Annotated in this window: 63 protein-coding genes and 1 riboswitch (1 of these 64 running past the window's edge); of the genes, 52 read left to right on the top strand and 11 right to left on the bottom strand. The window is 27.0% G+C overall.

The genetic code is table 11. The features are described from left to right. The 25 genes from ABHC41_RS11950 to panF form a co-directional block, all read left to right on the top strand. Positions 1-579: the end of a propanediol/glycerol family dehydratase large subunit gene (locus ABHC41_RS11950; RefSeq protein ID WP_092925999.1), read on the top strand. The gene continues 1,083 nt to the left of window position 1, outside the view; 579 of the gene's 1,662 nt are visible here — the last part of the coding sequence; its start codon lies off the left edge, out of view; it ends in the stop codon at positions 577-579. Between the two features lie 23 nt (positions 580-602). Further along, the gene (locus tag ABHC41_RS11945; protein ID WP_092925997.1) at positions 603-1,280 is read left to right on the top strand and encodes a propanediol/glycerol family dehydratase medium subunit; all 678 of its coding nucleotides are present in this window, start codon (positions 603-605) and stop codon (positions 1,278-1,280) included. A 15-nt stretch (positions 1,281-1,295) separates the two neighbouring features. Then, complete coding sequence (locus tag ABHC41_RS11940) at positions 1,296-1,820, top strand: diol dehydratase small subunit (RefSeq protein WP_271892872.1); 525 nt, start codon at positions 1,296-1,298, stop codon at positions 1,818-1,820. A gap of 21 nt (positions 1,821-1,841) precedes the next feature. Beyond that, a complete protein-coding gene (locus ABHC41_RS11935) occupies positions 1,842-3,653 on the top strand; it encodes a diol dehydratase reactivase subunit alpha (RefSeq protein ID WP_092925993.1) in 1,812 nt (603 codons plus the stop codon). A gap of 9 nt (positions 3,654-3,662) precedes the next feature. Next, positions 3,663-4,022, top strand: a complete 360-nt coding sequence (locus ABHC41_RS11930) for a glycerol dehydratase reactivase beta/small subunit family protein (protein WP_092925991.1) — start codon at positions 3,663-3,665, stop codon at positions 4,020-4,022. A 96-nt stretch (positions 4,023-4,118) separates the two neighbouring features. Further along, on the top strand, positions 4,119-4,700 hold the full coding sequence (locus tag ABHC41_RS11925; protein WP_195237689.1) for a BMC domain-containing protein: 582 nt from the start codon (positions 4,119-4,121) through the stop codon (positions 4,698-4,700). A 3-nt stretch (positions 4,701-4,703) separates the two neighbouring features. After that, positions 4,704-4,979: a propanediol utilization microcompartment protein PduA gene (pduA, locus tag ABHC41_RS11920; protein ID WP_092925987.1), complete on the top strand. Its 276-nt coding sequence runs from the start codon at positions 4,704-4,706 to the stop codon at positions 4,977-4,979. 20 nt (positions 4,980-4,999) lie between these two features. Further along, positions 5,000-5,647 carry a phosphate propanoyltransferase gene (locus ABHC41_RS11915; RefSeq protein ID WP_092925985.1) on the top strand — a complete coding sequence of 216 codons (648 nt, stop codon included), beginning with the start codon at positions 5,000-5,002 and terminating at the stop codon, positions 5,645-5,647. 4 nt (positions 5,648-5,651) lie between these two features. Next, positions 5,652-6,473 (top strand): ethanolamine utilization protein EutJ, encoded by an 822-nt coding sequence (eutJ, locus tag ABHC41_RS11910; protein WP_271892875.1) that lies wholly within the window; start codon positions 5,652-5,654, stop codon positions 6,471-6,473. 11 nt (positions 6,474-6,484) lie between these two features. Then, on the top strand, positions 6,485-7,330 hold the full coding sequence (locus ABHC41_RS11905) for a flavoprotein (RefSeq protein ID WP_271892877.1): 846 nt from the start codon (positions 6,485-6,487) through the stop codon (positions 7,328-7,330). 15 nt (positions 7,331-7,345) lie between these two features. Further along, positions 7,346-7,612: a EutN/CcmL family microcompartment protein gene (locus ABHC41_RS11900; RefSeq protein WP_092925979.1), complete on the top strand. Its 267-nt coding sequence runs from the start codon at positions 7,346-7,348 to the stop codon at positions 7,610-7,612. 10 nt (positions 7,613-7,622) lie between these two features. Then, positions 7,623-8,630: a cob(I)yrinic acid a,c-diamide adenosyltransferase gene (locus tag ABHC41_RS11895; protein WP_271892879.1), complete on the top strand. Its 1,008-nt coding sequence runs from the start codon at positions 7,623-7,625 to the stop codon at positions 8,628-8,630. Positions 8,631-8,654: 24 nt separating this feature from the next. Then, complete coding sequence (locus ABHC41_RS11890; protein WP_330678008.1) at positions 8,655-10,049, top strand: aldehyde dehydrogenase family protein; 1,395 nt, start codon at positions 8,655-8,657, stop codon at positions 10,047-10,049. 11 nt (positions 10,050-10,060) lie between these two features. After that, positions 10,061-11,386: a 4Fe-4S dicluster domain-containing protein gene (locus ABHC41_RS11885; RefSeq protein WP_271892881.1), complete on the top strand. Its 1,326-nt coding sequence runs from the start codon at positions 10,061-10,063 to the stop codon at positions 11,384-11,386. 21 nt (positions 11,387-11,407) lie between these two features. Continuing rightward, on the top strand, positions 11,408-12,328 hold the full coding sequence (locus ABHC41_RS11880) for a hypothetical protein (RefSeq protein ID WP_271892883.1): 921 nt from the start codon (positions 11,408-11,410) through the stop codon (positions 12,326-12,328). A gap of 106 nt (positions 12,329-12,434) precedes the next feature. Continuing rightward, complete coding sequence (locus ABHC41_RS11875) at positions 12,435-12,983, top strand: BMC domain-containing protein (protein WP_092925969.1); 549 nt, start codon at positions 12,435-12,437, stop codon at positions 12,981-12,983. 216 nt (positions 12,984-13,199) lie between these two features. Next, positions 13,200-13,937 carry a DUF4184 family protein gene (locus ABHC41_RS11870; RefSeq protein ID WP_271892885.1) on the top strand — a complete coding sequence of 246 codons (738 nt, stop codon included), beginning with the start codon at positions 13,200-13,202 and terminating at the stop codon, positions 13,935-13,937. Positions 13,938-14,409: 472 nt separating this feature from the next. Further along, complete coding sequence (locus ABHC41_RS11865; RefSeq protein ID WP_092925965.1) at positions 14,410-16,341, top strand: oligopeptide transporter, OPT family; 1,932 nt, start codon at positions 14,410-14,412, stop codon at positions 16,339-16,341. Continuing rightward, on the top strand, positions 16,331-16,675 hold the full coding sequence (locus tag ABHC41_RS11860) for a PqqD family protein (RefSeq protein ID WP_271892887.1): 345 nt from the start codon (positions 16,331-16,333) through the stop codon (positions 16,673-16,675). The genes ABHC41_RS11865 and ABHC41_RS11860 overlap by 11 nt, the downstream gene beginning before the upstream one ends. A 172-nt stretch (positions 16,676-16,847) precedes the next feature. Then, the gene (locus tag ABHC41_RS11855) at positions 16,848-17,018 is read left to right on the top strand and encodes a pyridoxamine 5'-phosphate oxidase family protein (protein WP_330638711.1); all 171 of its coding nucleotides are present in this window, start codon (positions 16,848-16,850) and stop codon (positions 17,016-17,018) included. Positions 17,019-17,454: 436 nt separating this feature from the next. After that, a complete protein-coding gene (locus ABHC41_RS11850) occupies positions 17,455-18,801 on the top strand; it encodes an amino acid permease (protein WP_166506248.1) in 1,347 nt (448 codons plus the stop codon). Positions 18,802-19,256: 455 nt separating this feature from the next. After that, positions 19,257-20,582, top strand: coding sequence for an amino acid permease (locus tag ABHC41_RS11845; RefSeq protein ID WP_092925961.1), 1,326 nt, complete (start codon positions 19,257-19,259; stop codon positions 20,580-20,582). Between the two features lie 273 nt (positions 20,583-20,855). After that, positions 20,856-21,602, top strand: coding sequence for a polysaccharide deacetylase family protein (locus tag ABHC41_RS11840; protein WP_271892890.1), 747 nt, complete (start codon positions 20,856-20,858; stop codon positions 21,600-21,602). 129 nt (positions 21,603-21,731) lie between these two features. Continuing rightward, positions 21,732-22,040, top strand: coding sequence for a YhdT family protein (locus ABHC41_RS11835; protein WP_271892892.1), 309 nt, complete (start codon positions 21,732-21,734; stop codon positions 22,038-22,040). Next, the gene (gene panF, locus ABHC41_RS11830; RefSeq protein WP_271892894.1) at positions 22,040-23,539 is read left to right on the top strand and encodes a sodium/pantothenate symporter; all 1,500 of its coding nucleotides are present in this window, start codon (positions 22,040-22,042) and stop codon (positions 23,537-23,539) included. Before ABHC41_RS11835 ends, panF begins: the two co-directional genes overlap by 1 nt. Before the next feature lie 62 nt (positions 23,540-23,601). On the opposite strand, the gene ABHC41_RS11825 is transcribed toward panF, so the two are convergent. Then, positions 23,602-24,408, bottom strand: coding sequence for an N-acetylmuramoyl-L-alanine amidase (locus ABHC41_RS11825; protein WP_271892895.1), 807 nt, complete (start codon positions 24,406-24,408; stop codon positions 23,602-23,604). Positions 24,409-24,609: 201 nt separating this feature from the next. Between ABHC41_RS11825 and ABHC41_RS11820 the strand changes: the two genes are divergently transcribed. The 5 genes from ABHC41_RS11820 (at position 24,610) to ABHC41_RS11800 (ending at position 30,160) form a co-directional block, all read left to right on the top strand. After that, positions 24,610-25,041, top strand: a complete 432-nt coding sequence (locus ABHC41_RS11820; protein WP_166505368.1) for a hypothetical protein — start codon at positions 24,610-24,612, stop codon at positions 25,039-25,041. Between the two features lie 144 nt (positions 25,042-25,185). Beyond that, the gene (locus ABHC41_RS11815) at positions 25,186-26,127 is read left to right on the top strand and encodes an alpha/beta hydrolase (RefSeq protein WP_166505369.1); all 942 of its coding nucleotides are present in this window, start codon (positions 25,186-25,188) and stop codon (positions 26,125-26,127) included. Between the two features lie 449 nt (positions 26,128-26,576). Next, on the top strand, positions 26,577-27,989 hold the full coding sequence (locus tag ABHC41_RS11810; protein ID WP_243240015.1) for a cation:dicarboxylase symporter family transporter: 1,413 nt from the start codon (positions 26,577-26,579) through the stop codon (positions 27,987-27,989). Positions 27,990-28,392: 403 nt separating this feature from the next. Beyond that, a complete protein-coding gene (locus ABHC41_RS11805; protein WP_092925946.1) occupies positions 28,393-29,238 on the top strand; it encodes a YihY/virulence factor BrkB family protein in 846 nt (281 codons plus the stop codon). Positions 29,239-29,278: 40 nt separating this feature from the next. Then, positions 29,279-30,160: a GGDEF domain-containing protein gene (locus ABHC41_RS11800; protein WP_092925944.1), complete on the top strand. Its 882-nt coding sequence runs from the start codon at positions 29,279-29,281 to the stop codon at positions 30,158-30,160. Between the two features lie 97 nt (positions 30,161-30,257). Here ABHC41_RS11800 and ABHC41_RS11795 read toward each other — a convergent pair whose 3' ends face one another. Beyond that, positions 30,258-31,028 carry a YaaA family protein gene (locus tag ABHC41_RS11795; RefSeq protein WP_195237699.1) on the bottom strand — a complete coding sequence of 257 codons (771 nt, stop codon included), beginning with the start codon at positions 31,026-31,028 and terminating at the stop codon, positions 30,258-30,260. Positions 31,029-31,255: 227 nt separating this feature from the next. Here ABHC41_RS11795 and ABHC41_RS11790 point away from each other — a divergent pair, with 227 nt between their 5' ends. Continuing rightward, positions 31,256-31,897: a lactate utilization protein gene (locus tag ABHC41_RS11790; RefSeq protein WP_195237700.1), complete on the top strand. Its 642-nt coding sequence runs from the start codon at positions 31,256-31,258 to the stop codon at positions 31,895-31,897. A 90-nt stretch (positions 31,898-31,987) separates the two neighbouring features. After that, complete coding sequence (locus ABHC41_RS11785; protein ID WP_092925938.1) at positions 31,988-32,875, top strand: YegS/Rv2252/BmrU family lipid kinase; 888 nt, start codon at positions 31,988-31,990, stop codon at positions 32,873-32,875. A 35-nt stretch (positions 32,876-32,910) separates the two neighbouring features. Here the strand turns inward: ABHC41_RS11785 and ABHC41_RS11780 are convergent, their stop codons facing one another. Next, entirely contained in the window at positions 32,911-34,575 is a 1,665-nt protein-coding gene (locus tag ABHC41_RS11780; RefSeq protein WP_195237702.1) for a glutamine--tRNA ligase/YqeY domain fusion protein, read from the bottom strand. Positions 34,576-34,882: 307 nt separating this feature from the next. On the opposite strand from ABHC41_RS11780, the gene ABHC41_RS11775 reads away from it, so the two are divergent. The 5 genes from ABHC41_RS11775 to ABHC41_RS11755 all read left to right on the top strand — a co-directional run bounded on the left by ABHC41_RS11775 (position 34,883) and on the right by ABHC41_RS11755 (position 39,616). Beyond that, on the top strand, positions 34,883-35,455 hold the full coding sequence (locus tag ABHC41_RS11775; RefSeq protein WP_195237704.1) for a VTT domain-containing protein: 573 nt from the start codon (positions 34,883-34,885) through the stop codon (positions 35,453-35,455). 122 nt (positions 35,456-35,577) lie between these two features. After that, positions 35,578-36,147, top strand: a complete 570-nt coding sequence (locus tag ABHC41_RS11770) for a hypothetical protein (RefSeq protein WP_195237706.1) — start codon at positions 35,578-35,580, stop codon at positions 36,145-36,147. Between the two features lie 88 nt (positions 36,148-36,235). After that, on the top strand, positions 36,236-37,873 hold the full coding sequence (locus ABHC41_RS11765; protein ID WP_195237708.1) for a hypothetical protein: 1,638 nt from the start codon (positions 36,236-36,238) through the stop codon (positions 37,871-37,873). Between the two features lie 161 nt (positions 37,874-38,034). Beyond that, positions 38,035-38,652, top strand: a complete 618-nt coding sequence (locus ABHC41_RS11760) for a hypothetical protein (protein ID WP_092925928.1) — start codon at positions 38,035-38,037, stop codon at positions 38,650-38,652. A gap of 295 nt (positions 38,653-38,947) precedes the next feature. After that, positions 38,948-39,616, top strand: coding sequence for a tetratricopeptide repeat protein (locus ABHC41_RS11755; RefSeq protein WP_166505372.1), 669 nt, complete (start codon positions 38,948-38,950; stop codon positions 39,614-39,616). Positions 39,617-39,730: 114 nt separating this feature from the next. On the opposite strand, the gene ABHC41_RS11750 is transcribed toward ABHC41_RS11755, so the two are convergent. Next, a complete protein-coding gene (locus ABHC41_RS11750) occupies positions 39,731-40,825 on the bottom strand; it encodes an AI-2E family transporter (protein WP_195237710.1) in 1,095 nt (364 codons plus the stop codon). A gap of 175 nt (positions 40,826-41,000) precedes the next feature. Here ABHC41_RS11750 and ABHC41_RS11745 point away from each other — a divergent pair, with 175 nt between their 5' ends. The 3 genes from ABHC41_RS11745 to ABHC41_RS11735 all read left to right on the top strand — a co-directional run bounded on the left by ABHC41_RS11745 (position 41,001) and on the right by ABHC41_RS11735 (position 43,448). After that, positions 41,001-41,717 carry a pseudouridine synthase gene (locus ABHC41_RS11745; RefSeq protein WP_166505374.1) on the top strand — a complete coding sequence of 239 codons (717 nt, stop codon included), beginning with the start codon at positions 41,001-41,003 and terminating at the stop codon, positions 41,715-41,717. Between the two features lie 7 nt (positions 41,718-41,724). After that, complete coding sequence (locus tag ABHC41_RS11740) at positions 41,725-42,306, top strand: class I SAM-dependent methyltransferase (RefSeq protein WP_195237712.1); 582 nt, start codon at positions 41,725-41,727, stop codon at positions 42,304-42,306. A 269-nt stretch (positions 42,307-42,575) separates the two neighbouring features. Further along, the gene (locus ABHC41_RS11735) at positions 42,576-43,448 is read left to right on the top strand and encodes a MurR/RpiR family transcriptional regulator (RefSeq protein ID WP_092925918.1); all 873 of its coding nucleotides are present in this window, start codon (positions 42,576-42,578) and stop codon (positions 43,446-43,448) included. A gap of 115 nt (positions 43,449-43,563) precedes the next feature. Here the strand turns inward: ABHC41_RS11735 and ABHC41_RS11730 are convergent, their stop codons facing one another. Continuing rightward, positions 43,564-43,749: an integrase gene (locus tag ABHC41_RS11730; RefSeq protein WP_195237714.1), complete on the bottom strand. Its 186-nt coding sequence runs from the start codon at positions 43,747-43,749 to the stop codon at positions 43,564-43,566. Between the two features lie 310 nt (positions 43,750-44,059). Then, positions 44,060-44,200: a hypothetical protein gene (locus ABHC41_RS11725; protein ID WP_195237716.1), complete on the bottom strand. Its 141-nt coding sequence runs from the start codon at positions 44,198-44,200 to the stop codon at positions 44,060-44,062. A gap of 589 nt (positions 44,201-44,789) precedes the next feature. Between ABHC41_RS11725 and ABHC41_RS11720 the strand changes: the two genes are divergently transcribed. Genes ABHC41_RS11720 through ABHC41_RS11710 form a run of 3 tightly spaced genes read left to right on the top strand, consistent with a single transcriptional unit; the run spans position 44,790 to position 45,894 of the window. After that, positions 44,790-45,014 carry a spore coat associated protein CotJA gene (locus ABHC41_RS11720; RefSeq protein ID WP_195237718.1) on the top strand — a complete coding sequence of 75 codons (225 nt, stop codon included), beginning with the start codon at positions 44,790-44,792 and terminating at the stop codon, positions 45,012-45,014. Continuing rightward, the gene (locus ABHC41_RS11715; protein WP_195237720.1) at positions 45,011-45,274 is read left to right on the top strand and encodes a spore coat protein CotJB; all 264 of its coding nucleotides are present in this window, start codon (positions 45,011-45,013) and stop codon (positions 45,272-45,274) included. Before ABHC41_RS11720 ends, ABHC41_RS11715 begins: the two co-directional genes overlap by 4 nt. Positions 45,275-45,327: 53 nt before the next feature. Next, positions 45,328-45,894 carry a manganese catalase family protein gene (locus tag ABHC41_RS11710; RefSeq protein WP_195237722.1) on the top strand — a complete coding sequence of 189 codons (567 nt, stop codon included), beginning with the start codon at positions 45,328-45,330 and terminating at the stop codon, positions 45,892-45,894. Between the two features lie 515 nt (positions 45,895-46,409). On the opposite strand, the gene ABHC41_RS11705 is transcribed toward ABHC41_RS11710, so the two are convergent. Further along, positions 46,410-47,186, bottom strand: a complete 777-nt coding sequence (locus ABHC41_RS11705) for a hypothetical protein (RefSeq protein ID WP_092925916.1) — start codon at positions 47,184-47,186, stop codon at positions 46,410-46,412. Positions 47,187-47,324: 138 nt separating this feature from the next. Beyond that, a complete protein-coding gene (locus ABHC41_RS11700) occupies positions 47,325-48,053 on the bottom strand; it encodes a SprT family zinc-dependent metalloprotease (RefSeq protein WP_166505378.1) in 729 nt (242 codons plus the stop codon). 109 nt (positions 48,054-48,162) lie between these two features. After that, positions 48,163-48,262, top strand: a riboswitch (purine riboswitch). 81 nt (positions 48,263-48,343) lie between these two features. Here ABHC41_RS11700 and add point away from each other — a divergent pair. Next, on the top strand, positions 48,344-49,330 hold the full coding sequence (gene add, locus ABHC41_RS11695; RefSeq protein WP_092925913.1) for an adenosine deaminase: 987 nt from the start codon (positions 48,344-48,346) through the stop codon (positions 49,328-49,330). A gap of 99 nt (positions 49,331-49,429) precedes the next feature. On the opposite strand, the gene ABHC41_RS11690 is transcribed toward add, so the two are convergent. Further along, entirely contained in the window at positions 49,430-49,975 is a 546-nt protein-coding gene (locus tag ABHC41_RS11690) for a peptidylprolyl isomerase (RefSeq protein WP_240276264.1), read from the bottom strand. A gap of 270 nt (positions 49,976-50,245) precedes the next feature. Between ABHC41_RS11690 and ABHC41_RS11685 the strand changes: the two genes are divergently transcribed. Together ABHC41_RS11685 and ABHC41_RS11680 are read left to right on the top strand one after the other, a co-directional pair. Further along, positions 50,246-50,653, top strand: coding sequence for a hypothetical protein (locus tag ABHC41_RS11685; RefSeq protein ID WP_195237726.1), 408 nt, complete (start codon positions 50,246-50,248; stop codon positions 50,651-50,653). Positions 50,654-50,713: 60 nt separating this feature from the next. Further along, positions 50,714-51,334: an HAD-IA family hydrolase gene (locus ABHC41_RS11680; RefSeq protein ID WP_271892908.1), complete on the top strand. Its 621-nt coding sequence runs from the start codon at positions 50,714-50,716 to the stop codon at positions 51,332-51,334. A gap of 33 nt (positions 51,335-51,367) precedes the next feature. Here ABHC41_RS11680 and ABHC41_RS11675 read toward each other — a convergent pair whose 3' ends face one another. Next, on the bottom strand, positions 51,368-51,535 hold the full coding sequence (locus ABHC41_RS11675) for a hypothetical protein (RefSeq protein ID WP_207733551.1): 168 nt from the start codon (positions 51,533-51,535) through the stop codon (positions 51,368-51,370). 176 nt (positions 51,536-51,711) lie between these two features. On the opposite strand from ABHC41_RS11675, the gene ABHC41_RS11670 reads away from it, so the two are divergent. Both ABHC41_RS11670 and ABHC41_RS11665 read left to right on the top strand, forming a co-directional pair. Then, positions 51,712-52,962, top strand: coding sequence for a chloride channel protein (locus ABHC41_RS11670; RefSeq protein ID WP_271892911.1), 1,251 nt, complete (start codon positions 51,712-51,714; stop codon positions 52,960-52,962). A 52-nt stretch (positions 52,963-53,014) separates the two neighbouring features. Continuing rightward, positions 53,015-53,179 carry a hypothetical protein gene (locus tag ABHC41_RS11665; protein ID WP_166505384.1) on the top strand — a complete coding sequence of 55 codons (165 nt, stop codon included), beginning with the start codon at positions 53,015-53,017 and terminating at the stop codon, positions 53,177-53,179. Between the two features lie 124 nt (positions 53,180-53,303). Here the strand turns inward: ABHC41_RS11665 and ABHC41_RS11660 are convergent, their stop codons facing one another. Then, positions 53,304-54,128 (bottom strand): thermonuclease family protein, encoded by an 825-nt coding sequence (locus tag ABHC41_RS11660; RefSeq protein ID WP_195237730.1) that lies wholly within the window; start codon positions 54,126-54,128, stop codon positions 53,304-53,306. 488 nt (positions 54,129-54,616) lie between these two features. Here ABHC41_RS11660 and ABHC41_RS11655 point away from each other — a divergent pair, with 488 nt between their 5' ends. From ABHC41_RS11655 to ABHC41_RS11640, 4 genes are all read left to right on the top strand, one after another. Then, positions 54,617-55,432 carry an Mrp/NBP35 family ATP-binding protein gene (locus ABHC41_RS11655; protein ID WP_195237732.1) on the top strand — a complete coding sequence of 272 codons (816 nt, stop codon included), beginning with the start codon at positions 54,617-54,619 and terminating at the stop codon, positions 55,430-55,432. Positions 55,433-55,522: 90 nt separating this feature from the next. Continuing rightward, positions 55,523-56,458 (top strand): dipeptidase, encoded by a 936-nt coding sequence (locus ABHC41_RS11650; RefSeq protein WP_092925901.1) that lies wholly within the window; start codon positions 55,523-55,525, stop codon positions 56,456-56,458. A 79-nt stretch (positions 56,459-56,537) separates the two neighbouring features. After that, a complete protein-coding gene (locus tag ABHC41_RS11645) occupies positions 56,538-56,813 on the top strand; it encodes a hypothetical protein (protein ID WP_195237733.1) in 276 nt (91 codons plus the stop codon). Between the two features lie 19 nt (positions 56,814-56,832). Further along, on the top strand, positions 56,833-57,504 hold the full coding sequence (locus ABHC41_RS11640; protein WP_195237734.1) for a response regulator transcription factor: 672 nt from the start codon (positions 56,833-56,835) through the stop codon (positions 57,502-57,504). Positions 57,505-57,671 lie beyond the last annotated feature (167 nt).

Genomic DNA, 57,671 nt, shown 5'->3' with positions numbered 1-57,671 from the left:
TCAGGATATAGTGCAACTCCAAATTATGATAATATGTTTGCAGGTTCTAACTGGGATGCAGAAGATTATGATGATTGGAATATAATTCAAAGAGATTTAAAAATAGATGGCGGTCTAAAGCCTGTTAGTGAAGATGAAGTTGTTAAAGTTAGAAATAAGGCAGCTAGAGTTATACAAGTATTATTTAAAGAATTAAATCTTCCAGAAGTTACAGAAGAAGAAGTAACTGCTGCAACCTATGCACATGGAAGTAAGGATATGCCAAATAGAAATGTAGTTGAAGATTTAAAAGCTACTGAAGAAATGATGAACAAAGAAGTTACAGGGGTAGATGTAGTTAAAGCACTTTATAAAGGTGGATTTGAAGATGTAGCAGATAGTGTGTTTAATATGTTAAAGCAAAGAATAGCAGGGGATTATTTGCATACAGCAGCTATACTTGACAAAGATTTTAAAGTAAAAAGTGCCGTAAACTATCCAAATGATTATAGAGGGCCAAAAACTGGATATCAAATAAGTGATGAAAGATGGGAACAAATCAAAAATATTGAAAATGCAGTAAGTCCAGAAGACTTCTAAAAATAGAAAAAGAGGTGAAAATTGTGTCTATAGATGAGAAATTATTAAAAAGTGTAATAGAAGAAGTATTAAAAGAAATGGTAGAAAATGATAATGTAGAGTGCAATAGCAAAAAAGAAGAAAAGAAAGAAAATGTAGTATTTGATGATAATAAAAAATTAGAACTAGTAGAAGTTGGAGATTTGAAAAAAGGTACTAGAAGCGATGAAGTAGTTATAGGTTTAGCGCCAGCATTTTTTAACCATCAAACTAAAACTATAGTTGGTATAGAACACGATAAAGTATTAAAAGAAGTTATAGCAGGTATTGAAGAAGAAGGATTAACTTATAGACTAGCAAAAATTTATAGAACGTCTGATGTTTCTTTTATAGCACATGATGCAGCAAAACTAAGTGGTTCAGGAATAGGAATAGGTATACAGTCAAAAGGTACAACAATAATACATCAAAAGGATTTATTTCCTTTAAGTAACTTAGAATTATTCCCCCAAGCTCCACTTATAGATTTAGAAACATTTAGACAAATAGGTAAAAATGCAGCTAAATATGCTAAAAATGAATCACCAGCTCCAGTGCCAGTGAAAAATGACCAAATGGCAAGACCAAAATATCAAGCAATTGCAGCACTTTTACATATAAAAGAAACAGAACATGTTGATAGAAACAAAAAACCTCAAGAATTGAAGATAACATTTAAATAAACAAGGAGGGTAATGATGAATCAAGATTTATTAATAAAACAAATCGTAGAGGAAGTACTAAAAAATATGAACTCTACTAATATAAATGAAGTTTCAAATGCTGTTAAAAATGTTTTAAAAAGTGATAAAGTCACAAGCACTAATTATCCATTAGGAGAGAAAATACCGGAAAAAATAAAATCACAATCTGGAATAAAATTATCAGATGTAACTTTAGACAAAGTAATAAGAGGTGAAATTGGATCTAAAGATATAAGAATATCTAAAGAAACTTTAGAATTACAAGCACAAGTAGCTGAATCTGTTGGAAGAAATGCATTTGCTCAAAACTTAAGAAAGGCAGCAGAACTTATAGTAGTTCCAGATGATAGAATTCTTGAAATATACGATGCACTAAGACCATATAGATCAACTAAACAAGAATTATATGATATAGCAGATGAACTAAGAAATAAATATGGATGCACTATAAATGCAGAGTTTGTTATAGAAGCTGCAAATGTTTATGAACAAAGAGGAAGGTTAAAGGTAGTGGAGTAAAAGTAGTTTGGAGGGTATTAAATGAAGATAGTAGCTGGTATAGATATAGGTAATGCTACTACTGAAGTGGCCTTAGCAAAAATAGATGAAAACAATATTGAATTTTTATCAAGTTCTATAGTTAAAACAACAGGAATTAAAGGAACTATGAAAAATATAAATGGAGTATTTAAATCTTTAAAAAATTCTTTAGATAAGTCTAATTTAAAAATTGAAAATTTAGATGAAATCAGAGTAAATGAAGCTGCTCCAGTAATAGGAGACGTAGCTATGGAAACTATAACAGAAACCATAATAACAGAGTCTACAATGATAGGCCATAACCCTTTAACACCAGGTGGAGTAGGAGTTGGTGTTGGTGAAACTGTAAAAATTGATAAATTAGAAAGTGTAGATAAGAACAAAGATGTAATAGTTGTTATACCTAAAGAATTTGACTTTGAAGTTTCATCTAAATTAATAAATTTATATTCAGATAAATTAAATATAAATGGAGCTATAGTAAAAAAAGATGATGGAGTACTAATTAATAATAGATTAAACAAGAAAATTCCTATAGTAGATGAGGTTAGTTTAGTTGAAAAAGTTCCTCTAAATATGAAGTGTGCCATAGAAGTTGCACCAATTGGAGGAGTTGTTGAAGTATTATCTAATCCATATGGAATAGCAACATTGTTTAATCTAACTTCAGAAGAAACTAAACATGTTGTTCCAATAGCTAGGGCATTAATTGGAAACAGATCAGCAGTTGTTATAAAAACTCCTAAGGGAGATGTTAAAGAAAGAAAAATACCTGCTGGAAATATTGAAATAGTTGGACTAAATAAAAAAGCTTTTGTTGGAATTGATGAAGGTGCTAAAAAAATTATGAATGCTATAAATAGCGTAAATATTGTTTGTGATGTTAAAGGAGAACCTGGGACTAATGTGGGAGGAATGCTTGAAAAAGTAAGGCATGTTATGTCTAATTTAACAAATCAACACCCAAAAAACATTAAAATACAAGACTTACTATCTGTAGATACTTTTGTTCCTCAGATTGTAAAAGGTGGTATTGCTAATGAGTTCTCACTAGAAAATGCAGTAGGAATAGCAGCTATGGTAAAAGCTGATAAACTTCAAATGCAAAAAATAGCAGATGAATTAACAAAAAGCCTAGGGGTAAATGTCAATGTAGGTGGAGTAGAAGCTGATATGGCAATTCGTGGAGCATTAACTACTCCAGGAAGTAACAAACCACTTGCAATATTAGATATGGGTGCAGGATCTACGGATGCTTCTATAATTACAAAAGAAAATGAAATAAAGTCAATACATTTAGCAGGTGCTGGAAATATGGTTACTATGCTTATAAAATCAGAATTAGGAATAGATGATTTTGAACTAGCAGAAGACATAAAAAAGTATCCATTAGCTAAGGTAGAGAGTCTTTTCAATATAAGACATGAAAGTGGAGCTGTAGAGTTTTTTAACAAAGCATTAGATTCTAAATTATTTGCAAAGGTTGTAATACTAAAACCAGAAGGTATGGTTCCTATTGAAATAGATGAATCACTAGAAAAAATAAAATTAATTAGAAAAAGTGCTAAAGAAAGAGTATTTGTTACAAATGCTATAAGAGCACTAAAAAAGGTAAGCCCAACAAATAATGTAAGAGATATAGCGTTTGTAGTTTTGGTTGGAGGAAGTGCACTTGATTTTGAGATTCCTCAATTAGTTACAAATGCATTATCTCAGTATAATGTAGTTGCAGGAAGAGCAAATATCAGGGGTGTAGAAGGACCTAGAAATGCAGTTGCAACAGGACTTGTTTTACATTTAAAAGAAGAATAGGTGAATTTTATGGCTAAGAATATAAGTGTTACGAAAAAGCCAAGTATAAAAATATACTATAACAAAAATCAAATAGATGAGTTAAAATTTAGAGAAATTATACTTGGCATAGAAGAAGAGAATGTACCTTATGAAATTTTAGGAATTTGTGAAGAAGATGTTATAAAATTAGGCTATAATGCCTGCAATGACTCTATATTAGGAGTGGGGATTGGAGTAAATAAAGATTTTATAATACTTCACTATAATAAACTAGAAAAAGATAGTCCTCTTTTTACTATAAAAATATCATCTAAAGAATCTATAATGAGAACACTAGGTCAAAATGCAGCTAGATTAGTCATAAAAAAACCTTTCAAAGAACTTTAAAATATTTATAAGATACATATAGTTTATCTAACAATTGTATAAAGTTTTATATTTATTATAAATATTACTTAAACATTAGATTAGGGGGAGGGTAAAATGTCCCAATTAGCTATTGGAATTATAGAGACAATTGGCCTTGCAGCTTGTATAGAAGCAGCAGATGTATGTGTAAAATCTGCAAATGTTAATTTAATAGGATATGAGCTCTCGAAAGGTGGAGGTATGGCGACATTAAAAATAGAGGGAAATGTAGGTGCTGTTAAGGCAGCTATAGAAGCTTCTGTTGTTGCTGCCAATAAAATAAGCAAGGTATTTTCCTATAAAATAATACCTAGACCAAGTAAAGAAATAGATATATTAATTAATAACAAAGAAACTATAGGATATAAAGAAATACAAATAGATAATCAGTCTAAGGAAAATGTAGATTTATACAATGAAGATGATAAAGAATTAGTTAAAGATATAGTAGAAAATGTAAAAATAGTTAATCTAGAGGATGATTTAAATTATATAAAAAGTGAAGAATTAGGAAATACCATAGAAGAAAACAATTTAAATAATAAAGAAAATTATACTTGTAATTTATGTAAAGACCCAGAATGTAAAAGACAAAAAGGAGAATTAAAAAATAGTTGTATTCACTACAATGAACTAAATGATTTTAAGGAGGAATAGAAAATGGGAGAGGCATTAGGATTAATAGAAACTAAAGGATTAGTAGGTGCTATAGAGGCAGCAGATGCGATGACTAAATCTGCAAATGTTGAGCTAGTAGGATATGAAAAGATAGGATCAGGATTAGTTACAGTTATGGTTAGAGGAGATGTTGGAGCTGTTAAGGCATCTGTAGATGCAGGGGCAGTAGCAGCTGAGAAAGTAGGAGAACTCGTATCTAAGCATGTAATACCAAGACCTCATACTGATGTTGAAAAGATATTACCAAAATCAGAATAATATATAAATAGGTGATTAAAATGGATTTTAACAATAAGGAATTAGTAGAAAAAATAACTAAAATAGTAATACAAAAATTACAAGAAGAAAAAGAAGTTTTAATCCCTATCGGTATCTCAAATAGACACATACATTTGTGTGAAGAAGATTTTAAAATACTATTTGGCAAAGATAAATCACTAAGTAAATTTAGAGATTTAAAGCAACCAGGTCAGTATGCTGCAAATGAATGTGTAACTATAAAAGGCTCTAAAGGAGAATTAACAAAAGTTCGAATTTTAGGGCCTTTAAGAAATGAAACTCAGATTGAAATTTCTGTATCGGATGGCTTTAAATTAGGTATAAATCCACCTATAAAAGAATCAGGAAATCTAAAAGATACTCCTGGTATTGAAATTATAGGGCCTAAAGGAAAAGTTGTCAAAGAAAAAGGTGTAATTTGTGCATTAAGACATATACATATGTCACCAAATGATGCTAAAAAATTAAATTTATGTGATAAAGATATAGTAGATGTTGAGATAACGGGGATTAGAAAAGCTATACTAGGAAACGTATTAATTAGAGTAAATGAAAATTTTGAACTAGAAATGCATTTAGATATGGATGAAGCTAATTCGTGCTTAATAAAAAATAACGACTTAGTTAAAATTGTAGAAAATAGGTGAGAATGTGAATCTAAATGACTGCAATAATAAGGTAAAAGAGTTTTCAAGACTTATAAAAGAAAAAAAGTGCAATAAATATAACGGTAGGCTAAAAGTAGGAGTAGATTTAGGAACTGCAAATATAGTTTTATCTGTTGTAGATGAAAATAATAATCCTATAGCTGGAGCTATGAAAGCTTCATCTGTAGTTAAAGATGGGATAGTTGTAGATTATATAGGTGCAACTAATATACTTAGAAAATTAAAAGAAGAAGTAGAACAAATTATAGGATGTGAATTAACTTATGCTTCAACTGCAATCCCTCCAGGAATTACTGAGGGAAATACTAAAGTTATATGTAATGTAGTAGAATCTTGTGATATGGAAGTTTTAAATATAATAGATGAGCCAAGTGCAGCAGCTACAGTACTTAAAATAACTAATGGGGCAGTAGTTGATGTTGGTGGAGGGACTACTGGGATAAGTATAATAAAAAATGGGGAAGTCGTGTTTACAGCTGATGAAGCAACAGGTGGAACTCATATGACACTAGTTCTTGCAGGGTTTAATAAAATACCTTTTGAAGAAGCAGAAGTTATAAAAAAAGAGAAAAAGTATGAAAAAGATACGTTTATAATAGTAAAACCTGTCATTGAAAAAATGGCATCTATAGTTAAAAAGTATATAAAAGATTACAATATAGACACTATCTATGTAGTCGGTGGTGCTTGTTGCTTTAGTGAATTTGAAAAAGTATTTAAAAAAGAAATAAAAATAGAAACAGTAAAGCCATTAGAACCACTTCTTGTAACACCACTTGGAATAGCAATGAACTGTGGTATATAGAAGGTGATAAATTGGATTTTAAAAATCTTGAAAATATAATTAATGAAAGCGTAGAAAAAGTATTTATAGATTATATAGTAGAAAAAGTATTTGAAAAGTTAGATAACTACAATAAAAAATTGTTAGTAGTATTTACTGGTGCTAGTATTGGATTTGAGGAGGCATTTAAATGTATTAAAAAACTTCAAGGTAATGGATTTAAATTAACAATAGTATTATCAAATGGAGCTTTAAATGTATTCAATGAAAATTTAATAAAAGAATTTTTTAAAGTCGAAAAAGTTATAAAAGAAGATGATAATGAAGATATAATAAGCCTAGTAAAAGAAAATACTATTATAATAATACCTACATTAACAGTTAATACCTGCAGTAAAATTGCAAATGGAATAAGTGATAATATATCTACTAATATAATAAACTACTCTTTAATTAGTGGTAAAAAAGTAATAGCAAGTATTAATGGATGTTGTCCAGATAACAAAGAAAGAATATCTATATTTAAAGATAATATGAGTAATTCATATAAATATTTACTTAGAAATAATATAAAAAAATTAAAGGATTACAATATTATATTAGCTAAATCAGTAAATTTAGAAAAAAAAGTTATAAAAGTATATAACGATAACTTTAGATTAAATATTAACAATCTAAATAAACATAAAAGTGATTATATAAGCAATAAACAAAATATAGAAGGCAAAGAAATACTCTTAAATAAGAAAATAATAAGTAAAATAGATGTATATAATCTAAAAAATTATAAAGTAATAAAAATAAATCAAAACGCTATAATCACGCCATCAGCAAAAGATGAAGCATTAAAATACAATATAAATATATTAAAAATATAAAGCTAGGTGAAAAGTATGTATCTAGGAAGTGTAGTAGGAACAGTAGTATCAACCACTAAAAATGAAGGATTAATAGGAACAAAACTTCTACTTGTAAAACAACTTAATGAAAAATTAGAAGTGGTTGGAAATACACATGTCGTAGTAGATTCAGTAGGCGCTGGAGTTGGAGAGACTGTAATTGTCGCAACAGGGAGCTCTGCAAGAAAGATATTTTCATCTGATTCTCCTATAGACTGTGCAATAGTTGGAATCGTAGATAGTATAGAAGTTAATAATTAGGTGATATAATATGGCTAATTTATATACAAAAACAGGTGATAAAGGAAGTACTAGTCTGTTTGGTGGTAAAAGAGTATCAAAAAATGACTATAAAGTAGAATGCTATGGAACAATAGATGAGGCTATATCAATGCTTGGAGTTGCGTACTCTCAAAGTAAAAATGCAAATATAAAAAATTATTTAAATGAAATACAAAGAAAATTATTTATAGTAGGTGCTGAACTTGCTAGTGATGAAAAAGGATTGTCTATGTTATCATATACAGTCAATGAAGAAGATATAAAAGAATTAGAACATATAGTAGATGAGTGTAGTAAATTAAATGGAAGACAAAAAAGTTTTATAATACCTGGAAAAAATGAATCTTCAGCATTTATTCATGTTGCAAGAACTATAATAAGAAGAGCAGAAAGAAATATAGTTACATTAAAAGAAAATGGCAATATTAGAGATGAATTATTAAAATATGTAAATAGATTATCAGATACCTTATATGCCTTAGCAAGGTTAGAAGAAACTTATTGTAAGATAGATGATATTAAAAATAAGGTTATAGATAAGTTGAAAAAAATGGATAATGTAGAAAAAGAAAGTGAAGAGAATATAGAATTTAACTTAGAAAATATAATAAAAATGGCTAGTTATGCCCAAAAAAAAGCAAAAGAATTAAATGTTCCTATAGTTTTTTCTGCAGTAGATAGTGGAGGTAATCTTATATTACTTCATAGAATGGAAGATTCATTACTTGGTAGTATAAATATAAGTATGAACAAAGCATATACTGCGAATGCCCTAAAAATGCCAACTCATAAACTAGGTAAGCTTTGCAAAAGCGGAGAAGCACTTTATGGTATTCAAAATACTAATGACAATAAAATAGTTGTATTTGGTGGAGGATATCCAATATATAATAATGAAAAAATAGTTGGAGCCATAGGGATAAGTGGTGGAAGTGTAGAAGAAGATATGGAGATAGCTTTATACTCAATACAAATGATGAAAATTAAAAGTAATTAAGCAAAATGTAATGGGGGGATAATAGTGAGTGCGTTAAATGTTGAGGAAATAGTAAAAAAGGTTATGAGTGAATTAAATAATGTAAATTCTTTAAAAGAGTGTGAGTATGGAATATTTGAAAATATGAACGATGCTATAGAAGCATCATTCATAGCTCAAAGAAAGTATTTAAAGCATAGCCTAAGTGATAGAGATAAATACATAAAAGCTATAAAAAATGAATTTTATAAAGAAGAAAATTTAAAAAAAATATGCAAAATGACAGTTGAAGAAACTGGTATGGGAAATTATAGTCATAAACTTTTAAAAAATAGATTAGTACTAGAGAAAACACCAGGTGTAGAAGATTTAAAAACAGACGCATATACAGGTGATAATGGTCTTACTTTAGTAGAACTTTCTCCATATGGAGTAATAGGGTCTATAACACCTACAACAAACCCAACGGAAACTATTCTTTGTAATACTATAGGAATGTTAGCAGCAGGAAATTCAATAGTTTTTAGTCCTCACCCAAGGGCTAAAGAAGTATCTTTATTTACTATAAAGCTTATAAATAAAGCATTAAAAGAAGCTAAAGCCCCAGATAATTTAGTGGGAACAGTAAAAAATCCTACAATAGAAAATGCAAATATAATGATGAACCATGAAAAAGTTAAATTGCTAGTGGCAACTGGAGGGCCAGGTGTTGTTAAATCAGTATTATCTACTGGAAAAAAAGCCATAGGAGCAGGGGCTGGAAATCCACCAGCAGTAGTTGATGAAACTGCAGATATAGAAAAAGCTGCAAAAGATATAGTTAATGGATGTAGCTTTGATAATAATCTTCCATGTATAGCAGAAAAAGAAGTTATAGCAGTAGATGAAATTACTGACTATTTAATATTCAACATGAAAAAAAATGGGGCATATGAAATAAAAGATAAGGAAACCTTAAATAAATTACAAAACTTAGTCTTATCTAAGGATTTGAAATTAAATACTGAATGTGTTGGAAAAAGTGCAAGATATTTATTAGATAAAATAGGAATACAAGTTGAGGATGATATAAAAGTAATAATAATGGAAACAGATAAAAATCACCCATTTGTTATAGAAGAGTTAATGATGCCAATACTTCCGATAGTTAGAGTCAAAGATGTTGACGAAGCTATAGAACTTTCCGTAGAAGTCGAACATGGAAATAGACATACAGCTATAATGCATTCTAAAAATATTGATAAACTAAGTAAAATGGCTAAATTAATTCAAACTACTATATTTGTTAAAAATGGACCATCATATTCTGGTATAGGTGTAGGTGGAGAAGGATATACAACATTTACAATAGCTGGTCCAACAGGAGAAGGTTTAACAAGCGCTAAAACCTTTGCTAGAAAAAGAAGATGTGTACTTGTAGATGGCTTTGATATCAGATAAGAGGTGAGATTATGGAAAAAGATTTAATAAGCATTATTAAAGAAGCTGGTATAGTAGGTGCTGGTGGAGCTGGATTTCCAACTCATGTAAAATTAAATACAAAGGCAGATTATTTAATTATAAATGGAGCTGAATGCGAACCTCTTTTAAGAGTAGATCAACAACTGATGGCTAAAGAATCTAGAAAACTTTTAGACGCTATAGATTTAGTTAAAAAATATATTGGCGCTAAAGTTGCAATAATTGGATTAAAATCTAAGTATAAAAAAGCCATAGAAAATATAGAAACTATAATTAATGAGTATGAAAATATAAAAATGCATAAAATGCCTAATTTTTATCCAGCAGGAGATGAACAGGTATTAGTGTATGAAACTATTAAAAAAATAATACCAGAAGGTTCAATTCCACTTAGTGTAGGAGCTGTAGTATTAAACGTAGAGACTTTATTAAATATATATGAAGCTTATTACAATTATTTAAAAGTTACTAATAAATATGTAACTGTAACTGGAGATGTTAAAGAAAAAATAACAGTTAATGTTCCTATAGGTATATCCATAAAAGAAGTTATAGATTTAGCAGGAGGGAGTAATTTAGATGAATTTGTTGTTATAAATGGTGGACCTATGATGGGGAAAATAGTTTCATTAGATGATGTAATTACAAAAACAACTAAAGGTCTTATAGTATTACCTAAAGAACATAGTCTAGTTAAATCTATAAATAAAAATATATCTCAAACATTAAAAGAAGCTAAAACTTCTTGTATGCATTGTAGTTTATGTAGTGAAATATGCCCTAGAAATTTATTGGGTCATAATATAAATCCACATAAACTAATAAGAATAGCAAGTTATTCAAGTATTTGCTATACCAAATCTAGTTTAACAACAGCATTTTTATGCTGTGAATGTAGGTTATGTGAATATGCTTGTATTATGAATTTACAACCTTGGAAATTACATTCAAATCTAAAAAAACAAATGTCAGCAAAAAATATAAAAAACGATAATAACAATACACCAATAGATGTACATCCATTTAGAGAATATAAAAGATATCCAGTAAGTAAATTAATATCTAAGTTAGATCTTTCGAAGTATGATAAAAACGCAGAAATAACAAATATTTATAAGAATTTTACAAAGGTAAAAATACTTTTAAATCAGCATATAGGAATAAGTGCAACACCTATTGTAAAAAAAGGAGATAAAGTTCTTAAAGGACAGCTAATTGCATTTACAAAAGAAGATAAATTAGGAACATCAATTCATTCAAGTATAGAAGGATTAGTAAAAGAAGTAAATGATAAGTATGTATTAATAGAAAGCTAAATTTTTATTAGGAGGAGTAACATGGATATATTTGCAATGGTAGCAGCTTTTGGAGGAGGAGCATTTGGAGCTTTAATAGGAGCATTACCAGCATTTATACTTACAGGTGTGATAGCGATAGCAGGTGCAGCTATAGGGATGGCAGGTGGATCAGATTTAGTTGTTGGAAATGTAGCTTTTGGTTCTTTTTTGGGACCTCATATAGCATTTGCAGGTGGGGTTGCAGCAGCAGCATATGCAGCAAACAAAAGAAGCACAAGTACATCTAAAGTAACATCAACTGGAGAAAAAATCTTAGGTAGTGATGAAGTAGAAAGTGGAACATCAATAGGTTTATCCTTAAACCTAACAGGAGACTATAAAGTTTTGTTAGTTGGTGGGATATTTGGGATATTAGGTTTTTTAATAAATTATTTATATGCATCAGTTCTAGTACTTCCAACAGATACTCCAGGTATGACAGTTTTTACACTGGGTGTAATAGCAAGGCTAACTCTTGGAAATAGTGGACTATTTGGTAAATATGATAAAAATAAAAAAAGAAAATACTTATCTACCGGAAAAATGCTTGGATATAATATAGTATTAGGTGCATCATTAGGAATAGTAGTTTCTTATGTGGCAGCATCACTTTCCAATACCTTTGAAGTAGCTCCAAAGGTAATATCATTATTCCCAACACTATGTTTTGGAATAAGTGCACTTTCTTTAATATTTACACAAACAGGCTCGGCTACACCAGCAACACATCATATAACATTAATATCAGCACTTGCAGCTGTTGTTTCAGGAAATCCCATATTTGGAGTATTGTTTGGAATTATAAGTTGCTTAATTGGAGATTTCGGAGCTAATACACTTAATAGTAATTGTGACTCTCATATAGATCCACCGGCATTCTCAATATTTATATGTACATTTATAATAAACTTCATATTTTAATTAAAACTAAACAATAATTTTTAAAATTTTACATATTTGAATTATAGATAAATATAATTTAGATAAAACATATTAGCAAACATGATAAGAATTAGGGGGACACAATATGAAAAAATCAATTGGACTTGTGGAATTAAAAAGTATTCCCATAGGGATAGAAGTTGCAGATACAATGCTAAAAACAGCAAATGTAGAATTAATATTAGCTAATCCAATTTGTCCGGGAAAATATGTGATAATAGTGAGTGGGAACGTAGGTTCAGTAGAAAATGCTATAAAAGCAGGTAAAGATAAAGCAGGAATATTTTTAATTGAAAGTCATGTGATAAATAATATACATGAAGATGTAATACCAGCCTTAACAGGTACTATAGAACCAGTAAATATTAAATCTATTGGATGTATAGAAACAATATCAGCACTAACAGCTATAAAAGCTGGAGATATAGCTCTTAAATCATCTAATATTGAATTAATAGAAATAAGACTTGCAAGAGGCCTTGGTGGAAAGGGATTTATAGTAATGTGTGGAGATATAGCATCTATAAATTCTGCTATAAAATCTTGTACAAATGAATTACAAGAAAGTGGGGAGATAACAAGTACATCTTCTATAGCATCTCCACATAGAGATTTAATAAATAAATTAATGTAGAGTAAAAATAATTAACAAAAAGTCTAACTTGATTTTATAGGTTAGATTTTTTTGTATTATTAAGTGAATTATAGAAACATATTAAAATAATATATCTTTTATTACCTAGAATTTTTATAGATATAATAAAATATATAAAAAAATAACTATATGTATTTCTAATATTAATTTATGATATAATATTTTTTTAATTAATATTAGAAAGGAATTTATAATATGCCATTTACATTTTCTCATCCTGCTATAGTAATTCCATTTAAAAATAAGTACTTTAATTTTAGTGGATTAATACTAGGATCTATGGCACCTGATTTTATATACTTTGTACTATTTAGTCCAAGTAGCAATATAGGTCATGAATTTTTAGGATTTTTCTTTTTTAATCTTCCAATGTGCTTTTTAATAAATTATGTATTTTACAAATATACACAAAAAGCACTTATATTAAGTATGCCTAATTTTATATCAAATAAATATATACACCTTACTAAATTAAAAAACACATTATCTAATAAAAAAGAAATATTAAAGTTTGTAATATCATGTTTAATAGGTATGATAACTCATGTACTTTGGGATAGTTTTACTCATATTAGTGGATTTTTTGTTAACAATATAGCTTTTTTAAGAGATAGCATTAATATATTTAATATGTCTATTCCAATTTATAAAATAATCCAACATGGTAGTACAATGATAGGCTTTTTAGTTATATTTATATATATATATCTTTATACTATTAAAGGTAAAAATATTTTTTATCTTAAGATAAACAAATTTAAGATATACTTAAGTCTTGTATTAGTATTCATAATTACTATGATTGTTTCCATATTTATTTTTGTTAAAACAGGTGCTTTTATAGGTATTGGTAGATTGGTTGTAACATTTATCAATTCCTTATTTATATCTTATTCAATAACTGGCTTTCTATTAGACAAAAATAAAATTTAATAAATTTTTATAAATAGAAAAATATAGTGCATAGATATTTATGCACTATACCAAAAAATATACAAAAATCCTCTCTTTATGAAAATTAGAACTAATCGTTATAACTTACCTACCAAGCTCTTTATATATTCTAATAATATCAAAGACTATGATGGGAAAAAACACAGTTCATATCTATATGCTTTTAATCTAATCATTGCGTATATGTAAATTGTTAAAATAAAGTTGATATATGGTAAATAATATAGTTTATATTTAAATTAATAATATAGACTAATATATATTGAAAAATAGTGCAAAATAACCATATAATAATATCTAACTTAAGAGAGCTGTTATACAAAATACTTAATAGGTAAAATATAGTAAAAATTATAAATGTTCATAATTAAATTAAAATTGCGTAAAAAAGTTAGAATTCGAAATAGTATGATATAATAAAGAAAATTAAATAAAGGGAAGGTGAATCTCAATGGATAATAAAAAATTATCTAAAGGTGCTTATGGAGGAGTATCAGGTAAAGACTATGTTCCTTACATAACAGACAAATCGAAGACTGGTGCAAATATGGCAGTACTGATAATAGGTATTATTTTAGCCGTAATATTTGCAGCATCAACAGCATATTCAGGAATGAAAGCTGGTCTTACAGTTGCCGCAGGTATTCCAGGTTCTATTATAGGTTCAGCGTTTATAGCAGCATTCGCAAAAGGAAAAGGTATTCTTGGTAAAAATATTGTACAAGGTATGGCAAGTGGTGGTGAATCAGTTGCAAGTGGTATGATTTTCGTATTACCTGCTATTTTATTAATAGGTAGTCAAGTTACATTTTTAGAAGGATTTATAGTTGGAGTAGGTGGAGTTTTATTTGGTATTGGAATTGCATCACTTGTGTACAATTATTTAATAATTGAAGAACATGGTAAGCTTATGTACCCAGAATCAATGGCTATATCTGAAACATTAGTTGCTTCAGATGCTGGTGGAGATTCAATGAAGTATATGGGTATGGGATTTGGTATAAGTGGACTTATAACTGTATTAACAGGTTCATTTTTAAACGTAGCCAATAATGTTATAAGCTTTATTGGAAATAAGTTTTATAAATGTAAATTTGAAGTAGAAGTTAATCCTCTTCTTTTAGGGATAGGATTTATAGTAGGACTTGAAGTTGCACTTACAATGTTTGCAGGTTCTTTATTATCTCATTTTGGTATTATGCCTCTAATAGGATACTTTACTGATATGGCAAGAGAAGGTGCTAAGGTATGGAATGATCCTACAATGGCGATAAACCAAATGGGTGTAAATGATATAGCTGGTAACTATGTAAAATACATAGGGGCTGGTATGATGCTTTGTGGAGGTATAATAGGTGCAGTTAAATTAATACCAACTATAATAGCATCTGTAAAAGAAACTATGAAAGCAAAATCATCAACATCTGTTGACGGTGAAGATGGTAGCGCATTACAAAGTATTATACTATTAGGCGGAATTGTAGCAGCAGTTGTAGGAGCATTCTTTATATCAAATGGTATAGTAATGACAATTATTGGTGTAGTAGTATCTTTATTATTAGCAGGATTATTTGTTATAGTTGCTGGACGTTTAACAGGGACTATAGGTACATCAAATCTTCCTGTATCTGGTATGACAATAGCATCTTTAGTTATAGCGACATTAGTATTTGTTATAATGGGATGGACTGATTTAGCAGATAATAAATCACTATTATTATTTGGTACATTTATAGTTGTTTCTATATCTATAGCTGGAGGATATAGCCAATCTCAAAAGGTAACTTATATAATAGGTGGTAGCAAAAATGAAATGCAAAAATATTTTGCAATAGCTGGTATAGTAGGTGTAATAGTAGTTGTAGGAACTACATTACTACTTGCAAATCAATTAGTAGTAACAGGAGATAATCCTCCATTTGCATTACCTCAAGCTAACTTAATATCAACATTAACATCAGGAATTATGTCTGGTCAATTACCTTGGGTTATGGTAATAGTTGGTGTAGTTATGGCTATAGTTTTATACTTCTTAAATCTACCTATAATGACAGTTGCTATAGGATTTTACTTACCAATTGCAACAACTTCTATAATATTAGTAGGAGCTTTAATACGTGTATTTGTTGAAAAAACTTCAAGAAGTGATAAAGAAAAAGAGGTCAAAGTTGCTAATGGTATAAGTTTATCATCAGGGCTTGTTGCTGGTGGTTCTATAATAGGATTAGTAGGTATAATATTACAAGTAACAGGTGTTATAAAAGGTGCTGGTCCTAGTGGGTTTGCAGCTTCAAATATGATGGCTATTATACTTCTTTTAGTATTAGTTGTACTTACTACATGGCCAATTGTAAGCTCTAAGGTAAAAAACAATGAAAACTAATGAAGATATTTTAAAAATTGTATTTAAAATAAATGATAAAATAGATTATGAAGTAAATGAAGGTGTTGTAACGATACTTGAAAAACAAGATCATAAAATTCAACAGTTTTTTAGAAAATTAAAGTTTAAAATTCCAATGTATAAAAAGACTGAACTAGATGAATATGGCAGCTTTGTATTTTCTAATATTGACGGGAAAAAAACTGTAAAAGAAATTGGTAAAGAGCTAGAATTAAAGTATGGAGAAAAATCACATCCTCTATATGAAAGATTACTTATTTTTTTAAATCATATAGATGCAAACTGTAATTACATTGAAAAAATTAATAATTAAAAATTTCAATAAAAATAGGATATCTTTTAGATATCCTATTTTTATTGAAATTTTTACTACTAAGGCTAAGGTATGCTAAAATTTATAAAAATAATAGTAAATATACATGGAGGAAAAGCTGTTTAAATCAATGAGAAAACAAAAAGAAAATTAGATGTAGATCGAATAAAAAATACTAGACAAAGGGGAGTATATGACACTAGCAATTATAAGTGAGAATGGGTATCCATATAGTCTTCATTTAAGATATATTTATCATAATAATTTTATATATTTACATAGTGCTAAGAGTGGTCATAAGATAGAAAATATAAAAATCAATGAAAAGTATATTTTAGTGTAGTGGGATATACAAATATTTTGCCAAGTAAATTTTCTACAAATTATGAAAGAGTAATAGGATTTGGTATAGCATGTAAAGTAGATGGTAAGGAAGGAGAAGGGCACTTATAAAATTAATAGAAAAGTATAGCAAAGACTTTTTTAAAGAAGAAATAGAATATATTTTAAATGAAAAAATGTCACTAATGTAATAAGAATTACAATAGAACATATAACAGGAAAATAAAATTATTAGAAAATCTACCTATAAAATTAGGTGGATTTTTTTTGAGAAAATAATGAATCAAATTGAGGAAAAATGATAGTTTGAATTTTAAAAAGTTAGAAATTGAAACTTTTTAAAATTAAAAATTTTTGTATTGAAAAAAATTATACTTATATTATAATTATAAATGCGACAACTTATGACAAAACTTGGTGAAGAAAGGAATATGAATATGCAAGATAAGCAACTTCAAAAAAATCTTGGGGCAGCTGCAGCTTTATCAACAGTAGTTGGTATGGTTATAGGTGGGGGAGTATTTTTTAAGCCTCAAGCAGTGTATGAATTAACTGGTGGAGAGCCAGGACTTGGAATGATAGCTTGGGTAATAGCAGGTATCATGACAATAACAGCAGGTCTTACTGCAGCAGAGGTTTCAGCTGCTATACCAAAAACAGGCGGTATGATGGTATATATAGAAGAAATATATGGTGAAAAATTAGGATTTTTAACAGGATGGATGCAATCAGTATTATTTTTCCCAGCAACAATAGCTGCAATATCAGTTATGTTTGGGCAACAATCAGCGATACTCCTTGGAAATGAAAATTTAGTAATACCTATGACAGTTGGGGTAATATTATTAGTTGGTGGACTTAATACATTAGGTTCTAAAACTAGTGGAGCAATACAAACAATATCTACAGTGTGTAAATTAATACCTTTAGTACTTATAATGGTATTTGGATTTATAAGTGGATCAGGGAATAATTCAATAACTACTCCATTAGTAGGAGAGGGAATAAGTGCAACTAGTGTAATAGGACAATTATTAGTTGCTATATTATTTGCTTATGATGGATGGATAAATGTCGGTACTTTAGCGGGGGAAATGAAAGATCCGGGAAAAGATTTACCAAAGGCAATAATAGGTGGATTATCTTTAGTTATGGCGGTTTATGTAGTAATAAACTTAGCGTATCTTTGGGTACTTCCAGCAAGTGAATTAGCTAAATATGCATCACCAGCATCTGCTGTTGCAACAGAAATATTTGGACCTATTGGTGGTAAAATAATAACTATGGGTATATTAATATCTGTATTTGGATGTATAAATGGATATCTACTTACAGGACCTAGAATAATATACACATTAGGACAACAAAAAACATTACCTGAATTTTTAGGTAAATTAAATAAATATGATGTACCAGCAAATGCAACTATGGTGATGGCTTCTTTATCAGCGCTTTATGCATTATCTGGACAATTTAACTTACTAAGTGACTTATCAATGTTTGCTATCTGGTCATTTTATGTGTTAACGTTTGTAGGAGTTATAAAAATGAGAAAAACTATGCCAAACTTACATAGACCATATAAAGTTCCATTTTATCCGGTAATACCTTTAATAGCAATAGCTGGTGGATTATTTGTAGTAATAAACCAATTATTATTTGCAGGACCTAAAAATACAATGATGTCATTAGGAGGAGTTGTAGTAACTCTTATAGGTTTGCCTATATATAATTATATGATGAAGAAGAATCAAAAGGAAAAAGATATAAAAAGGGTAGCATAATAAATTACGAATAAAAACACACAAAAATAATAGAAAACTTAAAATACACAAAGTAAAAAAATAGAACTTTAGAAGTTCTATTTTTTTTGTCTAAATTATTGAAATTAACTTTAAGAAAATGTTTGCACAAAAAACAAAAAAACTAAGTTTTTTTCAAAAAGATTTTTTATTGAAAAAAATAATTACAAGATTAAATAGATTATCTTTGTAAAGAAAAAAATTCATATTTAAATTTAAGTATACAAAGTTAATTTGGCTAAATAGCTGAAATATAAAAAATAACAGAAAATTTATATAATAAATAAAAATATAAAAATTAAAGTAATCTTAAAAAAATTTTCTAAAAATACATAATTTAGAAAAACGTTGTCGAAAAAAATAAAAAAATGTATTGAAAGTATTTCAAAAAATATTATAATGAAATTATAGAAAACTTAATAAATAAGGAGGCATATATGGAAAGTAAAGAACTTCAAAAAAGTTTAGGGATGTCTGCAGCTTTATCAACAGTTGTTGGTATGGTTATAGGTGCAGGTGTGTTCTTTAAGCCGCAAGCTGTTTATCAAACAACAGGTGGAGAGCCAGGACTTGGAATGATAGCATGGGTAGTAGCAGGTATCATAACTATAACAGCAGGATTAACGGCAGCTGAAGTATCAGCAGCTATACCAAAAACTGGTGGTATGATGGTATATATTGAAGAAATATATGGCAAGAAACTAGGATTTTTAACAGGGTGGATGCAAACGGTATTATTCTTCCCAGCAACAATAGCAGCACTAGGAGTTATATTTGCACAACAAGCAGTTTCATTAATAGGAAATGAGTCTTTAACTCTTCCTATAGCAGTAGGTATTATATTATTTGTTGCAGCGTTAAATACATTAGGATCAAAAGCTGGTGGAGCTATACAAACAATTGCTACTATATGTAAGTTAATACCTTTAGCACTTATAATGGTATTTGGATTTATAAAAGGAAGCGGAACAAATCCAGTAATGACACCATTAGTAGGAGATGGAATAAGCCCAGCAGGAGTTATAGGTCAATTATTAATAGCAGTATTATTTGCCTATGATGGATGGATAAATGTTGGTGCTTTAGCTGGAGAAATGAAAAATCCAGGTAAGGATTTACCAAGAGCGATAGTTGGTGGGCTTGCAGTAGTTATGGGAGTTTATGTAGTAATAAACTTAGCATATCTTTGGGTACTTCCAGCAAGTGAATTAGCTAACTATTCAGCACCAGCAGCAGCAGTTGCAGAGGCTATGTTTGGACCAATGGGTGGTAAATTAATAACAATAGGTATATTAATATCAGTATTTGGTACACTTAACGGATACTTATTAACAGGACCAAGAGTTATGTATACTTTAGCAGAACAAAAAACTCTACCAGGATACAAGACTTTAACTAAATTAAATAAATCTCAAGCTCCAGCTAACTCAATAATAGCAATGGCAACATTATCAGCTATATATGCATTATCAGGACAGTTCAACTTATTAACAGATTTATCAATATTTGCTATATGGATATTCTACGTACTAACATTTATAGGTGTTATAAAGCTTAGAAAAGATCAACCAGATTTATTTAGACCATACAGAGTTCCATTATATCCATTTATACCAGCTATAGCTATATTAAGTGGATTATTCGTTGTAATAAACCAACTATGTTTTGCTGGTTTACAAACAACAATGATATCTTTAGGAGGTATAATAATAACTCTTATAGGATTACCAATTTATAATTATATGCAAAATAAAACTAATTAATAAAAAAGTACAAGCGTATTGCTTGTACTTTTTTATTAGAAGGATTTTATGTTAAATATAAAAATGTGAAGAGTTTTATTGATACACTTATAAATTAAAGTAAATTTTTATTTTTATTACATAAATATTTACAGAATAAGTTTTATCTTTTAGTGATATAAAAAAGGATTTTTACCAATACTAAGATTATAAAAACGTTTAAAACGTAAAAATTTATACAAATATGTTCCTTAAAAGGCATAAATTTATAATAACTATAAAGGAGGAACTCATATGAAAAATGTAAGATTAAAACTAGCAATAAGTGTAGGACTTTTAACATTTGCTATGATACCAAATAACACAAGTGCTTTAGAATATATAGATAAATATACTTGTTTACCTATATATTATGATGTAAATGAAACTGCTAATACAAACAATAAAATCGCTTATATAACGATAGATGATGGTCCAAGCAAGTACACAAAAGACATACTACAAATCCTTAAAAAGCATGATGCACATGCGACATTTTTTATGATAGATATGAATATGAAAGTAAATAAGGATGCTGTAATAGAGATTGTCGAAAGTGGAAATAGTGCAGGATTTCATAGTGTTTCGCATGATGTAAATAAACTTTATGAAAATTACGATTCAGCTAAAAGAGAATTTGATAAAAATAAGGAAACTTTTTATGAGATAACTGGAAGGACATCAAATATAATAAGACTTCCTTATGGAAGCAAACCGTATACACCAGTCAAGTCATATGAAAATTTAGTTGATGCAGGATATAAGCTTTGGGATTGGAATATAGATACTCAAGATTGGAAAAATGATTCTAATAAAATAATAGAAATTGTAAAAGAACAGGTTAAAAATAAAAAAGAAGTAGTAATACTTATGCACGAAAAAAAACAAACAGTACAAGCATTAGATGAAGTACTTACTTATTTAAATGAAGAAGGATATGAAATACTTCCTATAAATGAAAAACAAATACCAAAGAATTTTTGGAATATTAATACTAAATAAATAGCTATCAAAATGATAGCTATTTTGTTTACTTAAAATTTTTACTAGACAAAATAATACAAAAAATAATAAAATAGGACGTGGTTAAAATAGTTATATTATTTAAATAATATAGAAAGGATTAAATTTATGGATGATAAAAAAATAGTAGAAGATCCAAGATATAAACAGTGTAATAAAGAAGCTATAATGGGATTTATTCTTGGACTCTTAAATCTTATATGGTGGTTTGGATTTGGATATGGACTTTCAAATAGACCAGTTAAAGAGTATACATATATACTAGGTTTTCCTGCATGGTTTTTTATGAGCTGTATAGTAGGAGGAATACTTTTTTCTATACTTACAGTTATTACAATAAATAAGTTCTTTAAAGATATGCCACTTGATGGTTTAAGCAAAGAAGAAGTAGAGATGTACAAAAAGGAGTTTAAGTAATGGAAAATGTAAATTACAAAGTATTAATTCCTATAGTTATATACTTTATAGCTATATTTGGAGTAGGTTTTTACTCTATGAAGTTTGTAAATAGAGCAAGAAATTCAAATAAAGATAATTCTTTTATGGACGAATATATGACAGGAGGAAGAGATTTAGGTGGATTTGTACTTGCTATGACTTTAGTTACTACATATTTAAGTGCAGGAAGTTTTATAGGTGGACCTGGAACTGCTTACAAAGAAGGACTAGGATGGGTGTTTTTAGCGATGGCACAAATGCCAACAGGATATTTTACATTAGCGGTCCTTGGAAAAAAGTTTGCTATAATATCTAGAAAAATAAATGCAGTGACTATAACAGACTTTTTAAGAGCAAGATATAAATCAGACATAGTAGTTATAATGACGTCGATATCAATAGTTATATTTTTTATAGCGGCAATGGCAGCACAGTGGGTAGGAGCGGCTAGACTTTTACAAGGTTCAGTAGGTCTTGATTACAACATTGCATTAACTGCATTTGGAATAACAGTTATAGTTCACACTGTAGTAGGTGGATTTAGAGCAGTTACATTATCTGATACAATTCAAGGTGTAATAATGACTATAGCAACTATAGCTATATTTATAGGTACTATAATTGCAGGTGGTGGAATAAATAATATAATTCAAAATATGGCAGCTATTAATGAGGGAATGATAACTCCATTTGGAGTAAAACCAGGAAATATGACTATAGCTTGGGTAACATCATTTTGGATATTAGTGGGATTTGCAGTGGTAGGTATCCCATCAGTATCTCAAAGAGCTATGAGTTATAAAGACACTAAGAGTTTGCATGATGGTATAAAATATGGAACGATAGTATCTATGATATTACTTCTTGGAATGCATTTAGTAGGGGCATTTGGTTCAACATTAGTTACTGGTATAGAATCTGGAGATTTAGTTGTACCAACATTAACAACCAAGTTATTTCCATCGGTAATAGCAGGAATATTACTTGCAGGACCATTAGCATCTATAATGTCAACAGTAGATTCACAGTTATTAGTAGCATCAGGTTCTATAGTTAATGATTTAATTTCAAATTATATAAATCCTAATTTAAAGACTAATTCTAATTTAAGCGGAAAGATAAGTATATTATGTACCGCACTTCTTGGTATTATAATATATTTAGTAGCTTTTAATCCACCAGAATTAATAGTTTGGCTAAATTTATACGCTAATGCAGGAATAATTTCTACATTTTTATGGCCAATAATACTTGGGCTTTATTGGAAAAGGGCGAATTCATCTGGTGCTATATCATCTATTATAGTAGGTATAGGCTCATATATATTATTTAGCCAAATATGGAATAGACCATTTGGGATGCATACTATAGTACTTCCCTTAGTATTATCATTAATAACTTTTATAATAATATCTAAAAATACAAAAGAACCAGATGAAGATGTTTTAGAAACTTTCTGGGGTATATATTATAAATGATAAGAAAAAAGAGATACCTCAAATAGAGGTATCTCTTTTATATCTAACAATAATATAAAAATTTACTTAACATATACAGAGGATACATATCCATAAGTATTACCAAATTTTATCTTGTGCCAATCATGCTTAGTGTCTACTATCTTAACTTTATCTCCTTTTTGCAAATATCCAATAGGTGCAAATAAAGTACCTCTCTCAGCTCTAACTTTAACATTGTCATTTAATACAGTCTTTATATTGGAAAAACTTCCTTTAATGTTAAAAAATTCTTTGACACTATTAACTATACCATTAGCTATTTTTTCTTGATATGCTTTTGTAGACAATTTGAATCCTTCATTATCATTTGATATAAAGCCACATTCGATAAGAATAGATGGCTTATTGTTATCTCTTAAAACTTGCAAGTTACCTTTTTTAACACCTCTATCATTAGCTTTAGTAGAATTTAATAGATTAGATTGAAAAATATTAGCAAGACCTTTATTGGTTTTATCGTAGTAATAAGTTTCTATACCATTTGCACTTTTACTTTCTGATGTATTTTGGTGTATTGATATAAATAAATCAGAATTAGATAAGTTTGATTTTTTAGTTCTTTTAGATAAAGATACATATTCATCTTTATTCCTAGTTGTCTCAACGTATATGCCTTCTTCTCTTAATAGCTTTTCTACTTTTTCCGCTATTTGAAGGTTTAGATTATCTTCTATTCTAGCACCATAGCTTGAACCATTATCTTTTCCCCCGTGGCCTGCATCTATAAATACTTTATAGCTTTGGGCATTTGATATAGTCATATTTGACATAAATGATAAAGACAATAACAATGTTATTATAGATTTTCTCATATGTTTAATACTCAAAAATGTTCCTCCTTAGATGTCTAAAATTAAATTCAACTCTAATTATACTAGTTTAAAAAAATTTTTCAACCTAATGTAATTTATTGAAAAAGTAGACAAAGTAGAATTTTTAAAAAACTGTAAGAATATAACATATAGTATATAAATTTTTCAAATAGAATATTTATAACTCGTATACTTTTACAAGGAGTATATTTAATTATGGATAATAAAAATAATATAAATAGAGAAAATAAACAAATTAAAAAGGCAATTGATAAGTGTTCCAAAATTAAATCAAATAAAGGTACTCAAAGTCTGGGATTAGATAGGTTTTCTTATGCAGACTTTGTATTGCTATCTTCGACATTAGCATATGCAATAGTAGAAGAATTAAATGAGGAAGATTTAAGCTTATTAATATCTTTTATAAATATGTTAAATGGAGATTTAGTTATGCTAAGAACGCAAGAAGCTATAAGAGCGGGAAGAGAAACAGAATTAAGCCAGCAGCAGGAGGAAGAAGTATTAGAAGAGACGGACACCCTAGCTGATGCTATAGGAGAGACTGTTGATGATGAAATGATAGCCGATCTAATTAGAAAACCTAAAAAGAAGAAATATAAAAAGAAAAAGATTAAAAAGGTAAAGTGATCAATGCACATATTGTAGGTTGGTAACTTTTTATTTAAAAATAAAAAGTTAATACTGGGTAAATTTATATAAAAAAATATATTATAGATTATAAAAGTTTGATATAATAATTATTAAAATGAATAGAAGGAATTGAAAGAATATATGAGGTGTACAAATTTTTATTTTAAGGGAAATGATAATTTAGATATACATGTATATAAGTATGAAGGGGAAACAGACAAGCCAAAAGGTATAATTCAAATAGCACATGGTATGAACGAAACTGCTAGTAGGTATGAGTATTTCGCGAAACATTTAACTAAAAATGGTTATATAGTTTATATAAATGATCATAGAGGTCATGGCAAGACTGCTAAGACGGTTGAAAATGTTGGATATTTAGCGAAGGAAAATGGCTTCTATCATTTGGTTGAGGATATGAACATATTAACAAATATTATAAAAAATGAAAATGAAGGACTTCCTATATATTTATTTGGGCACAGTATGGGATCTTTTGCTAGTCAAAACTATATTATGAAGTATTCACATAATATAGATGGAGTTATATTGTCAGGTTCAAATGGAGACCATGGATTTATATTAAATTTAGCAGAGATAATAATAAATAGAGAAATAAAAAAACATGGACGATTATATAGAAGTAAATTTATAGATAACTTAATATTCGGTAGAAATAATAGAAAGTTTAAAAATACTAAAACAGAATTTGACTGGCTAAGTAGGGATGAAGAAGAGGTTAAAAAATATATAGATAATCCATTTTGTGGATTAATATTTACTTGTGGTTTTTTCTATGATTTTATACAAGGATTAAAAGAAATAGAAGATAAACATAACTTGGCTAAAATTCCTCTTGATTTACCTATATATATATTATCTGGAGATAAAGATCCAATAGGAAAGTTTGGAATAGGTGTTTTTAATTTAAGGGATAGATACATAAATTTAGGAGTACAAGATGTAAGTTGTAAATTATATGAAGGTGGAAGGCATGAAATGCTAAATGAAACCAATAAAGATGACGTTATAAAAGATATATTAGATTGGATTAACAATAAATTGGTACAAAAAACTACATAATTATGTAGTTTTTATTTTTGTATTTAAAAAATAATTATTTTGAATAATTGATTCTAGAGTTGTTAAAAAAATAAAGTATGAAAAAGACAAAAGTAAGAATTTGTAAAAGTAAGAAAACTAATTAAAATTAAGTTTTATACGGGTAAATTATATTAATTCTTATAAAAATATAGTAAAAAGCATAAAAAACTTTAAAATATATTAAAAGTTATATTGACAATAGAATGTTAATAATATATCATAATTTATATAAGAGGAGAAAAACTTAACAATATTAAGTAAAAATAAGAAAATACTTTACAAAAATTTAACTATGATTTTAAATATGAAAACGTATTTTTATAAAGTTTTAATATTGGAAAGTCAGATGAAAAATTAGCCAAGTTAATTAAAAAATGATTAACGTACTGGTTAATTTATAAAAATTAAATAATATTATGGAGGACAAAATGGGAGAGAGTTCATTCTTAACAGGGTTTTTGATGATATCAAACATCAAAACAATTATTTTTATTGCACTATTAATAGGGACGTTTTTCATAGTTAAACACTTTGAAAAGAAGAAAGTAAAGTTCTCAACAAGAACAATCTATGCGACAATAATAGGACTTATACTAGGGGTTATAATCCAATTAGTGGCAGGTCTTCCTGAAGATCCATCACAAGTTGATTGGTTACAAGAAGTAAGTAAGTGGTATGGATTATTTGGGTATGGATTTATGGATTTATTAAAAATGTTAGTAGTTCCAATGGTATTTGTATCGATAATAAGAGTTATAATAAATATGAAAGAAGGGGACAATTTACAAGCATTAACATTTAAATCTTTAGGAATGCTACTTGGGACAACATGTTTAGCAGCAATAATAGGTATAGTAGTAGGAAATGTTATGAAACTAGGAGTTGGATTTGAAGCAACTGGCATAGAAGCACCAGAAATGAGAGAAATAACTCCATTAGTTGACACTTTAAGAGGATTATTACCATCAAATCCAGTACTATCTATGGCAGATGGAAATATAGTAGCAATAATAATATTTGCTACATTCTTAGGGCTTGCGACAAACAGAACAAAGAAAAAATATATGGATACAGTTAAGCCATTTATAGATTTGGTAGAAGCTTTCTATAAGATAATAGTAAGTGTTGCAATGACAGTTATAAAATTTATGCCATATGCTGTAGTTGCACTTTTAGCAAATACTATAACTGCAAGAGGATTATCTTCAATGATATCTGTTGTACAATTTGTAGTAGCTTTGTATGTAGCAACAGCAATACTATTTGTTGTTCACTTAATAATAATAGCAGCTTGTGGGTTAAACCCAATTACTTATATAAAAAATGCGGCAGAACCACTACTTCTTGCATTTACATCTCGTTCAAGTTTAGGAACACTTCCTGTAACTATAGATACACTTGTTAAAAAGCATGGTGTTGAAGAAGGTGTAGCAAGTTTTACAGCAAGTTTAGGTGCTAATATGGGTATGAATGGATGTGCTGGTATATACCCTGCACTAATGGGTATAACAGTTGCAAATATGGCTGGGATAGATAAAGATATAAGTTTCTATGTAATGCTACTTGTAGTTATAACTATAAGCTCATTAGGAATTGCTGGTCTTCCAGGAACTGCAACAATGGCAGTATCAGTAGTGGTATCAGGAGTAGGACTTGGAGCGTATTTCCCATTAGCTGGTGGAATACTTGCAATAGATCCAATACTAGATATGGGTAGAACAATGATAAATGTAAATGGAGCATCGGTAACTTCAATAGCTGTTGGTAATTCACTTGGCAAAATCGATAAAGATATTTACAATAGAAAAAATACAGTAACAACTGAAGATAGAAGCGCTTAAATAAAAATAGCCCTCATTTATGAGGGCTATTTTTATTTAATATATATGAAACTTGATACAGTTAGTTCACTATATTGTATAATAAAGAATATATAATTATTAATATAAGTTCCTAGTAGAATTAAATACTAAAAAATAAAAGAACATATCTACAAAAAACTTACATATTTAAATATTAAAAAAATATAATAGTTTTGTGAAAACTATAAAAATACAAATAATAAAAAAGGATGTATATTAGCTACATTCTTTTTTTATGAAATATTCCTAAATTTAACTTTATTAAAAAGTATGATAAAATGGTAAAATAGTGAATATTTTAAGTGGCTTATGTATTATTAGTTTAGAATAAAATATTACCATAAAATAGAAAAATTTACACTATAAAAATAAGGAGGGGCATATGAAAAAGATAGATAAGATTATAGATGTATTTAGAAATTCAAACTATACAGAGATAAATTCAAAAGCTGCTGAAATGTCTTTTTATTTACTATTATCCCTTTTTCCATTTTTAATGTTTACTATAAGTACTATAGCATATATGCCTGTTATTCAAATAAATAAATATATATTATTATTTGAGCATATGATGCCAGAAAGTGCTTTTAATATGATATCAGCTATAATTTATTCTGCTATGAAAAATAAAAGCAAAAATTTTATAATAACAAGTTTTCTGCTAACTATGTGGACATCATCAAGAGCAGTAAGAGCTATGATAAGAGGTGCTAATAAATCTTATAAGGTAGAGGAAACTAGATCATTTATAAAGGTGTTTTTTATAAGTATATTATCAACTATAACCTTATTATTTTTAATATTTTCATCAATGGTATTTTTAGTATATGGAGAAAAGATAGGATACTTTATATTTGGACTTATTGGGCTTGATAAGATATTTATGTATATTTGGGATATACTAAGATACACTATAGGTATATTAACCTTAGTTATAATACTTATAAGTATATATAGATATAGCCCTAATAAAAAAGTAAAAATGTCAGAAGCAACACCAGGTGCTATAATATCAACTCTTGGATGGATATTAGTATCTTTAGGATATTCTTATTATTCTAATTATTATGCAAATTATGAAGTTATATATGGAAGTATTGGTGGAATAATAGTTTTAATAACGTGGATTTATTTAAGTAGTTGGGCTATATTGATAGGTATAGAAATCAATGCTAAAATTTACTTAAGAAGAAATATATACAAATATAAATTTAATGAAAAAATATAATAATAGACACTTATTTGTAATTAGGAGAGATAAATAAGGTATGAATACATATGAATATATAAATGAAAGAGATATACTTTATAATTTATTTGATTGTATTAGAATAGTAGATCCAATAAGAAAAGTAGTTATACATCAAATAAAAAATGAGGTAGATATAGAAAAGCTACCTTGTTATGAGTTTTGGAATAGAAATCAAGTATGTGAAAATTGTATATCAATTAGAGCGTATAATGAAGAAAAATCTTTTTCAAAAATAGAGTTTAATAAAGAAAAAGTATATTTTGTAATTGCAACTTTAATCAAAATAAATTGTACAAAATATATAGTAGAAGCGTTAAAGGATGTAACGGAGGATAACATATTAGAAGAGATAAGTAAAAAAAGTATAAGTGATATAACAAAAGAAGTTAACAGATTAAATGAAATAGTTGTTAAGGATGAACTTACAGGTTGCTTTAATATAAGATATGTAAATGAAATGCTACCTTTTAATATATTAGATAGTATAAATGAAAATAAGACATTATCAGTTTGTATGCTAGACTTAGATTATTTTAAGCAGATAAATGATACATATGGGCATTTGTGTGGAGATTTTGTACTAAAAGAAGTAGGTAAAATACTAAAAGATAATATAAGAAAAGATATAGATTGGGTAGCAAGATATGGAGGAGAAGAATTTATAATTGTATTTAATAATATGTCATTAAAAAATGTAACTAAGAGAGTACAAGCTATAAAGGATAAAATAGAAAAACATGAATTTAAATGGAAAGATAAGGTTATAAAAATAACATCAAGCTTTGGAATAAGCACGTTAGATGAAGATACAAAAACAGTAGAATCTATTTTAGAATCTGCTGATAAAATGCTTTATCTTTCAAAACAAAAAGGAAGAAATAATATATCACATAAATAATGAAAGTGCTTAAAAGTAGTATAAATACTAACTTAAAAGCACTTTTTTACTTTTAAAATATAACTTTAAATATGATATATAATAATATTAAAAAATACTATCTAGTAAATACAAGCTTATTATCATCTGACAAATTTTCATTAAAACTATAACCATCAATATTAAACTTTTTTAAATCTGAGATTTTATCTATTTTATTTCTTATTATAAAAGATGTCATATATCCACGGGCACGTTTTGCATAAAGACCTTTAGTTTGATAAGTGTCTTTGCTAGAATTATATTCTTTAAAGTTTATATCTATAAATGTATAGTCTTTCTTTATAGATTTTAAATCTATACACTTTAAGTACTCAGAAGAAGCTAGATTTATTAGTATTTTGTTTTTATGTGTGCTTAATTCATTCATTATATTTTGAGTTATTTTATCTTTCCAAAATTTATATAAATCATCCCCACGATTATTAACTAATTTAGACTTCATCTCAAGTCTATAGGGTTCTATTAAATCAAATGGCTTAAGTATACCATAAAGTCCTGAAAGTATTCTTATATTTCCATTAGCAAAATCAAAATCTTCATGTGTAAATTCATAAATTTTCATGCAATTAAAAACCTCTCCATCAAAAGCTAAGATACTTTCGCACTTTGGATTATTTTTAGTAGATAGATTTTTATGTCTATTATGGTTTAATATAGTTAAATCTTCACTTAGATTCATAAGATTTGATAGTTCTTCTTTTTTCAATGATTTTAAAAGTTTAATTAAATAATCTATATCATCTTTAAATATAGGTATAGATTGTTTATTCAATCTTATATTCTTATCAAAATTCATAGTTGTAGTAGGAGAAATTATAGTAATCATTTTACACCTCTCATATATTTATTTACTAATTTATACTTACACCAATTAAAGTAAAATTGATTAATATTTTAAGTTGAATTTCATAAGTTTATTATATACCCTTAATATAAAAATTTTAATCATATAAGTATGTAATATAAAAATATTTAGAAATAGTATATAACTGTGATAGAATTAACATGTATTGAAAAATTTATATAAAATATAGTTTTAAGGAGTGAATTATTGTGGATAAAAATATAACTTGGATCAATGAAAAAAGAATAGAAAAAACAATTAAAGCTTTAGAAAAAAACAATATGAATGGTTATTTAGCAAAAGATACGGATGATATTATAAATATAATAAAAGAGTTAGTTGATGAAAAGTCATTAGTAGCTTGTGGTGGCTCTATGACTTTATTTAAAACAGGTATTATAGATTTATTAAGAAGTGGTAGATATAATTTTTTAGATAGATACGAAGAAAATCTCTCACCTCAGGAGATGAAAGAGATATTTAGAAAATCTTTCTGTGCAGATGCATACTTCACTAGTACTAATGCTATAACAGAAGAAGGAGAATTATACAATGTAGATGGAATGGGAAATAGAGTGGCTGCCATGCTTTATGGACCTGATAAAGTTATAGTAGTATGTGGAGTAAATAAGATAGTAAAAAATATAGATGAAGCTATAAATAGAAATAAAGTAGTATCTGCCCCTGCGAATGCTAAAAGGTTAAATACTAAGACGCCATGTAAAGAGGTAGGCTATTGTATGGACTGTAGTAGCAGTGAACGAATATGCTGTGAATATACTATTATAAAAAAACAAAGAATACCAAATAGAATACATATAATATTTATAAATGAAAGTTTTGGGTATTAAAATAGTATACAATTTATCCTACACATAATGAATACATAATTTGTCAATAATATATAATATGTATATCACCAAGGGTAGTAAGGAGGAAATATGAAAAAAGTAAAGCTTATATATAATCCAAACTCAGGTGAGAAAAAAATAACAAACCAACTTGATAATATAATAAAAATATATCAAAAATATAACTACATACTTATACCATATAGATTAAGTAAACATCAGCACATAAGTAAAGCCTTTTTAGATATGGATGAAACTTATGACCATTTATTAATAGCAGGAGGAGATGGAACAGTAGACATAGTTCTAAATGCTATGAAAGAATTTAATGTAGATATACCTATTGCTATACTTCCAACAGGAACAGCTAATGATTTTGCTAAAGCGTTAAATATTTCATTAGATATAAATAAAGCTGTTAAAGATATACTCAATTCAGAGCCTAAAAGTATAGATATAGGAAAAATAAATAATAAATATTTTATAAATGTAGCTAGTGCAGGGATGTTTACTGATGTATCTCAGAAGATAAATCCAGAATTAAAAAATTATATGGGAAAAGTATCTTATTATATTACAGGTATAGAGGAAGCTCTTCACCTAAGAAAATTCAATATAAATGTAAATTCCAAAGAAGTTATGTACAAGGGTGATATGTATCTTATGTTAGTCTTTAATGGAAAAACAGCAGGTAATTTAAATTTGGCATACAAAGCAGAAGTAGACGATGGTTACCTAGATGTTATTATATTTAAAGCAATGCCTATACCAAAATCAATACCAGTGCTTATAAGTATATTAAAGGGTGAGCACTTAGATACATACAATGAAAGTGAGATATTATATTTTAAAACTAAAAAAGTAAGAATAGATTGTTGTGATGGTTTATTAACTGATATAGATGGAGAAAGAGGGCCAGATTTTCCTCTGGATATAGAATGTATAGAAGATGGAATAAAAATACTTGGAGTAAAATAAAAAAGGAAGCTAAATTTAGCTTCCTTTTTTATTTATTATTTTGAAGGTTTGAATGAACTTTTTAAAGGAACAACTCTATTGAATACTAATTTATCATCAGTAGTATATTTAGTATCGACAGAGAAGAATCCATTTCTAACAAATTGGAATTTATCTAGAACTTTAGCATTTTCAAGTTGAGTAGGCTCTGCAAATCCTTGAAGTATTTCTAGAGAATCTGGGTTTATTTGTTCTAAGAAATGCTTACCTTCATTTTCAGGAGCATCATCAAGTATTAATGGTTCATATAATCTAAATTCACAAGGCTTAGCAGTAGTTGCTTCAACCCAATGTATAGTAGATTTAACTTTACGCCCTGTAAATCCTGAACCACTCTTAGTTTCTGGGTCATAAGTACAATGTATTTCAGTTACATTTCCATTTTCATCTTTTATAACTTCATTACATCTTACAAAATATGCACCTTTTAATCTAACTTCGTTTCCAGGGAATAATCTAAAGTATTTTTTAACAGGTTCCTCCATAAAGTCTTCTTGTTCTATATAAAGTTCTCTACCGAATGGAACCATTCTTTTTCCTTTAGTTTCGTCTTTTGCATTATTTTCGATTTCTAACATTTCTATTTGACCCTCAGGATAATTAGTTATAACTAATTTTAAAGGTCTTAAAACACCCATAGCAAGTGGAGCTTTAGGTTGTAAATCTTCCCTTACGAAAAAGTCAAGCATTTGGCTATCAACTTTAGAATCAGCTTTAGATACACCAATTTCTCTACAGAAGTTTGTTATAGCTTCAGGAGTATATCCTCTACGTCTAAGACCTGATATAGTAGGCATACGAGGATCATCCCATCCATCAGTTATACCTTCGTCAACAAGTTGCTTTAGCTTTCTCTTACTCATAACAGTATTTGTAAGGTTAAGTCTTGCAAATTCTATTTGTCTAGGGATATTTTCCATTTCACATTCTCTAACAACCCAATCATATAATGGTCTTTGATCTTCAAATTCTAAAGTACATATAGAATGAGTTATTCCTTCTATTGCATCTTCTAATGGATGAGCAAATGCATACATTGGATATATACACCATTTGTCTCCTGTGTTATGGTGCGTTGAATGAGCTATTCTATATATTATAGGATCTCTAAAGTTTATATTAGGAGATGACATATCAATTTTTGCTCTTAATACTTTTTCTCCATCTTTAAATTCACCGTTTCTCATTCTTTCGAATAAGTCTAAGTTTTCTTCAACAGTTCTGTTTCTATAAGGACTGTCTTTACCAGGTTCACTTAATGTACCACGATATTCTCTCATTTCTTCAGGTGTTAATTCACACACATAAGCTTTACCTTTTTTTATAAGAAGCACAGCTTTTTCGTACATTGTATCGAAATAGTCTGATGCGAAGAATAAATTATTCCAATCAAATCCTAACCACTTAACATCTTCTTTTATAGAATTTACGTATTCTACATCTTCTTTAACAGGGTTAGTGTCGTCAAATCTTAAGTTTACTTTTCCTTTAAATTCTTTTGCAAGACCAAAGTTTAAGCATATACTTTTAGCATGACCTATATGTAAGTAACCATTTGGTTCTGGTGGAAAACGAGTTATAATGCTGTCATGTTTTCCAGTTTCTAAATCATTAACTATAATGTTTTTTATGAAATTAGATGAAACATTTTCGTTTGACATATTAATAGTACCTCTCATTTATTAATTTTTTATCCATAGTACAAAAAAGTACTATAATCCATAATATTAATTTTAATCTAATATTGTAAAAAAATAAAGATATAATTAAATATATATACTTAAAATTATTATACGAATGACTAAATTTTATAATATAAATATAAAATTATGATAAATTTCCGTTTAAATAGTGAACTTAAATCCTAAAATGCCATAAAAAAATGTATACTTACTAGATAAGTCTAAATAATAATAATATGATAGTCATTTTTTAAACTAATAAACATATATTTAGGAGTAGTTAATTATGGAACAAATACTATATTCATTAACAGACCACAAGGCATTAGCCATAATAGTTGGATTTTTACTTATAATGCTTGAGACTTTTGCTCCAATACTTCCATTAATTGCGATAGTGCTAGCAAATGCTTTTGTTCTTGGGATGTGGATGGGTTTTTTAGTGTCATGGGTAGGGTCAGCAATTGCATCTATAATTCTATACTATATAGCAAATAAGTTTTCAAGGTTAAAATACATACAAAAGTATAAATCAAAAGAACAAGTAAAAAGGATAACTTCTTGGATTCATAAGCAAGGATTTAACACTATATTTATATCTTATGCATGTCCTTTTATACCAGATTTTTTAGTAACAATTTCATCTGGATTTGCAGGAACAGAAATAAAAAATTATATATCAGGAATGGTATTTGGAAAATTTGTAATGTTTTTACTTATAAGTTACATTGGGGAAGATTTGGATAAAGTTTTACAAGAACCTATTAAAGTAGTAGTATTTGCTTTAGCTGTAATTATATCTTGGATACTTGGAAGAAAAATAAATAATAGAATACATACAGGAAATGTACCTAAATAGAATTAAATAATATAAATATAATATTTATAATTTTCGACAAATAATTTCACAAAAACATTTACTATATATATATTTTTGTGATATAATTTTATAGTTATATTTTAATGAAGGGGGAGAGTAATATGAAAAAAGTATATATTATAACAACATATACAGGTACAGTATTATCGTTTCTTATAAGACGTATAAGTAAAACCCCATATGCACATGTATCAATATCTTTAAATGAACAATTAAGACCTATGTATTCATTTGGAAGGTTAAATCCTAAAACTCCTATATTTGCAGGGTTTGTGGAGGAAAATATAAATGAAGGTTTATACGCTATAAGAACTAACACTATGTGTCGTGTTTACTCGTTAGATGTTACTGATGAACAATATCATAAATTATACAAGAATATAATGAATGTAAGTGAAAATAGAGAACAATATGATTATGATGTAAAAGCACTTTTATATCTAAGCATAGATAGACCTAGAGAAAAAGAATTTAAATATGTATGTTCACATTTTGTTGCTGATATGCTAGAAAAAAGTGATATAGATATTATGAATAAGCCTTCTTATGAAGTAAGGCCTAATGATTTTTATGATTATAAAGGTTTAGTGCTAGAATACGAAGGATTACTTTCTAAATACTACGATAGAAATAAAAATGATATGTACTTAAGAAGAACAGTTAATGTATAAATACCTCTTATTTTAAAGAGGTATTTATTTTTTTACAATAAATGGATATAATGTAATTAAATACAAATAATAAGAAAGGGAGTATTTAATGGGAAAGAAAATAAAACCGTACATAATATCACTTATAGTCATTTTGATATATTTAATCATAAAACTACCAGTTTTAAGTTTTGACTTCATATCATTTACATCAACACTTATACTATTTTTTGGTTTATCGGGCATATTAGACATGATGCTTGATAGGTCAGAAAAGACTTCTAAAATGGCAAAATACAATTTTTTTATAGCTATAATACTTATAGCTTATAATATAGCTGTTCCATTTATAACATCTTCACCAATACTTCATTCCAAATCATATAGAAACTTATTAGGAGAGGTTAAGGAAAGCACCTTTACAAAAGATGTAAGTCCTGTAAGTGTAGCAGATATTCGTTTAGTAGATGAAGATATGGCTATGAAATTGGGAGACAAAAAAGTTGGAGAAGTACCAGCGTTAGGAAGTGTTGCTAAACTTGGTAAATTTCATATACAAAGTGTAAATGGAAATTTATATTGGGTGGCACCACTTGTACATAGAGATTTAATAAAATGGATAACATCCATGGATGGAACTAACGGATATGTAATGGTATCTGCTAGTAATCCTCAAGATGTAAGATTAGTTCAAAAGATAGACGGGAAACCTGTTAAGATAGTATATCAACCAGAAGCATATCTACATCAAGACTTACACAGACATATGTATTTAAAAGGAATTGTAAATGTAGGTATGACAGATTTTACACTTGAAATAAATGATGAAGGCAGACCTTATTGGGTTACAACATTATACAAACATGATATAGGATATAGCGGTGCTAATGCTATTGGGGTGGCTACAGTAGATGCAGAAACTGGAGAAACTAAGAGGTATAATATAAAAAATGCACCAAAATGGATAGATAGAATACAGCCTCAAGAATTTGTAACAGATCAAATAAATGATTGGGGATTATATGTGAAAGGATTTTTAAATTCTGTAATATCAGAAGAAGGCGTTTTAGTTCCAACTGAAGGAACATCTTTAGTTTACGGAAATGATGATAAATCATATTGGTATACAGGGATAACTTCTTCTGGTGGAGATGAATCAACTATAGGGTTTATGTTAGTTGATACTCGTACTAAAGAAGCTAAATTATATAAACAACCAGGTGCAACAGAAGCAGCAGCTATGAGATCTGCAGAGGGTAAAGTTCAAGAGAAAAACTATGAAGCAACATTCCCTGTGATGTATAATATACTTGGAACTCCTACATATGTTTCATCTTTAAAAGATAAAGCAGGATTAGTTAAGATGGTTGCATTTATATCAGTAGAAGACTTTAGCATATTAGGGCTTGGAGAAACAAAAGAAGAAGCACTTAGGAATTATAGAGAGGCACTTTCTTCGAAAGGAAATAATATAAAAATAGAAAATGATACAACAACAGAAATAGTAGAGGGTACTGTATCTAGAATTAGCCCAGATGTAAAGTCAGGGAATACTTTCTATTATCTGACTTTAGAAAATAATGGTGATAAAGTATTTAATGCAACATCAAAAGTATCTATAGACTTACCACTTACTCAAGTAGGAGATAAGGTTAAAATAACTTACCAAAAAGGGGAAAAGGGATTTGTAGATATAGTTGAATTTGATAACTTAAGTATAGGTAACATGACTAAAGAAAATAAATGATTTAAGTTAGAAGTAGCAAATTTGCTACTTCTTTTTAGTTTAATTAAATATAATATTTGAATTTTTAAATAAATCACCTAAAATTTGTAAATTTTATAGTACTTGCTTAATATAATAATATATGACCTTTAATATCAAATAACTTCAAGGAGATAGACAATATGCTTGGGATAGAAAAAGAGATATTGATTTTAGTAAGTAGAGTTAGGTGTATGACGGAAAATCAATTTGGAAAAGTTTTTGGGACAAGGAAGAAATTCAAAAAAAAATCTTTTAAAAAAACTTTAAGAAAGATGTGCAATGATTATACACTTAGAAAGTATCCATGTAATATAAATTATTCAGGGTATAAAGACAATTCATATGTATATTACCTAAATGGAAGTAAACAATACAAAGGTAAAGAACTTATAAAGGTAGTTGTTGGATCAGAAGTGGCAATCAAACTAAATAATAATGGATATGATATAAAAAGATTCTATAGAAATATATCAGTAGGAAATTCAAAGTATGATTTATTTGTAGAATATATTGATAAATATGGAGATATAAAGCAAATCTTGATAGACATAAAAATAGATGAGAAATTAAACACTTCTAAGTATGAAAACATGGATGAAAAAATAAAAAAATCAACAATACCTTTTTTTGAAACTCCAAAAGTATTAGTTATAACAGGGGAAGAAATAGATGATTTACAAAGAAGTAGGGTAAATAAGTTAGATGGTGAAGTTGAAATAGTAGATATATTTTTAAATAAATTGTTTAGATATATATAAAAGATTTGTATTTATATATAATATAGTATTTAATATTAAAAAAGTGTAGATATTTATTATGCCTACACTTTAAATATGTTTAATCATATTTTTAATAATATCAAATATACAACACATTGCAGAAAGTTTTTAATTAAAGTGATAATAGCTAAAAAATTAGGTTTCTAAATGAATATTTACAACACTTTAGCTAAAAATAAAACAAAAAAGTTTTTAAAAATATTAATTTCGATATTTTCTCCTATATGAACAACAAATATGATAGAATTATTACTAGATAATAAGGAGGGATTTAATGAAATTAAAATTAATTTTACTATTATCATTGATATCAATTGTAATGGTAGGTTGTTCTAAAGAAGACGATGATTTAGTTAGTCAGGGAAAAGTTGCTTTAGAAAAACATGAATATGATAAAGCTAGGGACATATTAGCAGATGCATTACAGGCCGATAGTGCAGATGATGAGGCCAGAGCTATGTATATGCAAGCTGTTAATATGGAAAAAGCTAATGAATATGAAAATCAAGGAAATTATAAAAAAGCTATAAAAGAACTTGAACGTATAGAAGATATAAAAGATGGTTCATCAAGTATTAAAAATGAGGCATTAACTAAGAAAAAAGAACTTATAAAATTAGATGAAGAGTATCAAAAAGCTCAGAAAGAAAGGAAAGAAAATGCAAAAGAAGCTTCTAAAAAAGGTGTAATTTATGCACAAAAGCAAGTTTCAAGTATTCAAGCTATAATACTAGCTAAAGAAGAGGAAAATAGAAGAAAAGAAGCTGAAGAAAAGCAAAAAGAAGAGCGAAACTCAAAAGAAAATATGGAAATAACACAACCAATAGTTCCTAATCAACCGGGAACACCTCCTATAATCCCTTCAACAAATCCAGATACTCAACCTATTCCTCAAACTGTAGAACAAAAAATACGAACTATAGTAGATAAAATTTTAAAATAAGGTTGTATAGTACAATAAATAGCTATGATTTAAATCATAGCTATTTATTGTACTTAAATTGTAAATTTTATTTCATATAGATAATATAAAAGAATATTTAATTGATGAAAATTCTTATTTTGAATCTTTAATATTTATATGATTGTTTATGTATTTACCCAAACAAATTTTTATTAATGCTGCAAAAGGAACAGATAAAAAAACACCTAATATACCAAATAATGATCCTCCTATAAGTACTGCAGATATAACCCAAAGTGGACTAAGTCCAACCTGATCTCCCATAATCTTAGGTCCGATTATATTTCCATCTATTTGTTGAAGAATAAAAATAAATACAAATACCCAAAGTGCCTTAAGGGGACTATAAAGAAAAGTCATAGAAATAGGTAGTATAGCTCCTATAAATGGACCGAAATAAGGTATTATATTAGTTAAAAAAATTATAAATGATAAAAATATAGCATTATCAATTTTAATTATAAACTTAAATCCTAAAAAAGCTAGTATTCCTATTATTAATGAGTCTAATATTCTACCAACTATATAATGATAAAATATATAATTAAAGGTTTTAAAAAATTCTAAAAAAGAATTAGCTTTTTTAGTAGTGGTAATAGCGTATAATAAATTTTTACAACTTAGTATTATATTTTCTTTATCATATAATATATAAAAAGACAATATAATACCCATTAAAATATTAAAAAATAAAGAAGTTATACTAAGTATATAATTTAAGATATCAGTGGAAGTTTTTGAAGATAAATTATTAAGTTCTTTTAATAGTATATTTAATCCATCTTCTATTTTATATATCAATAGTTTTAATATATCTAAATGAGATATATGCTTAGTAAATACTGTATGTAAAGTATTTATACAATAAGGTATCTCCTTTAATAAAGTGCTCAATGTATTTATTAAAGAGGGGATTATCATATTAGCACAGATAGATACTAATAAAAAAATACCAATATAAGATATTAAAAGACTTAAAATTCTTTTAATATTAAACTTTTTTTCAAGAAATACCATAAATGGGTTTATCAATAGAGAAAATAAAATACCTATAAAAAAAGGACTTAGAATCATGAATAAACCCTTTATATTAGATAATAAATTTTCTGGTGAATCTATAAACTTATATATAAGTATAGTTATAAAAGCTATAAATACATAATACTTTATATTTTCCTTTGAAATCATAATATTCTCCTTAAAAATGTACTTAAATTAGATATATTAATAGTATTTCATATAAACGAAAAAAAATTAGGGTTTTGTTTTTAACAACAATGTATTATTATATATAATTGTAATAATAAAAAGTCTTATATTAGTGAATTATTATCATGATAAAATATTAAAGAGAAGGTGTAATATGAGGATAAATAAATATATAGCGTCTTGTGGTATAGCATCAAGAAGAAAAGCCGAAGAACTTATAAATGATGGTAGAGTTAGTGTAAATGGAAAAATTATAACAGAATTATCATTTCAGGTAGATGAAGCTAAAGATATAGTAGAAATAGATGGAGAAAAAATAGGACTAGATGAAAAAGAAGTATACATAGTTTTAAATAAGCCAGAAGGATATATAACAACAGTAAAAGATCAATTTGACAGACCAAGTGTACTTGATTTAATAACTGATATAAAAGAAAGAATATATCCTGTTGGAAGACTAGATTATGAAACTAGCGGATTATTACTTCTTACGAATGATGGTGATTTAACATATAAATTAACTCATCCAAAACATGAGATAGATAAAACTTATATGGCAATAGTAAAAGGTGTACCAACTAATGAAGAAATAGAAAACTTTGAGAAAGGTTTGTATATAGAAGATTATAAAACAGCACCTGCTAAGTTTAAAATAGTAAAAATAAATGAAGAAAAAAATTATTCAATATGTCAAATAAAAATACATGAAGGTAGAAATAGACAAGTAAGAAAGATGTGTAGAGCTATAAATCATCCAGTACTTAGACTTAGAAGAGTTGCTATGGGTAAAATAACTTTAAAAGAAACTGAAGTAGGAAGCTACAGACACTTAACTAGTGATGAGATAAAATACTTAAAGGGTATAAAGTAGGTGAATTATGATAAAAGCTAAATATCTAACTAAGGTAATAGACATAAATAAATTGTATCTAGAACAAATAATAAATGAGGGAGATATAGTTGTAGATGCTACTATGGGTAATGGTTACGATACAACATATCTTGCTAAGAAAGTAGGAAAAAGTGGTTTTGTATATAGCTTTGACGTTCAGGAAGAAGCTATACAATCAACATCTAAAAAGTTAGAAAAAGAAGAGTTATCTTCTAGGGTAAAGCTTATTTTAGATGGTCATGAAAACATGGACAAATATATTGACAAAGAAATTTCATGTGTTGTGTTTAACTTGGGATATTTACCAAGGGCTAAACACATGATTACAACAAAGCCAAATACAACAATAAAGGCTATAGAGAATAGCTTAAAGCTACTTAAGCCTCATGGTGTAATAAGTCTTGCAATTTATACAGGACATGAAGGCGGGCTAGAAGAAAAAAATTGTGTATATAATTTTGTTAAAAGCTTAAATCAAAGTGAGTTTAATGTATTAGAATGTAAATTTATAAATCAAATAAATAATCCACCAGAGCTTATTTTAATAGAAAAGAAAAAAGAATATTAAGCCATGCTTTAAGCATGGTTTTTTTAGCTGATTTATTTTTGAAAAAATATTTCTTAAGATGAATTAATTATATGATGCTAGATAAAAATAAAATTATATATGTTTTTTATATAAAAATCTTTAAATGAGTATTTAAAATATATATGTAAAAGTGGTATAATAATATTCGATGCTCAATCAGACATTAAAAATACAGAAAATTTGAATATAGAGGCATTTCTAAAAGAATTTAGAAATTTTGGTAATATATAAATTATAAGGAGAAAGAAATGGAAGATACTAGAGACTTAAAAGATAGTAAAAAACTTATCTCAGACATACAAGCACAATATCCAAGACTTAGTAAAGGACAAAAGCTAATAGCTCAATATATACTATCAAATTATGATAAAGTAGCTTTTATGACAGCTTGCAAATTGGGGGAAACAGTAGGAGTTAGTGAATCTACAGTAGTAAGGTTTGCAAATGCACTAGGTTATTCTGGATACCCTAAACTTCAAGAAGCACTACAAGAACTTATAAAAAATAAGCTTACAACAGTTCAAAGAGTGGAAATGGCAAAAGAATATTCAGATGATAGTACAATACTTAATAAAATACTAAAAGGTGATATAGATAATATAAAATCAACACTAGAAACAATAGATGAAAAAGCATTTGAGGAATCTGCAAATAAGATACTTAAGGCCAGAAAAATATATATATTAGGTATGAGAAGTTCATTTACTATAGCTCAATATTTAGGCTTTTACTTAGATATAATACTTGATAACGTTCATATAATAAGAATGGATATGGGGGACGCATTTGAACAAATAGTAAAAATAAATGAAGAAGATGTAATAATAGCTATAAGCTTCCCAAGATATTCTAAAAAGTCATATCAAATAGTAAGTTATGCTAAAGAAAAAGGAGCTCATATAATATCATTAACAGATAGCTTATTTGCACCAGTTGCATCTTTAGCAGATGATGTATTATTAGTAAAAAGTAATATGGCATCATTTGTTGATTCACTAGTACCTGCATTAAGTATAGCTAATGCTTTAATAGTATCTGTTGGTATGAAAGAAAAAGAAGACATAAAAGAACACTTTAGTGATTTAGAAAAAATTTGGGATCAATACTCTGTTTACGAGTAGAATACATTCTATAAGCAATATACTTTCTCAGTAAACTTGGGTATATTGCTTATTTATTTTTTATATTGAATATTATTTAATAGCAGTAAACTGACATTTATATAAAAACTGACAATTATTTAAATAAAATATTACTAAGATTTATAGAAGTCTCTTTGTCCATTTCTTCTAAAACATGACTATATTTATTCATACTAATCTTAATATCACTATGTCCTAATCTATTAACAACAGTTTTAATATTTGTTCCAGATAATAACACTAATGTAACGTTTGTATGTTTCCTCTTTAGTATAAACATGTGCTTCAAATTCATCTTTTTATATAAAATTACATGTATTCTCATTGATCTCTTTTAATCTATAACTTTCAGATAATACAGCCCTTAAAATAAAATGCATTAGCTCAGAATTGAATTTTAGACTTAGAACAAAATGAAGAAATCTTATATGATAAAGAAATATATATTAGAAGTTATACAAAAAAGACTAGAAAATCAACAGTTAAAAAGAAATGTGAAAATAGAATACTTAATTCCTTTATTAATATTTTTTGTGTAGATTTACCAGGAATACATTTTATATGTTTTTGAAAGTTATCAAGTATTTTTATTAATTCTTAGCTGTTACAGGGTGATCTTCTAATAAATTTATTATGTCAACTATTTCAGAGTAATTAGGTTCTATAAAGGCCAAAAAGTTAAATTTTTTAAATGATTTTAGATAATTTAACCTTTCAAATAATAATTTCATATTTGCACTTCTTATTTTTAAGAGTGTCCATCCTCTTAAATATTAAATTTAACGTTTTATTTTCCTATTATGATAATGTATTAAAAATTCCCCCTTTTTATAAGTTTAATTATTTTTTCTTAATCTATTAAATAAGTGTAATATTCTACTCAATGTGTTTTATATGATAAGAAATAAATTATAAAAAATATTATATAAACATTTAATAATTTGTTTTTGGATTAAAAAATCATGTTATTATCTAAAATGATTCATATGAATTTACTTTATAACTGTTTAATTTATATATAATCTTATGATTAAATTAATCATAGATAGATCGTACTTCAGTGGTCCATTATAGTCTATTGATATATAAGTATATGTCGTATCTTATTGAAAAATTTGATGCTTTATGTTTTTTAATTGAATATATTCACAAATTGTCTAAATAATGAATATTATATATTAAATTGATATTATATTCTCAAAATTTATAGAGAACTCAGAATGATTATTTAAAAATTTTAACTATGAAAATAAGATCAATTTGATTATTTACTATTATTAAAAAATAAGTTCACGAATTAAAAAATTAAGGAGGACAATCATGGATAATTTAAGTACTGTTGAACTAAAGTGTGGTTGTGGATTCGCTAGACCATATGTTAAACGTCAGGTTTATAATAATTCATATAATCCAAAAACTGCATTGAGAAGAGGAACTTTGTTTCCAGAATTAGATTTAATAGAATCTAACAATTACAACGATTGGCTATACGCAAATCCTATGAATAGAGTTAAATTTAAACATAGAGAGGATAGATGTGAATGAGATCAAGTAGAAGGAATCTTTTAGATAAAGTTTTAGAATACAGTTTTGCTTGTATAGAATTAAATTTATATTTAGATAATAATCCAGAAGATAAAAACGCTTTAAATTCATACAACCAATATAGCGATAAGTATGCTCAAGCCAGATATGATTATGAAATTAAGTATGGACCATTAACCAATTTTGGGTATTCACCAAGCAATTATCCATGGAGATGGGTATGTGGTTATTGGCCATGGGATAATGAATTTTATGAATAAAAATATAGAAATATTAAAAATATTAAATATAGATTAAGGAGGACTACATTAAAATGTGGATTTATCAAAAAACATTAGAATATCCAGTTAACATAAAATATGCAGATCCAAGGATGGCTAAACTTATAATGACCCAATTAGGTGGACCTAATGGTGAGTTGGCTGCAGCAATTAGATATCTTCAACAAAGATATACTATGCCAACTGGAAAATCTCGTGCACTTTTAACTGATATAGGTACAGAAGAAATGGCTCATGTGGAAATAATTTCTTCAATTCTATATCAATTAACAAACAATTGTACTCCTGAAGAACTTAAGGCTGCTGGACTAGGTGCAAATTATGCAACATTTGGACATGGACTTCAACCAGTAGATGCTAATGGAGTAAACTTTACAACTGATTATATTAATGTGTTTGGTGATGCTGTAACTAATTTACATGAGGATATGGCGGCCGAGCAAAAAGCATTAGCGACTTATTACCAATTAATAAATTTAACTGATGATCCTGATTTGAAAGATATATTTAGATTTTTAGGAGAAAGGGAAGTAGTACACTATCAAAGATTTGGCGAGGCATTAATGGATGTTTACGACTTTACAGAATGTAGACAATAATTCTAATAAAATACTAAATAAAAAAATCTTATATATTAGCTATATTTTATCTTAGTAAAATATAGCTAGCAAATTAACATATTTCAAGGGCTAAGTAACCAGTTTGAAAAGTATAATTACAGTGCATTTGCTGCAATACTCCCAGAGTAATAGTTTGGGAGTATTTTTATGTACTTCTACATATATTTATATATAAATTTTAATACAAAAGACCAAAGACAAAATGTATAGACTATGGTCAGGTCACTTACGTCCAATTATACTAGTTGTTCATATATACTAAACAAGTTTGTAGCTCTATGCTTATATATTTACTTGTAGAACATAAGTGTATACTAAGCATATGCCAAAAGTTGTATGTCATATTGTAAAAAATAAATTATATATTTAGATTTTCTAGATGATAATTACAATATTCTATTTATGAATGGATTTAAAATAAACAATATACTTATTTTGGTATATTGCTTATTTTTTTAATTTTTAAGTACTATATAATCTTTTAAGTTTATAAATTATTTATATACATTAAAATGCTTTAAATATACTTCATCTTTTTCTTTCTTAGAGCGAGTATCGAAAGGATTGTTTATAAGTGCTTTTACATATAAACTAGGATAATTATAACTTAAATAATTGATATAATGACACCACATATAAGTTAGATATCGATAAACTTGAGATATATCACTTTCCAAATGCTCCTTTTCATATTCTTTAATATCTATATTGTATCTAGTATCAATTTCTTCTTTTAAGTGAAAAAGTGCCATAATAGTTTCTGTAAAAGTTTCGTGATCGTGTAAATATTCATTACTTATTAAAATTACAAGTAAGTTCTTGCTTTCATGAAGAGAATCTTTTATTACAGTTAAGTCAATATTATTTAAATCAATTTTATAGTCATATTTAGATGTAATTAATTTAATATTTTTAAAATAATCAACATCATTTATTAGTCTATCTAAATCAACCATATTTCCAATATTACTAATATTTTTATCACAAATAGTAAACTGATTCAGTAATTTAGTTCCTATCTCTGTAAAGAATACGCCTATTAGTAAACTAAGCTTTTCTACTATATGCGCTCTTTCTCTTTTTTCTAGTAATTTGTCTATAAATAATGTTGTGAAAAATACTTCCATAGGTATAAAGGCTATATCTGCAAATAAAAATATCAAAGTGTGATGAGCATCTTTAAATATTAAGTAATGTATATAGTGCAAAAATAGTGACAATAAAATAAGAAATGCACCTATTAGTATATTTTCATTTTTAAATTTATTCATTATATCCTCCAGCTTTTAAAATTAAATACTTCATTTACATATAGAAAGTAAGTAATTATGTATTTAATAATTTTTGCCAAAGTTAATGATGATATACATTTTTAGTTAAGATAAATTTTACCTAGTATTACAAGATAACTATATTTTTAATTTATTTGAATTATCTCTCAGGTACTTTCTTTTATTTTTATAATTTGGTATTACACTTTCAACTAAGTTCCAAAACTCTTTTGAATGATTCATATGTTTTAAATGACATAACTCATGCACTAATACATAATCAATAATATCAATAGGCGCTAAAAATATCCTCCAGTTTATGTATATATTACCTAGAGAAGAGCAAGTCCCCCACGTAGTCTTTTGTTCTTTAACTTTAATATTTTCAGGATATATATTTAAAATTTTAGAGTATATATTTAATCTTTCTTTAATTTTTTTATTACCAGAAGTTATAAACCATTCTTTGAGTAATTCATAAATCACATTACGTCTATTTGATATACCTATATGAGAACTTATGTCTACTATAAACTCATTTTCTTTTAAATATATACTATTTTTAGATAAGAATTTATTATTATTAATTCTTAATGTATATGGACTTCCAAGGTAATAAATATTATCCCCATCTATAAGTTCAAGTTTTTTTGTACTAAAATTTATCTCATCAAGTTCATGTAATTTATTTAATATCCAATGAATCTTAGATTTTAATAAATCATTAATATGGAAATTAGATATATCACTTGGTGAAGTTACAGTAACTATACCAGGATATTTAACTTTAATATAAATATTTTTTATATTAGATTTTTTTATTATAGAATATTTTATAGAATTATCTTTGTATTTAATTTCATGCAATGGTTTAACCCTCCAAATAAATGTATTAACTTTATTTTACATAAAAAAATAGATTATTAATATAAAAATATATTGACAATGCTATAAAAAGATAATAAAATCATTAGAAATAAACAATTTAAATAGTCTACGTATAATCCCAATAATATGGTTTGGGAGTTTCTACCAAGAACCTATAATTCTTGATTACGAAGGAGTTTTACTTGATTTTAATGTATAAACTTCTTTGTGATCAAGAATTTTTTTATACAAAAAACTAAAAATATAAAACATTAGGGAGGCAATTTATTATGAGAAGATTACCCAAAATAGAACTACATTGTCACTTAGATGGGAGTGTTAGACCACAAACAATAATAGATATAGCAAAGAGGGAAAATATAGAGATACCTTCATATAAAGAAAATGAAATAAAAGAATTGGTAATGATAAAAAAAGATTGTGCATCGCTTAATGAATACTTAGAGAAATTTGACTTACCAAATAAAGTAATGCAAAGTAAAGTAAGCTTAAAGCAAATAGCTTTTGAACTTTTAGAAGATGCACAAAGAGAAAATGTAAAATATATAGAGGTTAGGTTTGCACCACTTTTACACACTAATAAAGGACTAAGTGTAGAAGAGATAATACAAAGTGTAATAGACGGAATAAAAGAAGCTCAAAATATATATGATATAAAGGGTAATGTAATATTATCTTGTTTAAGAACTATGAGTGTAGAAGATGGACTTAAAGTTGTAGAAGCAGGGAAAAGATTTATAAATAAGGGAGTAGTAGCTATAGATTTAGCAGGATGTGAGGAAGAAAGATTTTGCAATAAATTTAAACCTGTAATAGATAAAGCTAGAGAGTATGGATATAATGTAACAATACATGCAGGGGAAGCTGCAAGTGGTCAAAATGTTATAGATGCTATAAATTTACTAGGTGCAAAAAGAATAGGCCATGGTGTTAGAATAAAAGATATGAAAGAAGCTTATGATTTAGTAAAATCAAACAAAGTATATCTTGAAATGTGCCCAACAAGTAATATTCAAACTAAAGCAATAGATGATTTTAATAATTATCCATTATATGATTTTTATAAAGATGGAATATATGTAACGTTAAATACAGATAATCGAACAGTATCTAATATAGATTTAACAAATGAGATAGATTTAATATTCAGGAAGTTTAATATTAATAAAATAGAGTATAAAAATATATACTTAAATACAGTAGAAGCAACATTTTCTGATGAAGAAACTAAAAACTGGTTAAAAAGCTTTATATAAATAAAGACCACTTCTTGGCTAGATAAATTATCCAAGAAGTGATATTTATTTGAAATAATTTATTATAGTTTAATAAATTATTCTACAAGTAGAATATGGCTACATTTTTTTAGGTTCATCATAAGTAGTACCAAATGTATCTACTTTAATTGACTCTATAATTACTTTTCTAGTAGGCATATCATTTTTGTCAGTCTCAACATTTTCTATTTTAGAAACTACATCTATCCCGTTAACAACCTTACCAAAAGAAGCATATTGGCCGTCTAAGTGAGGAGAATCCTTAGTCATTATAAAGAATTGACTTCCAGCACTATTTTTATTTTGACTTCTAGCCATAGATAATACTCCTTTAGTATGCTTTAAATCATTTTTAAACTTATTCTTAGTAAATTCTCCATAAATACTATATCCAGGGCCACCCATACCAGTGCCATCAGGGTCCCCACCTTGAATCATAAAGTCTTTTATTACTCTATGAAAAGTCAAGCCATCATAAAAACCATTATTAGCTAAGTATATAAAGTTACTAACTGTATTTGGGGCTATATGAGGGTATAGTTCAGCCTTAATAGTTCCAAAGTCTTTAAATATTATAGTAGCAATAGGAAGCTTTTCAGGTGGAGTTCTAACCTCATCAGCCATTTCATCATTTGAAGAACATCCAACTAAAGCTAAAGCTCCTGCAACTAAAGCTCCTATAAAACCTTTCTTTGTTTTAGTTCTCATAAAATCACCATCCTAATTAAATTTTAGTCGTTTTATTATAGCATAAAAAAATTAATAAAAGATTGATATATCTATATTTTTCCAATATGAATTTTTATTTTAGCATTATATATAAATTACTACATATAATATGTAAAATATTTATATATAAACTAAAAATACTTTTTACATTATGGAGGTAAAGACATGAAAAAAATACAAAAATACATATCAATACTTTGTATAGTATTTTTATTTTTAGTTATATCAGTTAATATAAATTCTTATGCAAATGAACCTATAATGGAGTACAAATTTACCGTAGAGCAACAAAAAGTAAAAAGAGCAGAGTTTATATGGAGAATCTGTATAGAAAAACTTAGACAAGAAAAAGTATTAAGTAACACAGATGCTAAAGCTATAAACAAATATATATCTGATAAAATGGAAAATAAAAGATATGAAGCTCATATCAATAAGTATAAATATCAAAAAAATGCACTTAAAATAAAAAATGTAGATAATATTGTATCTAAAAATATAATAACGAAGGAACAGGGAGAAATATTGAAAAAAGAATTATCAAAGTATAATCTAAATAATTTAGAATACTAAAATGATATGTAGAAAATACATATAAAATAAGGTACTATAAAATGGAAAGGGGGGGATATAATGAAAAAATATAAAAATATAATATTTGATATTGATGGTACTATATTAAATACAGCAAATATGAACATATATCCATTAATCAAGCTAATTAAAGAAGAAAAAGAAATAGATATGACATATGAAAGTCTTTTATTTGCCTTGGGTCTTCCAGGAAAGAAAACTTTAGAGATATTAGGTTTTAATAATATTGACAAATCTTATGAAAAATGGGTTCAGTATGTAAATGAATATGAAAAAAAGGCAACACTCTATGATGGCATTAAAGATATTATAAAACATATGCACTCTAAAAATATAATATGTGGCATTGTAAGTTCTAAAAATAAGTCTCAATATGAAATTGACTTTATGCCTACAGGACTTCATGAGTATATGAGTGCTATAGTATTAGAAGAAGATACAAAATATCATAAGCCACACCCAGAACCACTAAAAAAAGTAATGGAAATGCTAAATATAAATCCATATGATACATTATATGTAGGGGACTCCATATCGGACTATAATTGTTCTAATAATTGTGAAGTAGACTTTGCTTTAGCTTTATGGGGAGCTGTAGATAAAAATATAAATGCAACTATAAGTTTAAATGAACCTAGTGATATATTAAATTTTATATAAAGATAAAATAAATTATGGTTATATAACCATAATCTATTTTTTATTATTTAAATTTATTTGTATACTTTTTATTTTTCTCATTTTTAAACATCTTAGATCTTTTTTCAAAAGAAGGCAAGTACCTTCTAACCTTTTTTTAGTAGTATTAGTCATTTTGACATTACTCTCTGAATTAAATTCTAAACTAGTATTTTTCTTCATAACAATTTTTCTACTATCATATCTTTATAGTTAGTATGTCTATATAATTTATAAAATATTTATTGTGAAAGTATATAAAATCATATTTATAAAAAGTAAAAATGTTGACTTCCATAATAAAAAGAGTATTATATTGTTAGTACAAAAATAGAAATTTAACGAAATAAGAGGTGAAAATGTTGCATAAAATTAAGGTTCACATCAAAGAAAGTAGCTTGATATTAATTTCCTTTCTAAGATGGTTTGTGCTAGCATCTATATCTGGTGCTGTAGTTGGATTAGTAATATCTTTATTTTTAAATTGTTTACAATTTGCAACAAATACAAGAAAATCTAATCCTTGGCTTTTATACCTACTTCCATTAGGAGGAGCATTAGTAAGTTATTTATATGCCAAGTTTGGAAGAGACTCAGCTAAGGGAAATAACCTTATAATTGAAAGAATTAATGAAGGTCAAGGCCATATACCGTTTAGGATGGCTCCACTGGTATTTTTTGGAACATTTATTACTCATTTATTTGGTGGGTCAGCAGGTAGAGAAGGTACTGGAGTACAAATAGGTGCAAGTATTTCAGCAAAGATAGGTAGAATACTAAAATTAAAAGGATTAGATTATACAATATTAATAATAAGTGGAGTTAGCAGTGGTTTTGGAGTAGTGTTTGGAACACCTATAGCAGGTACCGTATTTGGACTTGAGGTAAGCTCTATTGGCAAAATGAGATACGAAGCTATAATACCATGTTTTGTATCAAGTTATATTGGAAATTTTATAGCTAAATTACTTAATGTTCACCACAGTCATTACAATGTAGTTGATGTTATAGGTGGCGTTGATGTATTTTTTAAGGTAATATTGTGTGCGGCTTTATTTGGTCTTACAAGTAAACTATTTGCAGAACTTACACATGAATTAAAGAAATTTTTTAGCAAAAAAATACCAAATTCAACTTTAAAAAGTTTTATAGGCGGAATAATAATTATAATTATTGTATTAATACTTGGAACCAGAATATATTTAGGATTAAGTTTGGATTTACTAAGTGATTCATTTACAACAGTAGTTTCTAAAGATTCATTTATAATAAAACTAGTATTAACTTCACTTACTTTAGCTGTAGGTTTTCAAGGTGGTGAGGTAACTCCATTATTTGTAATAGGCGCTACACTTGGAAATTTACTTGCTGGAATAGTTGGATTACCTATTTCATTTTTAGCAGGTATGGGTATGATAGCTGTATTTGCTGGAGCAACCAAAACTCCTATATCATCATTTATAATGGGAATCGAGCTATTTGGTTCTTCGAATATAGAATATCTATTTATAGTTTGTGCAATAAGCTATGTGTTTGCAGGTAGAAGTACTATATATACATCTCAGAAAAATTCATTATTTAAACCAGATGAAGAAGATATATATACTTAAAGAGAATATATGATAATATAAGAATACATATTATTAAAAGGTAGGGAAAAATATGAGTAAAAAGGGTAATATTTTAATAGATTCACTTTTAGAAAAAGGGAATATTTATAAGTTAAAATGTAATAAATGTAAATCTATATCAGTTCAAATTACTGAAAATAAAGAGCCAGATTATAAATGCTCTGATTGTGATGGAATATATACGATAATTAAATAATATCCATGTAAAATGAAAGGAAAAAGTACTTACTAAAGTTAAATAACTTTAGTAAGTACTTTTTCTAATTTTATTCTCTAATAAATAATATTAAATTAAAAAATATATATGTAAATAGTACTTTTTATTTAAAACATTTAGAACATGGACTGTAACCTTTATTTAAAGCTTCTTTTTCAGTCAATTTTATAGCGCCCTTCATTCCATGAGAAGTTCTTGATTTATGATAGGAGTTAGACTTACTATTACCACCATTAGCATATACTACATTTTTATCATTTGAATTTATAGTATTAGAACTTTCCTCTTCATTTATCTTAGACATATCATATCCTTTATCAGTTACATACCCATTAATTGACCAGATATTTAACTTATTAGATTTAGCTTCGCTTTGAGTTTTATTTAGTGCATCAAGATGTTTAGTTTGGTTGTATATATAGCCAACTCTTGCTAATCCTTCTTCTACAACTCTTTCATTATACATTTCTAATTTTTTGTGTTCAGGGCATGTATACCATAAATATCCAAGATATCTTCCATATTTATCTGTTGAAGTTTTTCCATCAAGTTCAAAGTAAACAGTATCTCCTTTTTTTAGCAATGATTTAGCAAATTCAGAAGCTTCCGGACCATATTTTTGTACACCAAGATTTGGATGCTTAGTTTCTGGAGTATCTATTAATAATAATCTAGTATCAACTTCTTTATTATTAGGAAGTATTATTTCAACTGTATCTCCATCTACAACTCTATCAACAGTAGCTTTTATTACATCTTTAGAATTTACATCTAAACTTTGACTTACATTACTCTTATGATTAGAAATTTGACTATCTAATACTTTAGAATTAGAAGTTTTACTAGTACATCCTGCAAAAAATAATGGTATTGATATTACAATAGATAGTAAACTTCTTTTATATTTTAGTTTTTCTAAAATTTTCATTTAATTCACCTCTTTTACATACTTTATATATAATACTATTTATATTAAATTTAATGCAACTATTTTGTAGTAAAATGATGAAATTTGTTCATGAAAATTTAAAATACTTTTATAAACTATAACAAATAAAAAATTTCATATATGTAAAAAACTTATCTTGTTTATCATTTAACTCTTTTTCTTTTTTTATCATAATATCTTTTACTTGTTACTCACTTAAATTAGTTTTAGCTACTATATCTGTCATGTCTACATTATTATTAAGAAGCTTTTTAGCATATTCTATAGTTTTTTTGTATTCACCTTTTTTAAAGTTGTTCATATAGTATATCCTTTCAAATAATAGATTTATCTATAAAAAGATTTTTAACCTATACAAAATTTGTGCCTAAAAATGTTTATATAAGGATATAATGGGTATATAGTCATTAAATAATATTATATATAATTTAAAATTTAGATAAACTAAAACTTTTAGGAGGATACAAATGTCAAATTGTAGTTCATGTCCATCAAAATCAAGTTGTAAGAGCCAATCTACTTGTAATATAGAAAATAATCCAAAAAATAATATAAAAAAAGTTATAGGTGTTATGAGTGGTAAAGGTGGCGTTGGTAAATCAACTGTAACAGCACTACTTGCTAAGAAATTAAATAAAATGGGATATAAGGTTGGGATTCTTGATTCTGATATAACAGGACCTAGTATTCCAAGGCTTATGGGAGTATCAAATGAGAGAGCTATATCTCCAAATGGCAAAGATATATACCCTATAATAACTAAAGAAAATATAAAAACTATGTCTGTAAATTACATGGTAGATAATGAAAATCAGCCAATAGTTTGGAAAGGTCCATTAATAGGAAATACTGTAAAGCAATTTTATAGAGATGTTATGTGGGAAGATTTAGATTATTTATTAATAGATATGCCTCCAGGTACAGGAGATGTGGCACTAACTGTTATGCAGTCTATTCCTTTAACTGGAATAGTAATGGTATCAGTTCCTCAAGATATGATATCAATGATAGTTGCCAAAGCTGTTAATATGGCCAAAATGCTAAATATTGATATATTAGGTGTAGTTGAAAATATGAGCTATATACAATGTCCTGATTGCGATAAAAAAATAAAGTTATTTGAAGGAGAAGAAACTGAAAAATTCTTGAGTGAAATGAATTTAAAGTTACTTGGAGAACTTCCTATGACTAAAGAAATAATAAATATAACTCACAATGGAGTAAATGAAATAAGTATGGAATTAGATAGTATACTAACAGGTATAGTGAATAATATAAAATAATTAATAAAAATAAAGCTGCTAAATTAGTAGCTTTATTTTTATTTTAAATCTATAATCTAATATATAATTAAGATAAGGGAGATGACTATTATGAAGCTTATAGATTTACATTGTGATACAATAGATAGATTGTTGGAAGAAGATAAAGATTTATATGAAAATAATTTTTCTGTAGACATAAAAAAGTTAAGAAAATCAAATTCTATTTTACAAGTATTTGCATTATATTTTGACCTAAATAAATATAGGTTAGATCCATATAAAAGGTTTGAAGACATGTATGAAAAATTTAATAAAGAGATAATTAAAAATAGGAAGTATATAGGTCTAGTAACAAGTTATCAGGATATAGTATCTAATATTAATAATAATAAAATATCAGCAATTCTTTCAATCGAAGAAGGAGGAGCTATAAATGGAAATATAGATAATTTATATAAAATACATGATAAAGGTGTTAGATTAATAACATTAACTTGGAATTATGAAAATGAAATAGGTTATCCTCATAATAATCACGATTTTAGATACAATTCTTTAAAGCCATTTGGGAAAAAAGTAGTTGAATGCATGAACGAACTTAATATGATAATAGATGTCTCTCATTTAAATGATGGAGGGTTTTATGATGTAGCGAATATATCTAAAAAGCCATTTGTAGCATCACATTCAAATGCTAGAAGTATAACTAATGTAACTAGAAATCTAAGTGATGATATGATAAAAATATTAGCAAATAGTGGTGGTGTTATGGGAATAAATTTCTGTAGTTATTTTACAGGAAAAAGCTCCATAACTAAAATAGATGATATAATATATCATATAAAACATATAGCAAATATTGGTGGAATAGATGTAATTTCTATAGGAAGTGATTTTGATGGAATAGAAAATGCAGTCGAAGTTTATGATATAGGTGAAATGGAAAAACTTTATTACTCACTAAAAAAAGCTGGATTTAAAGAATGTGAAATCGATAAAATGATGTATAAAAATGCATTAAGAGTTATAAAGGATGTTCTCTAAAAAGTTTTAAAAAGAATAGATTAACATAATATAAATCTAAAGAATATCATACATTAAAATGAGTTTTAGGAGGTATATTATGAAATATGCTAGCTATAAAAAAGGAGTTATAATTGATATAACTATTTTTGAAAACGGTGAGTATATATTTATAACTATAGGCGAAGAGCCAGGTAATATATACACTTATACAAGGCTTGTATATTCTGATAAAACTTTAATACTAGATAACGAGTATAATGAAATATCTGTTAAAGATTTAAATATAGGAGACTTTGTAGTCGCATATCATTCTAACATTATGACCTTAAGTATACCACCACAGACTAATGTATGTATAATTGAAGTTAAGTAGTCATATAAGGAGACAAAATATGAAAAAGCTAATGATTATAGAAGATTCAAAGACTATAAGAGAAGAGTTAAAAGCATTACTTAATAGATATGGTTATGAAGTATTTGCATCAGACAAGTTTGAAAATATAATAAATGATATAGAAAATGAAAAACCACATTTGATATTATTAGATATTAATTTACCTATATATGATGGATTTTATATATGTAGAGAGATAAGAAAAATTTCTAATATACCAATAATAATAGTTACAAGTAGAGACAATGAAGTAGATGAACTTATGAGTATAAATTTAGGTGCAGATGATTTTGTAACTAAACCTTATAATACACAAATACTTTTAGCACGTATAAGTTCTGTATTAAAAAGAGTTTATAATGATTCAGAAAATATGGATATTCTTGAATTCAAGGATTTAAGTTTAAACCTATCAAAGGGAACTGTAAAATCATCTATAGGTTCTTTAGAAATTAGTAAAAATGATATAAAGATATTATCTTACCTTATAAAAAACAAAGAGAAAATAGTAACTAGAGAAGAATTAATGAACTACATGTGGAATTCAGACTTATATGTTGATGATAATACACTATCTGTAAATATAAATAGACTTAGAAAAAAATTAGAAGAAATAGGTCTTAAGGATTATATAGAGACTAGAAGAGGACTTGGGTATATAATGAAATAAAAAAGTGTAACTAATTTAGTTGCACTTTTTTTATTATACTTAAAATATATTATATATGTTTTTTAAAACGACAGATTATCTTGTTTTATGTAACTATATCTTCATATAATTTATCTGTATTATAATTTGATACAATGTCATTCATACTAAGTACATATGTATTTTTT

The organism is Romboutsia sp. 1001216sp1, assembly GCF_039841805.1.
In the GTDB taxonomy this organism is placed as follows: Bacteria; Bacillota; Clostridia; order Peptostreptococcales; family Peptostreptococcaceae; genus Romboutsia_C; species Romboutsia_C hominis.
Note: the sequence above shows the minus strand (reverse complement) of the source record. Positions and strands in the feature narration are given on the sequence as shown.

Bases quoted from the DNA above. Each gene is read 5' to 3' on its own strand.
- ABHC41_RS11940 (WP_271892872.1), top strand. From the start codon at position 1,296: ATGAATCAAGATTTATTAATAAAACAAATCGTAGAGGAAGTACTAAAA.
- ABHC41_RS11935 (WP_092925993.1), top strand. From the start codon at position 1,842: ATGAAGATAGTAGCTGGTATAGATATAGGTAATGCTACTACTGAAGTG.
- ABHC41_RS11930 (WP_092925991.1), top strand. From the start codon at position 3,663: ATGGCTAAGAATATAAGTGTTACGAAAAAGCCAAGTATAAAAATATAC.
- ABHC41_RS11925 (WP_195237689.1), top strand. From the start codon at position 4,119: ATGTCCCAATTAGCTATTGGAATTATAGAGACAATTGGCCTTGCAGCT.
- pduA (WP_092925987.1), top strand. From the start codon at position 4,704: ATGGGAGAGGCATTAGGATTAATAGAAACTAAAGGATTAGTAGGTGCT.
- ABHC41_RS11915 (WP_092925985.1), top strand. From the start codon at position 5,000: ATGGATTTTAACAATAAGGAATTAGTAGAAAAAATAACTAAAATAGTA.
- ABHC41_RS11900 (WP_092925979.1), top strand. From the start codon at position 7,346: ATGTATCTAGGAAGTGTAGTAGGAACAGTAGTATCAACCACTAAAAAT.
- ABHC41_RS11895 (WP_271892879.1), top strand. From the start codon at position 7,623: ATGGCTAATTTATATACAAAAACAGGTGATAAAGGAAGTACTAGTCTG.
- ABHC41_RS11885 (WP_271892881.1), top strand. From the start codon at position 10,061: ATGGAAAAAGATTTAATAAGCATTATTAAAGAAGCTGGTATAGTAGGT.
- ABHC41_RS11880 (WP_271892883.1), top strand. From the start codon at position 11,408: ATGGATATATTTGCAATGGTAGCAGCTTTTGGAGGAGGAGCATTTGGA.
- ABHC41_RS11875 (WP_092925969.1), top strand. From the start codon at position 12,435: ATGAAAAAATCAATTGGACTTGTGGAATTAAAAAGTATTCCCATAGGG.
- ABHC41_RS11870 (WP_271892885.1), top strand. From the start codon at position 13,200: ATGCCATTTACATTTTCTCATCCTGCTATAGTAATTCCATTTAAAAAT.
- ABHC41_RS11865 (WP_092925965.1), top strand. From the start codon at position 14,410: ATGGATAATAAAAAATTATCTAAAGGTGCTTATGGAGGAGTATCAGGT.
- ABHC41_RS11860 (WP_271892887.1), top strand. From the start codon at position 16,331: ATGAAAACTAATGAAGATATTTTAAAAATTGTATTTAAAATAAATGAT.
- ABHC41_RS11850 (WP_166506248.1), top strand. From the start codon at position 17,455: ATGCAAGATAAGCAACTTCAAAAAAATCTTGGGGCAGCTGCAGCTTTA.
- ABHC41_RS11845 (WP_092925961.1), top strand. From the start codon at position 19,257: ATGGAAAGTAAAGAACTTCAAAAAAGTTTAGGGATGTCTGCAGCTTTA.
- ABHC41_RS11840 (WP_271892890.1), top strand. From the start codon at position 20,856: ATGAAAAATGTAAGATTAAAACTAGCAATAAGTGTAGGACTTTTAACA.
- ABHC41_RS11835 (WP_271892892.1), top strand. From the start codon at position 21,732: ATGGATGATAAAAAAATAGTAGAAGATCCAAGATATAAACAGTGTAAT.
- panF (WP_271892894.1), top strand. From the start codon at position 22,040: ATGGAAAATGTAAATTACAAAGTATTAATTCCTATAGTTATATACTTT.
- ABHC41_RS11820 (WP_166505368.1), top strand. From the start codon at position 24,610: ATGGATAATAAAAATAATATAAATAGAGAAAATAAACAAATTAAAAAG.
- ABHC41_RS11815 (WP_166505369.1), top strand. From the start codon at position 25,186: ATGAGGTGTACAAATTTTTATTTTAAGGGAAATGATAATTTAGATATA.
- ABHC41_RS11810 (WP_243240015.1), top strand. From the start codon at position 26,577: ATGGGAGAGAGTTCATTCTTAACAGGGTTTTTGATGATATCAAACATC.
- ABHC41_RS11805 (WP_092925946.1), top strand. From the start codon at position 28,393: ATGAAAAAGATAGATAAGATTATAGATGTATTTAGAAATTCAAACTAT.
- ABHC41_RS11800 (WP_092925944.1), top strand. From the start codon at position 29,279: ATGAATACATATGAATATATAAATGAAAGAGATATACTTTATAATTTA.
- ABHC41_RS11795 (WP_195237699.1), bottom strand. From the start codon at position 31,028: ATGATTACTATAATTTCTCCTACTACAACTATGAATTTTGATAAGAAT.
- ABHC41_RS11785 (WP_092925938.1), top strand. From the start codon at position 31,988: ATGAAAAAAGTAAAGCTTATATATAATCCAAACTCAGGTGAGAAAAAA.
- ABHC41_RS11780 (WP_195237702.1), bottom strand. From the start codon at position 34,575: ATGTCAAACGAAAATGTTTCATCTAATTTCATAAAAAACATTATAGTT.
- ABHC41_RS11775 (WP_195237704.1), top strand. From the start codon at position 34,883: ATGGAACAAATACTATATTCATTAACAGACCACAAGGCATTAGCCATA.
- ABHC41_RS11770 (WP_195237706.1), top strand. From the start codon at position 35,578: ATGAAAAAAGTATATATTATAACAACATATACAGGTACAGTATTATCG.
- ABHC41_RS11765 (WP_195237708.1), top strand. From the start codon at position 36,236: ATGGGAAAGAAAATAAAACCGTACATAATATCACTTATAGTCATTTTG.
- ABHC41_RS11760 (WP_092925928.1), top strand. From the start codon at position 38,035: ATGCTTGGGATAGAAAAAGAGATATTGATTTTAGTAAGTAGAGTTAGG.
- ABHC41_RS11755 (WP_166505372.1), top strand. From the start codon at position 38,948: ATGAAATTAAAATTAATTTTACTATTATCATTGATATCAATTGTAATG.
- ABHC41_RS11750 (WP_195237710.1), bottom strand. From the start codon at position 40,825: ATGATTTCAAAGGAAAATATAAAGTATTATGTATTTATAGCTTTTATA.
- ABHC41_RS11745 (WP_166505374.1), top strand. From the start codon at position 41,001: ATGAGGATAAATAAATATATAGCGTCTTGTGGTATAGCATCAAGAAGA.
- ABHC41_RS11740 (WP_195237712.1), top strand. From the start codon at position 41,725: ATGATAAAAGCTAAATATCTAACTAAGGTAATAGACATAAATAAATTG.
- ABHC41_RS11735 (WP_092925918.1), top strand. From the start codon at position 42,576: ATGGAAGATACTAGAGACTTAAAAGATAGTAAAAAACTTATCTCAGAC.
- ABHC41_RS11730 (WP_195237714.1), bottom strand. From the start codon at position 43,749: ATGTTTATACTAAAGAGGAAACATACAAACGTTACATTAGTGTTATTA.
- ABHC41_RS11725 (WP_195237716.1), bottom strand. From the start codon at position 44,200: ATGAAATTATTATTTGAAAGGTTAAATTATCTAAAATCATTTAAAAAA.
- ABHC41_RS11720 (WP_195237718.1), top strand. From the start codon at position 44,790: ATGGATAATTTAAGTACTGTTGAACTAAAGTGTGGTTGTGGATTCGCT.
- ABHC41_RS11715 (WP_195237720.1), top strand. From the start codon at position 45,011: ATGAGATCAAGTAGAAGGAATCTTTTAGATAAAGTTTTAGAATACAGT.
- ABHC41_RS11710 (WP_195237722.1), top strand. From the start codon at position 45,328: ATGTGGATTTATCAAAAAACATTAGAATATCCAGTTAACATAAAATAT.
- ABHC41_RS11705 (WP_092925916.1), bottom strand. From the start codon at position 47,186: ATGAATAAATTTAAAAATGAAAATATACTAATAGGTGCATTTCTTATT.
- add (WP_092925913.1), top strand. From the start codon at position 48,344: ATGAGAAGATTACCCAAAATAGAACTACATTGTCACTTAGATGGGAGT.
- ABHC41_RS11690 (WP_240276264.1), bottom strand. From the start codon at position 49,975: ATGGCTGATGAGGTTAGAACTCCACCTGAAAAGCTTCCTATTGCTACT.
- ABHC41_RS11685 (WP_195237726.1), top strand. From the start codon at position 50,246: ATGAAAAAAATACAAAAATACATATCAATACTTTGTATAGTATTTTTA.
- ABHC41_RS11680 (WP_271892908.1), top strand. From the start codon at position 50,714: ATGAAAAAATATAAAAATATAATATTTGATATTGATGGTACTATATTA.
- ABHC41_RS11675 (WP_207733551.1), bottom strand. From the start codon at position 51,535: ATGAAGAAAAATACTAGTTTAGAATTTAATTCAGAGAGTAATGTCAAA.
- ABHC41_RS11670 (WP_271892911.1), top strand. From the start codon at position 51,712: ATGTTGCATAAAATTAAGGTTCACATCAAAGAAAGTAGCTTGATATTA.
- ABHC41_RS11665 (WP_166505384.1), top strand. From the start codon at position 53,015: ATGAGTAAAAAGGGTAATATTTTAATAGATTCACTTTTAGAAAAAGGG.
- ABHC41_RS11660 (WP_195237730.1), bottom strand. From the start codon at position 54,128: ATGAAAATTTTAGAAAAACTAAAATATAAAAGAAGTTTACTATCTATT.
- ABHC41_RS11655 (WP_195237732.1), top strand. From the start codon at position 54,617: ATGTCAAATTGTAGTTCATGTCCATCAAAATCAAGTTGTAAGAGCCAA.
- ABHC41_RS11650 (WP_092925901.1), top strand. From the start codon at position 55,523: ATGAAGCTTATAGATTTACATTGTGATACAATAGATAGATTGTTGGAA.
- ABHC41_RS11645 (WP_195237733.1), top strand. From the start codon at position 56,538: ATGAAATATGCTAGCTATAAAAAAGGAGTTATAATTGATATAACTATT.
- ABHC41_RS11640 (WP_195237734.1), top strand. From the start codon at position 56,833: ATGAAAAAGCTAATGATTATAGAAGATTCAAAGACTATAAGAGAAGAG.